Below are 57,671 nucleotides of genomic sequence, written 5' to 3' on the forward strand. Positions count from 1 at the left end.
TTACCTGCTATTATCAGCAGCTGCGCGCCAGCAGCTCGGATCGCGGCGAACGCGTCCTGACACACAGCAACCTCGGCCTCAGATGGATCGGTTCTGTCGTATATATCGCCAGCGACGACCACGAGATCGACTTCCCACTCCTCTACGAGTGCTGGGATCTCCCCGACGAGTATGACCCGCTGAGCGGCCAGCAAGGGCATGCCACGCATCCGGAACCCGATATGCCAGTCGGACGTGTGCAGGATCCGCATGCGCGACAGGATATTCCGCGCCACTGACAACTCTCGCGGACCGGGGTCACAGTGCCCAGGGGTACCCGCAAGGAGTTCCAGCGGTGGGCCTTCGTGCGGCAGGCGCCGGCCGTTTCGCTGCTCCGATTACCAGCCGAAGTAGCTGCGGATGAGCAATTCGTCCGGGCGTGGCTCGGGTATATGGAGGTCTTTTGGCGCGCATCCGAGGAGTGGGTGGGCGTCTGCGGTGGGGTCGGTGGGGTGGTGGAACAGGATCAATTCGATCACTGTGTCGACGTAGGCGAGCGCCGTGGTCATCAAGGTGACCGCGAAGGTGGCCAAGTCGCCGACGGTCGTCGGTTCGGCCGACAGGACCGTGGTGCTGGCCTTCCAGACGCCGAGTTTGGCGACCTGTTGCTGGGTGAGTTTCACGTCGTCGAGCAGGTCGAGGTTTACGGCGATGGTGGTAGCGCTGCCGTATCCACGGCTCGGTACCGGCCCAGTCGGCAGTACGGCCTCATGGATGTAGTTGCGCAGTGTCGAGGTGATGTAGGCGTAGGTTCTGTATTCGACGATCCGGTCCACGATCTCACCGGCGGCGTATTTCTCGACGATGTGGCTGGTGATTAGGGGCAGAGAGTGCAGGCTCTTGGGTTCGTTCCTCTTCGGTCCCCGGCCGTCGTGCAGCCGTCTGAACAGTCGGCCGAATGTGTCGAATACTGCGGTCAGGTAGAGCAGTTCGCGGTCGAATGCCTCGCTGACCCGCTCGGTGGTATCGGCGGTAGGTGTGTGCGGCCCGTTGTGGGTCGACAGTGCGGCCAGCAACTCGTCGAGCGCGCGCAGCGCGCGCTGGGCCCGTGCCGAGATCGAGCCGAGGTCGGAGACGACATCGGTGTGCCTGCCCATCAGGGCGGCCACCATCAGGTGGCGAAGATGCGGGATGTGGCTCTCGATCCCGATGTGGTAGACCCCGCTGACCGATCCGGCGCGCAGATCGTCGTAGACGATGACGCCCGTTCGGTTGTACCGCAGGCTCAGGTTTCCCGTCATGCGCAGATAGTGACCGAATATCGGTAGCAGGTCGGGAGGGGTGATCATGGCGGCGATATCGTTGTCGGCGACTTCGGGTCGGCCCGCGGTCGGCGCCTCGGTCACCACAACGTCTAGCCCGAGTTTGAGGGCCACGGCCGCCAGCGCTGCGGCGCGGTAGCGGTCTTCCTCGGTGAGGTCGGATTCTGCCGACTGTAGGGCGTCGAGGTTGGCGTAGACGCCGAAGAACGGGCACCAGCCGCCGAAGGTCTGCTCGCCTGCGGTGTAGGTGGTCACCCAGACCTGCGACGCGTCGGCGATCTTTTCCAGTTCGCCGAAGCTGTGATAGTCCACGACATGCACGATCGCGCAATCGAGGCGCTGCCTCCACGGTTCGGTCAGATCGTCGTGTTGCTCGCCGAATACGAGGAACGCGGGCTCGATTTCCGGGCGCCGTCGCAGCACCGATACGAAGTCGGCGATATCGGGCGGCTCGGCCCCCAGGGTCGACAGATCCAGGCCGACTCGCAGCGGGCCGCGTCGCCGGGACGAGTGGATACAACGGCCGATGCTCGCCATGTGGTGCACGGACATACCTCATGAAGCGATGCTCCGGCGCGTCGTGGGGCAGTACCAGCCCCTCAGTGCCGGTCACGCCGAAAGTCTCTCCCGCCACGGCAGTCCGGCGCTACATCTGTTTCGATGACAGCGCCCGGTGTAGCGGGTCGGCCTGGTGGTGGTTCGGCCAGCCGCCTGTTCTGGTTTCTCGTCGGCGGTCGCCGTGCTCCGGCGGGGCCCGGCGGCCGTCGAACCAGCCGCGGACGGCGATGAATCGGAGCTGGCCGGGCCGTCCGCGTCTCATTCGATAAAGCCCGGCTCCATCGGCCGATGGCATCTCTACCCCAGGGGCTCATCGCCACGATCCGCCACCGACCGGTCATCCGGGCCGCAGTCTCGGAACACCTCTCCTTACGAGGCGATAGCGTAGCCACCGATTACACTCGCGCTCTCCCATGAGGATCCCGCGTGGGTATTCCGCGCCGACGAAGTGCCGTCAGGACGGTGGTGTGGTTGACGTCGAGATGGTTGCCGACCCGGGCGAGTGACCAGCCGAGCTTGTAGAGATGGATGGCGGTGTCGACCTGGTCGGGGGACAGCCCGCGGCGGCGCATCGGTACCTCGTGTCGGTGGAGGATATTGCTGACTGTGCGCCGTTCGATACCGAATCGGGCAGCCAGTTCATACACGGTTGCTCCGGCCTGGTAGCCGGTGATCAGCTCCGCGACTTCATCGGCGTCGAGTTGCCGTGCCCGCCGGGGTCTGATTCTCACCACAGGCGGTGGGGCCGATGTTGTGGGGTCGGGTAGCTTCTGGATCAGGTTTTCCAGGGCTTCCGCCTGCGTTTCAGGGCTTCTACCTGCGCTTTTAGGGTTGTAGTAAGGTCCCCCAAGGTCCACCAGGGAAAACGCATTCTTTTCGACTCTCTTGCAAGTCGGTTGACGACAGTTCTGACGACAATTCACATCGCCGTGTCATCAGCCGACGATTCGAACAACGTGCCCATCGAATCCAGCGCATCGCGCTTCACCGCCTCGATCACTTCCATGTAGATGCTCGTCGTCACCACGATCGAAGAGTGCCGGAGAATACGTTGCACCGTCGCCGCCTCAACACCCTGGGCGAACAGCAACGTCGCGCACGAATGCCGGAGATCGTGCACACGAATCTCACGCACGCCTGCCTTGACACACAATGCGCGGAACATGCGGTTCACGTTCCGCGGTTCGATCGGTTTGCCGAATTTCGTGGTGAACACCAGACCGGACTCGTGCCAGGCTGTACCGGCCGCAAACCGTTCCTCGAGTTGTCGTTTCCGATGCTCACGAAGAATCGCCACCAACGGGCGCGGCAGCGGGAGCGTAGCGTTCGATCCTTCCGTCTTGACCTCATCGAGTTGTAGCCGACCGTCAACCCGATGCAGTGCTTGCCGAATTGTCAGCCGACCGCCGACCAAGTCCATGTCAGCCCAAGTCAGCCCGAGCGCTTCACCGCGCCGCAGGCCCATCGACAGAGCGACCGCCCAAAGAGCGTGCAAGCGATGCCCTTCGGCCGCGCGAAGAAACTGCTTGGCCTCCACCGGCGTGAAATACCGGACCTTGTAGTCCCCACTACCACCGACCTTGACCAAACGTGCCACGTTCCGGCTGATCAACTCGTCATCCACCGCATCCTGTAGCGCTGCACGCAGCACACGCAGAACGTGCCGGATCGAGCTGACCGACAACACCTCTCCACAGCATTCGGCCGGAGACTTAGCGCAGCACCGCGGTTTCGCCCGCGCCGCGTCCTTGCCCTGCCCGCAGCATTGGCACTTGGTCCGCAGGCCATTGATGAACGTCCGGACATGCCGACTTTCCAACGCCTTGAGCTTGCGCCGACCCAGGCCAGGCACGATATGCAGCCGCACATCTCCCTCGTATGTCGCATACGTGGTACGCCGGACATTGGGTTCGGCTACCTCGCGCAACCAGTACGTCATGTACTCCCGGACCGTCATCGTGGTCACATCGATCGGAATTCCCTTGCGCTGCAACTCTTTCAGCCGCGTACGCTCCGCATCGGCTTCTTCCCAGGTGCGGCCGTACACGCTGATCCGCTTACGCTTGCCGTCCGGTGTATCCACGAACAGCTTGAGTTCGACGCGGCCGTCCTTGCGCTGGCTGATCGTGCCGGAGCCATTCGGGTTGCGCTTCCGCGGCTTCCGCTCTGCCATCACGCGGCATCCTCGATCAGGCCGGACACGTAGTCATCGAACGACTTCCGTACGATGCGGCGACACCGGCCAACCTTCACCGACTGCACGCGCCCATCCCACAACAGCCGATAAATCGACCACGTACTCACCTCCAGCTCATCCGCCGCAGCCTGGACCGTCATGAATCTCCCGCTCATCGATTCCCTCCTACGCCGCTTCCTGAATTGCCGAGACTTCTTGCGCGGGTGGTGGGTCTGTGATCAGGCCCTTTGCCGCGAGGTATTCGTTTTGCCACACCGAGCGTTGCGCGACCGCGGACATGATCAGGTGCTCGCGGCGTGGCACGTCGGGGTCGCTGGGTTCGGTCAGGCGCACGATCCAGCCCTGGGCTTGTTCGGCCTTGGCTATGCCGGCAGTGGCGAGGACTTGCCGGACGAATTCGATGCGGTCGGCCTTGTGGTCGGGGAGGGTCTTGTTGCTCCAGCGTCGTGACGTCTGCACCCGGCGAGCCCGCAGGCCGAGGGTGTCTCGGCGGTGTGCTTTGCCTTTGCAGCGGCCCGGGACGGTCTTGTCTTTGGCGTTGCGTGGGGCGATGCCGTAGCGCAGCCACACCGCGCAGGTCTCCGAACACGGGGTGCGCTGCAACTCGTGGTGGAGTCGTTCGTAGTGGCGGCGGGTGCGTTCGTTCGGGGCCTCGAGGACTTCGCCGATGGATTTGGTGAGGTACTTGGTCAGGTAGCCGATCAGCTTGCCCGCTGTCTCCCCGCCGATCACGCCCTTGGCCTTGCCCGGGCGGACGGGGCCGCGCTCCCCGTCACCGTCCACGAGACTGCCGTCGTCGTCGCCGATGTCGCGGGTGTCGGTTTGCACGCCCCAGCGGAGCACGTGGGCGGGTTGCTGGTCGTCCATCTCCTTCATGAGCGCGAGTGCCTCATCGAAACTCGGGAGCCGTTGCCCGGTCTCGGGATCGACGAACCCGCCCGCCTGGTGGTCCCAGACCGGCATGTGGTCGTCTGTGTAGATTTCGTGGTCGAAGTGCGGCCACCACACTTGGTGGTAGGTCGCGGCGATCACCTGGTTGATCAGCTCGTGCGGGTCGGTGCCACGCACCGCGATATGCGCGTGAGGAGCACCACGGCGCTGAGGTTCCACGGTCGCGAAGTACTGGACGTTGCGGCCCGCGGCGCGCCGCCAGTTCTGGATGAGCCGGTCCAGCAGCATCGGGAAGAAGATCGCGTCCCGGGCGGCACGCCGGTAGTCGTAGGTGTCCGGGTCGACCGGTGAACCGTCCCCGCACACCTCGCCGTTCTTGTTGACCGCGCCGTCGGTGTGGCAGCGGCCGTAGGAGGGCAGGGTGACGGTGAGGAAGGTCGAGGGGCGGTGCTTGCCCGCGAACTGGCGGCCGATGGTGGTCTTGGCGATCTTCTTGCGCGGTAGGTTCGGCATGTCCTGGCGCCGTTTCGTGGACCGCGTCCGGCGCTGCCGGGGTTTGGCGTCGATCCCGGGAATGCGGCCCTGCAATCCCGAGTCCCGCAGCTCCCGATCCAGGTCCGCGATGACTTCCCGGAACCCTTCGGCTGCTTCGTCGTCGCCCGCCTCGCGTGCGGCCTTGTATTCGGCCAGCAGGTCAGCGCGAGCGGTCAGGAGGTCTTTCTGGTGGTCGGTCGGTGGGGTGCGGTCGGAGACCGGTTCTTCCTCCATGTGCCAGCCCTCCCGGCACTGCGCGATCCGCAAGGCGCGAGCCTTCGCCGCACAGGAAGGGCAATCCGATGCCCGAGTCGACTTGCACGCTGCCGCAACGTATTTCGACTCACCGGTGGCGGGGTTGAACGCGCGCATCGGGATCGGGCGCTTGCACACCCCGTACTTCTCCGCCGCGGCTTCAGCGATATCGACCAGGTTCGGCAGGGCGCGACGCTGCGCGGCAGTCTGCCGGGCCGGAGCGTTGTCGGCGCGGGGTTCGGTAGTCATCAGGCAGCCTCCCCGGTCCGTCCAGGACCGTCGATGGTGGGCAAGGTGATCGTTTCGGCGAGTGAATCCGATTGGCGCAGCACCAGTTCCATCACGCCGGGACCGGCGACAGTGGCGCGGCACTCCTGCGCGCCGAAGGTGTGCGCGATCCGCTCGACGCGGTTCTCGTAGTCCTCAGGGCACTGACCCTCCAGCATCCGCACCCGCAGCCGATCCACCGTTGCCCCGATCTGGACCCCGATCAAGCGCGGGACACGAACCGCCTCGTCGTCGCGGATGGTCAGGTGGCAGGCGTGCAGGCGGGCAGCCCAACGCCAGCGGTAACGCCGCCAGGCCCGGAACCGGGTGCGTGCCCGCGAGGTGACCCACCGCTCGAACATCTCCGGACGCCGACGACGCCCGAGCATGATCCCCGCAGCGAACACCCCGACCACCACGACACCCACACCCCAACCCAGCAGCAACCCGGCAGCCACCGCCACCGCGAGCGGCAGCGTGATCACCGGGAACAACACCGCCCACCACGCGACCACGAACACCACACGAACGACCTGCCACACCAGTTCCAGCAGCGCACCGGCGACCACATCGAACGGGTCACGAGAATGACTGTGGCGCTGCCGATTTCGTTTCGGGTTCATCGGTCCTTCTCCTCATCGGCGAACAAGCTCAGCTGCCCATCACAGTCCCAGCGGCCGACCTCGGGCAGTTTCCGGCGGCGGTCCTTCGACTTGGACGCCCGGACCTGCGCGGCGGCCTTGGCGACGATCGGATTGACCTGTGGCGCTTCATCTTTCCTGGTCATGCCGCAGTTACCTCCTGATCGGCGTAGAGGGGCGCGAGGAGCCAGGCGTACGCGGTGACCGCCTGGGGAGGGACGACGCCGTTGCCGAGGATCTTCAGCCGTTGCGCCCTGGTGAGGGTCAGGGCGGGATCGGTGACCCAGCCGGCGGGCCAGAACATCATCCACTCGACGAACGCCGGAGACAGGCACCGGTTCCCGCGGGAATTGCGTTCGGTCGGCGGAGGTGCCGGGCGGGACAGGTTTTCCTGGCGTTCGATCGCGGCGCGGTACCGGCCCCAGTCCGGGGTGCCGTCGATCAGGGCGTAGTCGATCAGTTGCCGGGAATGACCGGCCCGCCGATCCGGGTGCATCCCGCCGCCGGAACCGTCCGAGGCGTTCGGGGTCGGCAGCCACGCCGCGGTGGTGCGCAGGTCCGTGCCGCCGGTGCCGTGCTGGTTGGGTCCGCCCTTGCTGCCGTCAGTGGCCCGCGGAGTTGGCAGGACGCCGTTTAGGCCACATGGGCGCCGAGGACTTCCGGCAGGGTGCCGTTGCCATCCTCCACGTGTTTGCGGGCCGCTGGAGCGGTCAGCGAGCCGCGGGAATCCATCGCGCGCGGTGTCGGCAGGGTCGTAGACGACGACGAAGAGGCGTTCGCGGTGGTGGCAGGCACCCACGTCGGAAGCTCGCAGGCACGTCCATCGCGCATGCAGCCCGTCTTCGGCCAGGTCCCCGAGTACTCGATCGAACCCCAGAGACCGATGTCCGGCCACATTCTCCAGGAGCGTGACTCGAGGTCGTACTCGGCGAATTGCGTCCCGGACCGCCGGCCACACGTTGCGTCGGTCATCGCTTCCCTTCCTGCGTCCCGCCGCGCTGAACGGCTGGCACGGATACCCGGCGCACAACACGTCCACCGGTTCTGTTGTGTTCCAATCGATTCCGGTGATATCGCCGAGGTTCGGCACCTCCGGCCAGTGACGCGCGAGGACCATGCTCGCGGCCAGGTCCGGGTCGGCGTGCCACGCCATCGACGAGTCCGCGAACAACTCCAGCGCGGCCACATCCAGCATGCCCGACCCCGAGCACAAGGAACCGATCCGGGTCATGCCGCCCAGCCCCCGTCATCATCGGAGCCACTGAGATCCCAGCCGGGTACATGCCCGGTTTCGGCCCACAGGTGCGCGGCCACCGTCACCGCGTCCATGCCGGCGCGTTCGTAATGGCAGCGACGACGGGAACGGATGTCGACCACGGCGTCGATCGCGTCCTCAGTCCGCCGAAGCGCCTCGTCCTGGTACCGATAGGGACGGAAGTCGTTGCGAGACACGTTATTCCTCGATTTCTGAGTCGTTGATGCCGCACACCGAGCAGACGTGCGAACGGTCCTTACCGGCCAGCAGCCGACGCCGGGGCTCAGGGAAGCGGTGCCCGCGAGCGGCGCATTCGGCCAGCGCCACGCAGCCGTCGCACAGCACCTTGTCCCCGTCGTAGACCCAGCCGACCCCGGCGCCACGGCGCGTGATGTAGGCGATCGCTTCGTTGACCGAGGCGAAACACAGCTGGGCGTAGGCGGTTTCGCTGTAGCGGTCCCCGCAGCCGTCGCACAGGACGACCACGTGCGCTTGCGTGACGAACCCGCCGATCATGCCGCCTCCCCCAGGTCATCAGGATCGAACCCCGTGTAGTCCTCGGTCGGACCAGCGATCTCCGGTGCCGGGGAGTAGGTGTCCACGATGTCGTCGGCCTGATCGTCGCTGATCCAGAACGCGCGCACCCGCACGAACTCCGTCGTGCCGTCCTCACCCACATAGCCGACACCCGGTGTGTGCTCGGAGATCTCGTCGCAGCGGGCACCGCGAGCGCGGGAGCCTTGGCCGTGCACCATGGTGGTCTGGGTCGGTTCGTCCAGCCGCAGGCCGATGCGGACCGGGAACAACTGCCGGTTGGGCATGGTCTCCTTGGACGGGTCCTGCAACGCAGCGACCACCGAGATGCCCGCGGCACGGCCCTTGGACAGCAGTTGCCCCGTCAGTTGCCGGAACTTCTCCTGGTCGGCGCGTTCCGCGTACGACGACAGCGACGCGGCTTCGTCGATGATGATCAGGATCAGCGGCTCATCCACCGTTGGGACGAGCTTGCGGATTCCGTTGCGGCGCATCCGCACCAGCCGCTCATCCATGTCCGTGACGGTTTCCTTCAGCACGGCGAGGATGGTTTTCTCGGTGGTGGCGAACCGGGTGAACAACTTGTCCTCACCGCGCCCGAACTCCGCACCGCCCTTCGGATCGGCCATGCGGACATCCACCAGCTTCGCCCGGATCGCCGGACCCAGACCGGCCAGGATCGACCACAGCACCGAGCCCTTGCCCGATCCGGTGGCACCGGCCAGGAGGATGTGGGCGTAGAGGATGCGCAGCAGCCAGAGTTCGCCGTCTTCGCGGAACCCGACCGGGACCGCCTCCAAGTCCACGTCATTGGGGACAGCGGTCGACCGCGTTGTCGACGCCGCGAGAGTGTCATGCACCCGCACTTGAAGACGGACCCAGCCCGGAGCAGGTGACGAGGCAGTCACCCGCGGCACCCCCAGATACGCGGCCAACGCATCCAGAGTCTTGTCCTGCGTCCAATCCGAGAGAGACTGGCCGCCCAGCATCAGCAAATCGACGGTCAGGCCGTGGCGGTCGTAGTCCCACCACTGCACGGTCGGGAAACCCTTCTCCACCGAACCGAGACCGAGGTCGGCGAACATCCGCCACGTGTAACCAGTCACGGCGATATGCAGCACCGCCGTCCGCAACACTTCCGGAGCCTCCGCCACGATCTCGGCGATCGGCCGCGGCGTGCTGTCCGCGGGCAGTCGACGCCACACACACATCCGGGTGAACAACCCCGCCGCACCGGCCGCAGCCACGGCATAGGGCACCACGTCAACGACGGTCATCGCATGACCCCCTCGAACGAGCCGTCACCGAGTTCGCAGAACAGCTGACAGCCATCCGCAGCCACGGGCGGCGCAGGCGGTTCCGTGCAGAGCATCAAGCAATCCGGAACTCGTTGCGGCACAGTCGTTTCCACCGGAGCCGACACCGCGGCCGGACGCACCGGAGCCTTCTCGGTGTCGTGGTCCGGGCCGAACATCAGCCACCCGCCGACACCCAGACCGGCGACGGTCATCGCCCCAGCAGTGATCAGGACACTTTTCGTGTCATCGGACAATTTCATGACGATCAACCCCCAACGGGCAAAGCGATCGGCAACATCGGCTGTTCCGGTCGCGCAGAACGAACAGGACGAGCAGCACTCACCCGCGGCGCAGCAGCCTGGGGAGCAGGCACCGGACGAGCAACAGGCTCAGCCACCGGCGCAGAAGCAGGAGACTCAGGGGCCACGGCAGGCTCCGGAGCCGGGACAGCAGCCGCTACAGGCTCGGCAGCCGTAACGGGTGCCGGGGCCGAATGCTGTTGTGCCGCACGGAACAACACCGCGAGACCGTGGGTGTCAACCAGCAGCGAAATCGGGGCGATAGCAGCCACCACCGCGCACAACCACGCAGGAAGCGCCCGACCGGCCTGCACGGCGTGAATACTGTTGCCCGCCACCGACACCAGCGCACCCACCACCAGCACCCGAGTGAAGAACCTCCGCTCCGGAGACTTCGCCAGCACCAGCGCACCAGCCGTGGCCTGCACAATCGTGCCGTCGATGATCAACGGGAACAGCCACGCTGTCCCCTCCGGGATATGCGCCAGCTCCGCGAGATCACGCAAGGTGGTGAACGACAGGACGAACGCGGCAGCGCCGACGCCCACGATCACCAGGACCGCGAACACCCGCGCCGCCAGCATTCCCCGCTCAGGCGTGAACATCACGCAGCCTTCCCCGCCCCGTCGACCGCAGCCGAAACCGCCTGGTCCACAGCGCAATCCGCAGCCAGACGCACCGTAGCGTCATGCAGCATCAGGATTTGCGGCAGCGCCTCCGCGATCGTCCGGGCATCCTCCACCGTGACAGTCAGCGTCGCTTTCGACTCCGGAACACCAACGAGGCGAATCCGCACGAAGGCAGAAAACATCTCCCCGTCCACGTTCCGGCGAGCCGGTACATACTCCGCCTCCACACCATCGAAACCGGTGATCATCGTTGCGATGAACGACATGGCGATCACGCGGCCTTGTCGTCACGCGGACGCGACGCGCCGACGTTGTTCGGCGGCTGCTTCGCCCCCGAGTTGTCGCCCTTGATGCCCGTCGCGCGCACGGTCCAGGCGATCGACTTGTACTCGCCCTGACCAGCCATCTTCGGCTTCACGTGCAAGCCCTCCAGCTCGATCGGGCGCACGTTCTTCGAGATCTCCGGAGCCGACGGAACCGGCTGCTGATCCGCCACGAACACGACCTCGAAACTGGCCTGCTTCGCGTTGGCTGCCGACGGGTCGGTGACCGTGCCCTTCCACAGCCGCTTACCCGTGCCGTTGCCGTCGTTGTCCAGATCCACCCGCTGCCGCTTCGGCGCGTTGCGGTCCGTACTGAACTCCGTCACCGGCTGGATCTCACCCAGCAGAAACAGCCCCATCGGGAACGCATCGAACGCGGGAGTGAACCAACCATCCTTGAGCGACATCTAGTCATCTCCTCGAATTTGGGGAAGTCAGGCGATTTCCTGATAGCCGTACGGTAGCAGTTGCTTTCGTCGAGTAGCAACTACTTTCGTAACCCTGTAACCCAACCGTGACATTAGGAAGGAATCCCCTGGTAGAAGCGTCACGACTGACTGCTACTGTCGAAGACGCAACTGCTACCGATCAAGGAGATGGCCAGTGCCGGAGACAAGCCGTCAACGCCCATTACCAGCGCATTTGCGTATCGCGCAGGCAATTCGGAACGACATCGAATCTGGCCGTCTACGTGATGGGCAACGGCTTCCTTCCACGCGCGCGCTTGCTGATGAGTGGCAGGCCAGCCAACTCACGATTACCAAGGCGATGGAGCAACTTGCCGCAGACGGCTACGTCGCAAGCCGCGATCGCTCGGGCCGAATCGTCACCACCCCAACAGCCGTCAGCCTTTCACTGACTCACCCTGTTCGACCGGTGCGGCCCCGTGCTGTCTACGTGGGCGGTTATCCGGGGAGCGGCAAGAGCGAGTTCGCGAGAACCCTTGCGCGAGAGACAGGTTGGGCAATCCTCGACAAGGACACCATCGCGCGACCGATCATCGAGCCCGCGCTTGAGGATCTCGGATCAACGATCGATGACCGCGAGTCCGACATCTACCTCAGTCGCATTCGCCCACGCGAATACGAGGCGCTGGCGGCTGTTGTTCAAGACAATCTTGAAGTCGGTAACTCCGCGATTGCTTCCGCCCCGTACCTCCGTGAATTCATCGACCAATCCTGGCTCGAACGCATCATCGCGCGAGCCGAAACCGAAAGCGCAGACGCTACTTTCGTGTGGGTCCGATGCTCCCTGGAATCCATGCTGATGTACCTACGCCGCCGAGGAGCGGCCCGAGACGCATGGAAGCTGGCGAACTGGGAGACGTATAGCGCAAGTCTGAACCTCGACCTACGGCCCCTCGTTCCGCACGTCGTCATCGACAACGACCCCGATAGCCCACCCCTGCGAAAACAAGCGCAAGCACTTATCGAGAGCTTCCGACGCGAGACCACCGAACGATGACCGCTGGTGTGTTGCTCTACGGAGCCCCCGCCAGCGGCAAAGACACGGTTACGACCGCCCTGTCTCGGATTGATCAGCGCTTTCAGCTGTTCCAACGCCTCAAAGACGGCCCCGGACGAACCAACGGCTACCGAATGGTCAGTTCCGACGAGTTCGACAAGCTCCTTGACGCAGGAGCCCTCATCTGGTCCAACGCCCGCTACGGTGCGCGATACGCGATCGACAAGCCAGGGCTTCTACAGCTATTGGACGCTGGGTGCATTCCGGTCGTTCATGCAGGACAGCCCGGGGTTATTACTGCCGTCACGAATGCCACGCCCAACGTTCGGTGGGTCACAGTCGAGCTGCGCACGGATCGAGCGACAGCCCGAGCCCGAATCGAAGGCCGCGCGACCGGTGATCTCAACGCGCGCCTTCAAGCTTGGGACGAGACCGTCGCCCTTGCAACAGCGGAACTCACGATCGACACTGCCAGCACGCCGCCCGACGTAGCAGCTGCGGCGATTCGCGATCTGGCCTGCCAGTAAGCGACAGGTCGCGAGCAGCCCCGACGCTGAGCTAACGGGGTTTCCGATCCAATCAGACCTATCGTGTCCGCTGTCAGTCAACTATCATGTAGCCGTCACGAGAGTGATGCTGGCGGTGGGACGCCGGTCGCACCCGACGCCCCACCTGATGGGTCACCTAGCCCGCAACCAGCGGACCAGCACGAGCGCCCCGGCGATCACGGCAGCAGCCACCCAGCAGATGCCGTAATCGACCGGGGCCTTGCTCTTTGCCCGGCGATGTTTCGCCATACCCACCACCTCCTTCCTGGGCGCGGTGTGTGGACCAAGTCCACCGCCCCTCGAACGGAGGTGTCATCACCCTACGCCAGCACGCCGACCGGAACCGTTGAAACACAACCGATCCCGGACCTACCGGGCTACCCGCCTCATCCGGATCGACGTTCGTCGGCTACGCCCGTTCCCGGCTTCACGACGAAGCGCAGCAACCCGTGCCATGTCGTTGCCGAATTTCGCTATACAGACTCAAGGGCGGCGCTGGCGCGCCGCCAAAGCGGCGCCGCCACGCGGCGCCGCGCAGCCGCCCACCTCCGCAAGCTACGGCCAGCGGGCGCGTCGGGCGCGTCGGCGCCGCTTTCGCGACGGGGTAGAACGCCGACCATCCCTGTCTGACCACCTTCCCCAACGCCGAGGCAGTGCTGGGCACGTCGTCAGCCGTACCCGACCTACCTCCCGCCGTCGATCCCGAAACGGCCGGCATCCCAGCCCGGTCGACCGGCTGTGGTCACCGCACACCACGTCGTCCTCATCGCCGCGGATGTCGCCTCCGGGTGTCGGTGGCGGGGCTGGGGCAGAACCGGTTTCGTGCCCATCACCTCCGGTAGCAGCGGTCACCAGGGTTCCTTCCCTGGGGTGATCGATCTGCCGAAGGCATACCACCCTGCCGGGGTGCTCCAAAGGGCGCTTCGCGTCACTACGTGATGGGCATTCGCCCACCCTTTTCCGCACCCCGGCAGGGTGGTACGGGCGATGCCCAGATCGAACACCCCAGGGAAGGAACCCACCATGACCGCCACCACCTCGCTCATCGCGTGCACCACCCCCGGCTGCCCCAACCCCGCCACCGACACCCTCCCCATCTACATTCCCGGCGACGAGGACGACGTGGTGTGCCGCGAATGCCTCGACGCCTACTGGGACGCCCGCAAGGCCGCGGAGATCAACCAGTACTGACCTGGAGGGGGCTTCGGCCCCCTTTCCCTCCGGTCCGCCAGCAACGCCGCTGGTAGCGAGCCGCCAACGACTGTCGGCCCCAGGACCGGAGCTCCCGGACAGCCCGCTACCCGGTACGGCCCACTTCCTTCCCAGCCGCACCGGGTAGCGAGGCACCCGCAATCCAGGAAGCTTTACACGGAGTCGAGAACCCCGTTCGGGCACTTTAAATGCTCCGTTCGGACACTTTTGTGGTCCATTTGGACCACCAGTGCACTACACTGCAATCCAGTCCACTGGACTCTACATCTGTCCATCAGCCAATCAACTGGGTCGATGAGACAGGAAGGAGTCGGCCGACGGGCATGTCGAACCGACTCCATCCGCCGGGCTAGTGCGTCATCACGATCCAAAGAAGGATCATGATCAACCACTGACCCGGTATGTGCAGGTGGATGCGGGTCGTTATCTCAAAGTCTGCGGCCCGCAACCACTTCCAGCGCTTCATTCGCACTGGTCTCCTATCTCTCCCCGGAGCGACGACGGACGGTCCGCCGTTCAAATGCCCGAAGACGAGTTCCCGATCCGCGAGGCATCGCCACGAGATCGGTACGGGGACAAAGATTAGCCGATCATCTCTCCTCGGGATTAGCGATCGGAACCCCAATAACCCACGAGTGGCCGACTTTCCATCCTGGGCACCCCCGACACGGAACCATCCACGATGGAACCCCACCTTCCTCATGGCCCGATGGTCTCGCTCCGGACGAACGAGTCAAGGACCACCTACGGTGTCCGCTACGCGGTGGCTTCGCCATCCTTGACACGCCCGCCCTCCACCGAGAGATGGCCAGTATGAGGAAGATGGGGGAGAAGCAGTCAGGGGCAGATAAACGGCCTATCGGTGTGGGGGCATGACGACACCTCCGACGACAACGACGACGACAGTCGAGCATCGGAGGCACCTCGGCATCATGGAATTAGATGTGTCATACTCCCTAGTCAGGCAGTTTGCCCGCTCCTGGCAGTGTGGGGGTCAGGGGTTCGAGTCCCCTTAGCTCCACCCATCATATTGGCAGCTCAGGGCATGGAAATGTGCTCTGAGCTCTCACTGTGTCAGTAACCTCTATGACGACGACGCAGCGTTCGTCGTGCACCTGGAGCAGGACAAAGGCAACTCGCCCATGGCCATCCACAAGCACGGATCTCTCTCGGCCGGGTTGTGGGATGGCGGCTGAGTAACGATCGAACCCACCGATCCCGTTCAACCCCGTGCGCCAGTGCCCGGTTGCCGCGCGTGGACGCCCCCGAGATCGAGATCTTCGACAACGACGAATGGGAACTGTTCGAATAGCTCCTGCCGCCCCGCTGGCGCGCCCAGGTGGAATTCGGCCTGGTGTCCATGGCTGATACACACGGTCGTCGACCGGCGATCCGCCCCTACTCGTCGGGGTTACGACGGTCCGATCCGGCCTCGCGGAAGACGAGGGCAAGGGTTTCCTCGTCGAGCGGCCGTTCCGGCTCCGGCTTCTCGTACGGGTTTTCTCTTGCGACCGGAAGCATTTCATCGTATCCCGGGTCGCCGGGGAAAAACTCCTCGAAGCCGTGGTAGAAGACGCCGTCCTCGGTCCGGCCACGCAAGTGGACCAGGATCGTCTCGCCGTCCTCGGCGAGCATGGGCGGGCTGGTGTCATCCGAATACGCTGTCAAAATACTCCTCCAGCCGTTGCGCTAGTTGGCGGTCGCCGAGAGTGAACTTGCGCAGTTGCTTCGGCCCGTACCGCCACGCGGCCCACGCCTCACCGAACGCCTCGCTCGGCTTGTCGTAGTAGTTCTTCCAGTTCCTGTGCTTGCCGATGGCCTGAAGCATCGCCGAGTGTAGTTCGCGCCAGCGAGGCGAGTCGCTGAGCCATTTCCCGCCGGTGCCGTACGCCGCGTCGACGGCGTGCCCGAACTCGTGCAGGACCACGTCGAGGCTCCCACTCTTACCACCGGAGTTGATCACGATGCGTCTGGGGCCGCCCATGTAGACGCCTTGCACCGTGTTCCAACTGGTTCCGGGTTTGCGGCCGTACGGTGTCGTGCCGACCAGACTATCGGTGCCGGGCAGCTCCAGCAGCGGGCGATTCCCGATGACGATTCCGCCGCCGGGGATCTCGTTCATGTGCTCACTGACCCGCCTGAAAATGTGGCTGGGCACGAGTCCGAAGTGATCGAGCAACTCGTTCGTCTCCGGCGACCGGTCCATGATGTTCACGAACGCGCCACCGTCGGGCGGTGGATAGGCGACGACGAATTCGTAAGCGTTGCCGAGACGTACGACGTCACCCGAGTGCAGCCTGAACTGTTCTCCGGCGTTGATCCGCGCACCGTTGACGTAGGTGCCGTGAGTCGATCCTTCGTCACGGATCCAGACCCGGCCGGAGGGTTGGACACCGAGGCTGGCGTGCCGCCGGGATATCTCGTTGAAGCGGGGCAGGCCGTCGGGCAGCGCTCCGCCCGAACGCCCGAGCAGCAGTGGCTCGCCACCACGCACGACATCACGGGTCAGATCGCCGTGCGTGCTGTTCAGCCGTACCGGCAAGGTGCGGACCGCGCCGGCCTGATACCCGTCGTCGAACCGCGCCGCGCCCACCCAATCGCCGAGCCGAATCTGGTCGCCGGGGCGCAGGCGCACCGGTACACCCGGCTCGGCCTTGATGTTGTCGACCCAGGTCCCCCGCGCCGAATTCTCGTCGCGCAGCCACACATTGCCGTACTCGTCGCGATAGACGACGGCGTGCCGGTTCGACACTCTCTTGTTGCCGGCCAGGTGCTCGGACATCGGCGAGTCCGCTCCCCGGCCGATCACCACCTCCTCGCCGCGCCGCAGGGCGAGGGGCGGCAGATTCTCGTCGTCGGCCAGTCGCAGCGGCAGCGGCGGTTCTTCGCCCAGTCGGAAACGCGCGGATACCTGGCTGAAAGCCACCTCGTCACCGGCGTTCAGGTAGCGCTTCTCGCCGGCCGGGAGGAGTTCCCCGTTGACCTTCGTTCCGTGCCAGCTGTCGCCGTCCGGATCGCGCACCCACACTCGGCCGTCCACGTCACGCCCGACGACGACCTGCCTCCCGGTCGTACCCAGCATCGTGTGCCCGTTCAGCAGGCTGACGTCGACCGATACTTCCTCACCGGGCCCGAGCTGAATCGGGCGTTGTTGCCTGTGGGGCGCGAAAAACAGTTCGGCGGGCGGCAATTGGGGACGCTCGGTCGGCATCCCGAGGTGCGCTGTGCCCTGGTACTCGGGACCGAGTCCGACCCTGTCGCCTTCGCCCAGGGTCACCTTCTGATTCGGCGCGATCCGGTCGCCGTTGACCCACACGCCTTCCGACCCCGGACGATCGCGGATCCAGAGCCGGCCGTCGTGGTCCAGGCCGAGCGTCGCATGCCGCTCACCGACGCCGCGCACACCCCGAAGCTGGTGTGCGAAGGGAGAATTCTCGCCGGTTCCGACGTCGACCGTCTCGCCCGGAGCGATTCGCACCTGCGTCACGTCCGCCCCGCTGCCGAGCCGCACCCGCACCGGGCCCACATCGCCCGACACGTCCGTGGGCACGAATTCCGCCCTCGATTCGTATCCTCCCAGGAACAGTTCATCGCCCGGCTCGAGCACCCGGCGCTCACCCTGGCCGAGACGTTCGCCGTTCACCTTGGTGCCGTTGGTGGAACCGGCGTCTCGGATCCACACCCGGCCGTTCTCGTCCATGGAGATATAGGCGTGGCGGTGCGAAATGTAGTCGCGCCGATGCGTTTCGGGATGCACCATGCCACGGCCGATCTCGAGTTCCCGGCCGTTGCGGTAGAGCTTCAGCGCGGGTCCGTCGTTGCCGAACAGCCGCACTTCCGCCATCTGGCGCTGGAAGGCGACACCGAGTTCCAGATCGCGGCTGAGCATGACGTTCTGGCCGTCGTAGATGCGTGCCCAGCGGCCGCCCGTGATCTGTTTGCCGTCGACGAAGGTGCCGTTCGACGAATGGTCGTCGCGCAGCATGACGTGCCCCTGCTCGTCCACCATGATCGTCGCGTGGCGGCGCGAAACATGCTCGCCCGCAATGTTTTCGAGCAGTGCGTCGGTGCCGCGCCCGAGCACGTACTCTTCTCCCGGAATCAATCGCTGCGGAATCCGCGCGCCGTCCGGACCGGTGAATGTCACGTCGACGTAGCCGCCGTCGGGGTGCACGTACAGCTGCGTGAAACCGCCGGGTGGCGGAGCCGCCGCGAGTTCGTAGTGGTTCTGGTCCGCCGATCGCTCGGTGGGCGCGAGCCGCGGCTGCGGTTGCGTGGGGGGACCGTCGTAGGTCGGTTCTTCGGGTCGGGCACCTTCCTCGCGTACCTCGTCCGAACCAGGCTTGCGCACAGGCGATTCGGGCTCGTCGGCCGGGGGCCGCGGCGGCGAATCGTCGGCGACCGGGGTTCTGCGCGGCGGCTGCTGCTCAGCCGGGGCGCGCTCGTCGACCATCTGCCGCGATACCGGTTTCTCTTGTGGCGCAGACGTTCTCGTTCCGTCCGCCGGTGGCGGCAGGTCGCGTCGGCCGCGCGGCGCGAGGTCGACCTCGCCGCCGCGGCGCGGTCCGAGGTTGCCGGTGCGCCCGCGATCGCCGTTCCCGGCCGGGCCGTCCTGTCGCGGTGTTTCGGACACAGCCCGCCCGTCACCGACAACTCCGTGCGGCGCGCCGGGCTGCGGCGGCTGACTCGGCGGCACCACACCATGGAAGCCGGTGCCGCCCTCGGCCGCGTGCTCCTCCAACGCGGTCATCCGCTGCATCATGCCGTCGTGCCAGTCCGGGTGACCCGCCGCGCGGAAGAGCGGGCCGAGCTGTTCGAGGCCCTGCCGGATCTGTTGTAGTTCGGGCCTCGTGAGACCGTGGTCGCGCCACACGATTTCCTCGGCGGGGCCGTAACGCAGGAAGTTCTCTGCGAACGGGCCGACGACGTAGACCTCGTCGGCGAAATTCTCGAACGCGCGACTGTGATCGATTCCCCACACGTTGCCGTCCGGATCGACCATCCAGTTGTCGCCGTTGCGGTCGGGCAGCCGGATCAGCACGTCCATGGCGCCCTGCCGCATTCCGGCGGGACCGTTGACGACTTCGGGCGGGAACGAACTCCGCGGGTAGGTGTCCGCCGCTACCGCTCCGGGCACCACCTCCATGTAGACGTGGTCGCCGACGACGTGCACCGCGGGCACCCGCGCGCCCACCGCATCGCCGACGAGCGAACTCAGGAACTCCGCGTGCGCGTGCTGCGGATCGGACACCACCTTGTGGATCACCTCGGTGCCGTCGTGGAAGACGAGCCGCTCCACAACCTTCGCGGACTTGCCCTCGACACTGAATCGCTCGATCGTCTCCACGCGTGGCGGCGGCCCGGACCGCAGCAGGTCGTTGATGTGCAGCGCGAAATCACGGTGGCGCAGACCCAGCCGCGTCGAGTCGCTCGGCGCGCGGAACGCGTCGCGACCCGCGGCGTGCACGCGCAGCGCGTTTCCGGCCGCGCCGACGAACCCGCTGCCGAAACCGGTGATCGCGGACTCACGCACCATTTTGAACAGGTCGCCGAAACTGTGGATCTGGTCCATGTGGAGGAACACCGACGGCACCGCGCCGGCCAGACCACCGCCCAGTCCGCCGGCGCCGCCGATCAACATCGTGCCGCCCAGGTGCGCGGCGAGCCGGCCGGGTCGGCTGACCGCGTTGCCGCCGAACCAGCGCAGCACGCTCGGCGCGACGCGGCGGCCGATCTCTGCGCCGGCCACACCGCCGACGACACCGCCGAGGAGCATTTCGAGGAAGGCGCCGCTGTCGAACTTGTCGCGTACGCCCGAGTGCAGGTCCCACAGCTGCGCGCCACCGCTGGTCGCCGCACTGGTCAGCAGACCGATCTTTCCCGCGTGCACCGCGCCGTGCAGCGCCGCCCGCTGCGCCGCGCCCGCCGCCGCGCGTGCGCCCACTCCGGCGGCGAGCCGCGCGGTCGCGGCGGCCATCGCCTGCTCGGCCTCGAGCCGATCGATCAGCGCTTTCGCGCCACCGCCCTGGAAGAACAGCATCGCGTCGTAGGCCAGCTGGGCGGCCAGCGCGATGCCTATCGCGATCAGCAGATGTTGTGTCTGCACAGTCGTATCGGCGACGTCGTGGCACTGCTTGCCCAGGCTCTCGCAGACCGCCGCCTGGTCACGCATGGCCTTGGCGATCGTGCGGTGACGCTCGGTCAGCCCCGCCGCCGTCGCGCCCTGCACGGCCTGCTCGGTGCGCGCGGCCTCGGACTCGTACCGGCCCGCCGAGTGCGTCAGGTTGCCGGCCGCCACCAGGTACGCGTCGCCATTGCAGCGCATGCCGTCGACGTCGGTCTCCGGCCAATGGCCGATGACGACGTCGCGCACGCACGCCGGTAGCTCGGCCAGCGAATCAATCGCACTCATCGCAGCTGCCTCCCGGCACCCTCACAGTCGCTGCGAACCTATTCAGACACACCCCGTTACGTCTGACTATTCCCATGCATGGAGAGTTGACGGGATAGAAAGGCACCTGCCACAACGCGCAGGCTGTAGCGCAGTATGGGAGAAGATGTGGGCGAGACGTTTTCGGCCGATACGGACGGGCTCCGGGAACGCGCGCCGCAATTCGACGTGATCGGGGCGGAGGTGGCGGAGACCGTGCGTACGTTGCGCGCGGCGCTGTCCAGCGCGGGCGAGCCCTGGGGCAAGGACGACGCCGGCCGCGCCTTCGCGGAAACCTATGTGCCCGAGCACAAACGGGCGATGTCCGACCTGGAAAGTCTCGTCGAGGTCCTGCAGCAGGCGGGACCCGATCTGCGCAACCTGGCGGAGAGCTTCGACAGCCAGGATCGTGCCGTCGCACAGCGCGTGAACAATGCCGCGGTCCCGATCCGCCACGACTACACATCGGTCCCGTCGTACGGTACGACGCCCGTCCGCGGGAACAGTCCCACGGCGAACACTCCCGCCACACAGCCCGCCGCGCAATCGGCTCCGCAGGCCACCGCCGCTCCGACGCAGCGCACCGGGGCCGGCCCGGCGACCACCTCGTCACCTGGTTCACCGCATTCTCCCAACGGCACTCCCGATACGCCGCAGGACGCATCGGCACCAGGACAGCAAACGGACGGCGGTGAGAGCACCAAGCCCCGGACGGACAACCCGGGGACCGAGCGGCCGGATACACCCGGGGCGGGCGGGCACTCCGCGCTACCGGCGGCTGGGGCATCCGCTCGGCCGGCGCAGGCGGATCGGCCGTCGTCCCCGTGGACCAAGCCGACCGTCGCCGCGAAGCCCGCCGCCACCACCGGGCAGCGCGCCGCGGCGGCGCAGGGCGGCGGGACGCCCAGCACACCGTGGACGCGGCCGACCGGCCGGCCGAGGGTATCCGCTCCGGATGCCAGTTCACCCGGTTCGCCGCCACGCGGGCCGGGACGCGCTCCCGGGCGGCCGGAACGCAAGGCGGAGAGAGTGAATCGGACGGCGGATACGTCAGCCGAGTCGGCCGCCGCGCGCCTCGCCCGGGAACTCGCCGAGCGCCACGGCGTGCGGGCATTCGGTTTCGAACTGCCGGGTGTGCCGATCGAAGTGCTGACCGAGATCGTCGCCGCAGTGGACGACGTGCTGCCGCTCTATCCGCGAACTGCTTTGCGCGCCATCGGGATCGAGGAACTGCCGGACGGCGAGCCGGCTCGGCTGGAACGCGCGATGCCCGGCGAGGTCTCGCCCGAGGAGCCCGTCGGTACGCGCATCGTGCTGGCGGCGCGCACCGCCACCGATCCGGAGTATGCGCGGCACGCCGCCGCATCCGGCGGCACGGACCGGCTCGCCGCCGAATGTGCCCGGCGCCCGGTGTATTCGACGATCGTGCGCAAGTTCGGCAGCGCACTCGACCGAGCCGGCGGCGGCCGCGCCCGCCCCGCCGCACACCGAGCCCTGCTCGAGGCATACCTCCCGCAGGTGCACCCGGAGCACCGAGGATCGCTGCGGCACATGACATCCGGCTTCCGAGCCTGGCGCTCGCATTTGAGCGGGAAGAGCTTCGACCACGCCCGCTTCCACCCCGAACACGCTCTCGCCGAAGCATTCACCGACGTCGTCCTCAACGCCGGACGAGCCACCCCACCCGCCCAAGTCCTCCATCGCCTACTGGTCACCATGGCGAACTCCCAGCGACCCACCTGATCGTACGTAGCCGATGTGGCCCGGGAGAGGGATCAGCATTCCAGCACCGTCCTGACCACTGCGGGGAAATATCGGCGAGACAGCGCAGTTCCGATGCTGTAATCACGATGCCGCCGCGGGAGACGAGTAGGGACCATGCCACCACCCGAACGCCGCCGCCTCGTGCTGAATGCCTCGATCAGGCTCATTCTGGACGCGGTGGGAATAGGTGATGCGACTCCATTCCCCGGCTCGAAAAAGAATTGCGCGACCTCGGAATAATCGACGAGCCAGATACGCCCGAGGGCAGAGGTGAGGCGGCTACATCGTATTTGGCCGAGCGTGGTGAGGGTGACAGAAATCCAGCAGTACCTGGAAAGTGAGCAAAGGCATTGGTGAATTTCATGACCCGGGTCAGTATCGAGGATACTCAGACCCGACTCGAGGCGTCGATCCGTCGGCAGGTCGGTGGCCTGGACACCTATCTGCGTTCCGTGGACCTGCGATGGCTGAAGTCATCGGTGTCCTTCTACGATGTTCTCCGCCGAGTCGGTAACACCGGGGTTACTCGATCTAACGGCTCGAGTCGTGGTTATCCAGCCGAAGTCGGCCACCAGATCCATGATCATGTGTTGAGCAGATGACGCGATGCCGCCTGCTCGGTTACCAGGGGCGCCTGGCTGCTCGTAGTTCGGCCAGGGACATGCCGCGGCGGCGTCGGACCAGGTTTCGCAAAGTACCGGCGTTGAGGTAGCCGACTTTCGTGGCGACAGCGTCCACGGTCAGTTCGGTAGTCCACAGCAGACGCGTGGCGCGTTCGAGCCTGATGTCATCGACGAAATCCTTGGGGGACTTTCCGATTTCGGCTTGGGTGGCACGCTGCAAGCTCCGCTCGGTGACGCCGAGGCGGTGCGCGGCCTGCGAGATACCGAACTGTTGATCGAGATGGTCGCGAACCCACCGTTCGAAAGCGGCGGTCAGTGAGTTGCCGCGGGCGACGACCTCGGGTATCGAAAAGTTCGCCTGAGTACTTCGGTCGCCCACCGCCATGTACTTGCCGACGAGTTCGGCCAGCGCGGGACTCCGCTCCCGGACCAGCGCAAGGGCCAGATCGAGGTGCGACAACGAAGCACCGGCCGTGGTCACGTGATCGCTGCGGCACAGTGTCAGGCTCTCGTCCAATCCGACGCGCGGATACCGCTTGCGAAAGCTGGGACCCAGCCACCAACTGGTGGTTGCGCGTGCACCGTCCAGCACGCCGGCCTCGGCGAGAAAGAAAGTCCCGGTGCATGCCGCGGCGAGGTGACCGCCGGATGCTCGGGCCTGTCGAATTCGCTCCAGGAGAGGATGATTCGCCGGAGCGGAGACAAGGTCGATCAGAGCTTCGGCGCCGAGCACATTCACCGCCGGCACGACCACGAGGCCGGGGTCGCCGATGAGCTGGTCGAGTCGGGTGGTGGGCACCGTATGCCCGTAGCCCGAACGAACACTGTCCTCGAGCCCGGCGACTCGTACGTGCCACGGCTCAGGTGGCTCCCGCAGTTCGTCGCGCAATGCGTTGGCCATTCCGAGGGCCTCGAGAAAGGCGGCGAAACCGAAATCGGCCACTCCGTCCATCACGAAGACGGTCACATCCATCAGGGAATAATACAGAACGGAGTTGTTCGAGCCAGCGATTCCGCAGCAATCGGTCATTCGCATGTCGATATCCAATCGGTGGAATAACCGGGTCGAGCACCATATCAGCACAGTTGATCCCGGTGATACCGGCGATTTCGCCGATGCGAACTACCCGCTCGAGGATCAGGGTTGCAACCTAGGAATACGTGAGAGTATCGAAGCGGGCTGCCGAGGTCCTGTCAGCGAGTGGCGGGGTGTCGGTAAGCCAAACCACGCTCGCGCGTAGTAGCCACCGCAATCACCGGATCGGTGAAATCGCCGGTATCGCGTCACCGATTCCTGTCAACGGGCGCAATCAGCTGCCACACCGCCGTCTGCCTGCAGCTGTCGGTCTGCCGTTCCGACACGCGTTTACCGGGCTGGCGGCAACTGGCGATTTTCGTCTTTCACAGGGGCACTCGGTTCGGCCATCATCACGGCGATAGGACTGGGTCTGCCGAGTGCTGGGGGTCGGATTGTTCGGAGTGCGGTGCGTGCCGTTCGCTGCTCGAGGCTCCGGTCGTCGGAGATGGCGAACCGTGTCCCCGTGCCGTGAGCTTTCGGGCCGGGGGAGGGGGTGGTGAGATCGGTGGGATCGGCAGAGGTCGACGCGGCGGAGCTGATCGAGGAGATCGCGCAGGCCTTGCGTGCGGCCGCACCGGCGGGCTGGCGGCGTCTGGATGCCTCGTTCGCGGTGACGGTCGTCTGTGAGGCCGCGTCGCTGGTGGTGAACGACGGTACGCGGGCGGCTCGGTATCAGGTTCCGGACGCGGTGTGGGGTGCGGTCCGTCGGCATCGCGAGGTGTCGGCTCGCAGCGGAGACGGTCCCTGGTGGCGCCTGCTCGTACAGGTGGATGCGGCCGGTGTCGAAGCGGTGTGTGACCGTGGTGAGGAGCCGTTCCCGGGGGAGCAGTTGTTCACGCCGGAGGCGTACCTCGCCGATGTCGAGGCTCACCCCCGCAGCCGGCTTCCGGTGTGGTTGGCGGCATATATCAGACGTGAGGACGCATTGTCGCGGCCCCCGCGGCGCGCCGCGGACGACGCGCGGGCGGATCGGGTTGCCGGTGTGCGGGCGGTGCCGGTAGCGGACGAACTGCCGGGGTTGACGGAATTGTGGGCGCGGTGGGCGGTGCTGTCGGCGGCGTTCGTGGCGGCGGGGTCGAAGCGGGGCCCGCGGGTGTGCCCCTCGGTGGGAGTGTTCGAAGGTGCGGGGCGTAGCGGTTCGACGCTGGCGCTCTTGCCCGGCGGCCGGGCGGTGCTGTCCGGTGGTGTGTGGAACGCGCCCGTGCTGGACGCGATCTACAACGACGGTGCCGTGGCGCCCCGGTTCTTCGCGGGCGCACCGTCGTGGGTGGCCGATCCGGTCCTCAATGCGCGGGTGGCGACGGGGTCGTTGTCGTTTTGCTACTGGTGGGAAGCCGGCCGGTGGTATCGAGGCGAGTCTGCTCCGATGTCGGAGTGCGCACCGGCGATGCCCGCGGTGTGGACGGCCGAGACTGTGGTGGGCGTCGTCACCGATGTGATGAATGCCGCGCGGGGTGCGGCGCCGGGAGCGATCGAGTTACTGGTTTCCGCCGCGCAGACCGGGGTGGTGACCCGCGAGACGATACGGACCGTCTTCGGTGACAGCGACGAACTCGACCTCGATGCCGCGTTCTTCCAGTTCGTCGTCGCGGGTTTGGCTGCGGTCGACACCGGTTTCCTGCCCGAGGCGGACGCGGTCGCCTTGGTGCGGGATCACATTCGTCGCGAGGGCTTCGATACGGCGGGGTTCTCGCTGTCGACGTTGACGGCCGACCGGCTCAGCGTCGGGTGGATGGTGCATTCGCCGGTGCGCGATGACGAGTTCGCGCTGGATCGTGCGGTTTTCTATGTCGCCGATGACGGTGTGGTGGAGCAGTCGACCGAGTCGGTGTCGACCTCGGAGTACTCGCTTGCTTTCGAGCAGCGGTTCTGGCTTCGCCGTGACGACCGATTCTGATCGGGAAGTGGTGCGATGGTGGACAGGGAATTCCGTTTCGATCCGGACGTTTTCCTGCGGCACGGTGCGCGCTTGGCGGATCTCGGTGACCGTATCGGCCTGACCTACATCGGACTGCGGGACGACCTCACCCAGGTAGAGGGGTGTTGGGGGGACGACGACTTGGGCCGGGCCTTCGCGGAGAGTTTCGACCCGCACGCCGCGCAGCTGCTCACCAATCTGAGCGCGATGGAGGAAAGTCTGCGCCGGACAGCCGATGGGATCGTCGACGCCGCTCGCGCCGTCGAAGCCGAGGACCAGAACAGCGCTGTTCGGATCACCGGGGCGGCGAGCGCGCCTATCGGTCCGAATCCGGGTCACGCCGCCGGTACGCCGCAGTCGGCACGGGGCGTGTCTGCCTCGACGCCGGATCCGGTTGTGTCAGCCGATCCGGCGTCCGTGCTCGGGCAATCGCAGTCGGCGGCGGTCGATCCCGGATCGTCTGCCAAGACGCCGCTTGCCGGTCCCACCGGCCGATCTGCACGAGCCGAGCAACCACGTCCGGAGACGGCAGCGGGTATCCCCGAAGAGAACGGAGGCCCTGGAGACAACGCTTGGGACGGACAGTCCGCGTCACCTGGACTCCCTCCCACGGGGTCCGGACCACCCGCGCCGGCGAGCCGACCGGGTGGTGGCTCCGAACGCCCCTCGCCCCCGATCTCGACGGTGTCGTCTACAGCCGCCGAGAGACCGCGCGCGGTCCGTGGGCAGGATGCTCTCCCCTCCGGGGATCCCCGTCGTGCGGTCAGCGCGGGACGACCGGGTACGCCGTGGACCAGGGCGCCACTCATCGCTTCCGGCGGGTCTGCGGCCGATGCGTCCGGTCCTGCGTCCGGCGCGCCGCCGCAATCGCCGAGGCCCGGCGAGCCGCGACCCCGGGAACGCGATCGAGAGCGTTCCGCCGCGCCGCCGGCCGGCCGGCCTGGTATGTCGGCGGTACTGGGGTGGCTGGCCCGGACGTTGGCCGAGCGGCACGGTGTGCAGGTCGTCGGCTTCGACCTTCCCGGTCTGGATGAGACGGCGGTGCGCCAGTTCGCGGCGGCCGTTGATCGCGTGCTCACCGATTATCCGGCGATCGTGCTCGACGTGGTCGGCGTAGCGGACCTCGGCGATGACGCCCCGGTTGTGCGGTGGGCCGGTGAATTGCCTGCCGCCGCAATATCGACCGTGCGGTCGATCATGCTGGATCAGCGGGTGGCCCGGGAACCGGGCCGGGTTGCCGACCTGTACGCCGCCGATCCGCTGGTGACCGGTGATCCGGTGATCTACGTGGCAACGGTGCGCGAACTCGGCCTGGCGTTCGATGCGGCGGGCGGCGGTGTCGTACGGAAGAATGCCCAGCGTCTCTTGATCGCCGCGTATCTGCGTGTGGTCACAGGACAGCACACGACGCTCGGCGAGGTGGTGCGTGGGTACCGGTGTTGGCGTGCCGAGTTGATCGGAAGTGCCGGTTACACAGCGGGTTTCGAGCCGGGCCGTGCTGTGAGCACCGCGTTTGCCGAGGTCGTGCTGCGTGGTCCCGAGGCATGTGCGCCGGCGAGAATACTGCATACGGCATTGGTCGGTGCGGTATCCGAGCGGGAGTAGTCGACGCTGGTGGACGACTTCTCGCCTACCCCGGTAGTGCTGGCGCGCGAGCTGTATGAGCAGGCAGTGGAGCTTCTTCCGGCTCCGGTGCGGTGGCTGGTGGAGATGGTGGTGTTCGGGGGTGATCTGCCGCGCGCGGACGTGTCACGGATGCGGTGGATGGCGGCGCGGTTGCGGGAGAAGGCGGCGTCGCTGAACGAGTACGCCGAGGAGGCGAGAAGCCTTGGGGTGGAGCAGGATACGGTGGGCGTGCTCGGCGATAAGGTACGCGAGATGCTGCGTCTGCACGACAAGGGCGCGGTCCGGCTGCACGACGAGGCACTGATCTTGGCCGATCAGGCGGACGGGGCGGCGAATGAGGCGGAGAAGACGCTGTGTGTGATGTTCGCATTCGGCGTCCAGTTGGTGTGGCAGATCTACCGGACGCTGGCGGTGGCGGCGGCAGCCGGTCCCGCCGGCCAGGTCGCGGCGGCGTCGACTGTGGAGTCCATGCTGGTCAAGGGCCGCGCCGAGGCCGAGATGATGCGTACGGGCCTGAAGCAAGGTTTCGCGTGGCACGCGGCGAACGCGGTGGCCCGGGTGACGGGTCTGGGACCGCTGCAACTTGCTGTCGTGGTGGGGAAATCGGCGGTGTTCCCTGCGGCCGTCGATGGGGGCGTGCAATTGCTGCAGTGGGCGCAGGGACGCCGCGAAATGTCTTTGATCGGCGCCAACGGGGAGAATCCGAACGGGTTCGACCTGGCTTCGATCGCCGCTATGGGCGCGGGCGGTGCTGGTGGTGCGGTCGGTGGCGCGGTGGCTGGGCAGGTCGCGTCCAAGGTGTTTCCTCGGGTGGAGTCCAGCCGGTGGCTGCTGGGGCTGGTCCACGGGACTGCCGGCGCGGTGGCGGGCTTGGGTGCGGCGGCGTTGGTTACCGGATGGCCGCAAGATTTCGATCAGATGCTCGCGGAGTTGCTCAACGGTGCGGCCGGCGGAGCGATGGCCGCCCATGGCAGTGTCCGCGCCCGATCCGATGCAGTGGCGTCAGCGGTGATCGACGGCAGCGGCCGCTTCAGGCCGCCAGACGTGTCTGTCGGCGGGCGTGCTGAGAACACCGGCCGCGGTGTGGGTCCAGGTGCGCGCGGCCACTTGATGGCAGATGCCAGCTCGGGCGGTAATGGCCGGTCAGCGGCCGGGCTCGCTACACACGGGCAACCTGAGGGCATCGAATCGAGAGGTGCGACCGGGCATTACGAATTGTCGGAGTCGACCGTCCAGAGTGGGGTGCGTGAGGCGATTGCTTCCAATGTCGTGCGGTCGGGGGTGCAGGAGAACCGGGCTGCGGTAGCGGAGAGTGGTTCGGCCGGTGCCGCGTCCTCGGTGGTGAACGGGCGTGAGGCGAAGTTGCGGGCCGAGTTGGCCGATCGGGTGGCTGTCGATGATCAGCGGGTGGTGGATGCTCGCAAGCAGCTGGATCGGGCGTTGGCGGCGGTGGAAGAGGGGCGCACAGCCCTCGAGTCGGAGATCGCGAGTCGTGACGTAGCGGCCGCGCGGGCCGCGCACGACGCTGCGGTGAGCGAGGCGGTCGAGGAACGCTTCGAAGCGCGGAAGGCGGAGGAGGAGGCCGCGATCGCGGCGGCCGATGAGCAGCGGTCGCGGGTGGAGGCGGAGACCGGTGAGCGCATGCGGGCGGGTCGTGAGGCGCTGGCGGCGGCGCGTGCGCAGTGGTCGGAGAGTCGTGATGCGCATGAGGCGGCGGTGACTGTCTACGAGGCGAGTGTGCGTGGCCATGTGGAGGAGAGCATCGGGTCGGTTCAGGAGCGGGTCGACGTGGCGGGGGCCGCCCTGGCGCGGCGAGAACAGGAGTATCGCGATTACATCCGGAGCGCGGAGCCGGAGGCCGCGCACCTCGCTGGTTTGCAGCGCGGCGTCGACCGGGCCAGGGATCGGTTGCGGGGGGCGATGGCGGAGCGGGAGGCATTGTTGCGGGCGCTGCCGGGTGAGCATGCCACCGAGCTGAAAGCGGCCGAGTCCGCCCGTAACGAAATCGTATCGCGTTGGAGCAGAAGGGCTTTCCGGTCCGAGGTGGCCGTGCGGGAGCAGTACTGGCGCCGGGCGCTGGCCGAGCACGACGAGGTGGCGAAGGCGAAGCTGCGGGCAGCCGAGGGTGAGCTGCAGCGATGCACGCAGACATACCGGACGGCGCGCGATAGCCTCATGTCGGACGGGGTGCGGGCGATCGACGAGCGGTTCCGGGCAGCGGCGGAGGCGGGCAGGGCGGATATCGCGGCGTATGAGGCAGGGGTGGCCGATCGTGATGCGGCGTTCCGTGCCGCGTCGGACAAGCGGCTGCGGGCGATGATGGCGACCGATGAGCTGGCCACCGAATACTACGAGGAGATGCTGTACGAGGGGGATGCTTCGGATTCGGTGGCGGTTCCGGCATCGCCGGACGCACTGCTGAAGGGGATCACTGAAGGAACCCGCGCGGAGCGTTATCTCGCCATGCGGAAGTGGGCCGAATTGACCACCGGTAAGGACATGCGGGTGACGCAGCGTATCGCGTGGGGGCTGGAGCTGGCGGATATGAAGACCGGTGAGGGAAAGACGCTGCTGACCACCGTGAAGACCATCGACGACGCGATTCAGCACGGTGTCGCGTATGTGTGGACCAGCAGTGATTCGCTGGTGTTGGAAACGATCGCGTCGGTGGAGCAGGTCACCAGGTCCGAGCACGGGGATCTGCCGGTGGATACCTACCGGCTGGCGGAGATGAGTCAGGACGGTGACTTTCCGGAAGCGGCTCCGGGGCGCGGGCAGATGTTCGTCGGCACACCGGAGAACGCCGAGTTCCTGGTGCTGCGCCGGGGCAAGGCGTTCCTCGATCGCCTCCGCGAGGGAGGTGCGTCGGACGAAGAGATCACGGGCCTTCGGGAGAGGTTGTTCCCCAGGCTCAAGGAGCATCGGCTGCCCCTCGACGCGATCAAGGAAGCGCTCGACGAAGCCGCGGAGCAGCACGGTCTGGACGCCGAGTTCGAGCCGCTGCCCGGTGGGCGCGGGGCGAAGGTGCACACGATCGATGAGATGGACACGGTGGTCGACGGCCGTGAGGCGGTGCTGTCGCCCGGCGCCAGTGGGAACGAGGACCCCGAGGTGGTCGCGCGGCTGGAGGAGGTCTGGCAGCGGTTCAAGGCCGCGCAGCGGCTGCCCGGTGGGTTGACCGCGGCCGATTTCGGCAGGCCCGACGGCACGCGCGGGTTCTGGCGGGCGACGTTGAGTCCGGAGGCTATCGCGAAGCTCAACCGAGTGCCCGGGAAAGAGGTAACCGCGGCCGACGCCGAGATGTATACCAGTGCCGCGTTGGCCGAGTGGGCGCGTGTCAGAAATAGCGACTACATCGAAGGCCGCGGCGACATCGATCCGCATGGGGCCGAGCCGGTCGGCGGCGAGACCGTTGGCAGCGACTCCGTCCAAGGCCCTGGTGACGCGACTTCCGGGAGCGGGGGAAAGGTCCTGCTGATTGCGTCGGACACCAACGATCAGTTGCAGGCGAATCGGGAGGAGGGGACCGAGACCCGGACGCAGGGTTTGGTAGGCCAGTTCATGGACCTCAAGGAAGGGGTGCCGGTGCGGGCCAACCTGCCGGAGGAGGCCTTGTACATCTCGGTGGATCAGCTGATCGGCAGCAGTTATCTGGGGCGGCCGACGGGATACTCCGGCACGCTCAAGATCGTGGAGGCCGAACTCTACGACCGTTACGGTATCGCGGGAGTCCCGGAGAATCCGCCCTACTACGTCTCGCAGCTGGAACGGCACTACCCGCTCAACGACGAGGCCCGGCATCACAAGCTCGCGCAGATGGGCCGTGACGTGGTCGGGGAGCTGAGATTGACGCCGGTCTTCGATGAGAACGGTGTGCTGGTCGGGGTGGAGCAGCACGGCCGTCCGCAGCTCAACGAGCATATGGACAACAGGAACATCCGTGGTGACGACGTTCGCGAAGACGAGAACGGCAACCGGATTCGGCTGCACGGGTGGCGCGACAAGTTCGACCACGAGAAGGGCCTGGTCGACTGGGTCGACCAGATCACCCACGACCATGTGCAGGCGTTGTCGCGGGCGTATCCGCTGCTCGACGCGTGTGAGCGTGCCGGTGCTCCCGCCGGTGAGGTGGCGGCGTTGCGGCAGCGGATCGCGCAGGCACCGCCGGTCGAGGTGATCCGCTCCATGCTCGACGCGGCCGCCGCGCACTACGGAGTCGAGGTGCGCTTCGATTCGGTGGACGGTCTACCGGTCGCCGACGGGATCGGGCTCGAGTATCTGGTTCTCGACGCCCGTACGTCCGATGAGCACGGCACCGGTGAGGCGGCCAAGCGGTGGGCGAACGATCGGATCAAGAACGCATGGGGGGCGCCGGGCACCGTCGCGTTCGTCAACAAGGAGTATCTGCGCGGCACCGACTGGGAGCCCACGCCGGAATCCATCGCGCTGGGCGGGACCCTGGCCCGGATGGATGGTGGGCCGTCTCGGGGGCAACGGGCGTTCGAGCAGGGCGTGGGCCGCGCATCCCGCGGCGGTACGAGCACCGACCGCGCAGCAGGCGGCACACCGGGCACCTTCATGCAATATCTCTCCCCGGAGGATTTTCACGGCACCGTCGCCAACCACGGCGTCACCGAGCAGGTCGTCATGTTCACCGACGCCGTCACCGCCCAACGCGCGGCGGCCGCCGAGCACGCGGTCCACAACACCGCCGACAGCCGCGCCGCGCTCGACCGGGCAGACCGGGCCGTCGCAGCCGCCGAGCGCGTCCTGCGCGAGCACGCGGCACCGGCCCAGATGCGCGCGGTCGAACACCACCTGCTGGCCACCGGCCGCACCCAGCACGCGCACACCCCTCCGGCCGCGGCCGCTGCTCCCCACGCTGTCGCCCCTGACCAGGCCAACGCCTCTCCCTACGCTGTCGTCCCTGGCCAGGCCAACGCCTCTCCCTACGCTGTCGTCCCTGGCCAGACCAACGACTCTCCCCACGTCGTCGCCCCTGGCCGAACCAACGCCTTTGCTCAGGCTGTCGCCCCTGGCCAAGACGCCGCACTTGTCCCGGTCATGGACGGTGGTTTCGCTCCCGAACCGGTGCGTTCCGCCCTGCCCGCAGCCGGATCGCACAGCGCCAATAGCTTTGTCGGCCCGCAACATCCGGCCGAGCGATTCGCCCGTCTGGCGGGCTGGCTGAGGATCCCCGCAGCGATCCCGGGTGCGATCGCGGCCCCGCTCGACGACGAGGACGATGACCTGCCGGACCGGTCGCAGCCGGACACCTCGGCGGCCGTGCAGGCTCTAAACCGACTGCACGCAGGTCTACCGCCTGCAGCCACGGAAACGCTGAACCAGCACCTCGACCACCCCGCACCCGCAGCGGTGGTCCACGACCCGACTCTGTCCGACAAACAAGCGCTGCACCAGCTCGAAGACCGGCGCGACCGGCTGTCGGGCGAACTCGGCCTGCGGCCCGGGCAGGTCGCGGGCGCGGAAGGAATCCGCCTGGTCGGCGACATGATGGAGCGAGCCCGCCAGGAACTCTCCGAAGCGCTGGCGACACTGCCCCGCCCGCCCGCCGAGGTCGATGTCGGCATCGCCCGCGCCGTGATCGCCGACGCCGTCGCACACCTCGCACAGACCACCTCCACCGACACCGAGGCGCCGGCCCAGCCCATGGTCGAAGCCGCATCGAAATACCTGGCCCTCACCGCCCTGCTCGACCTGGTCGTCAGCGTGCACCAGCGAACTCCGAACGGCTGCGTGAACAACGCCGTGACGATGATGCGCGTGCTCTACCCCGACAACCAGCACTCCTACCGCATGCCCGAGCACACACCGCTGGCGGGCCACGGCAGCGCCGAGGTCCAGTTCGCCTCCGGCGGAGGGGATTTCGCGACATTCGACAGCCTGGACACAGCGGCCGAATCGCTGGCGAACAGACCAGGAGGCGCCAGCTGGGTGGTCTACAACTGGGTCGACACCGACGGCGGGAAGGTCGGGAAAGTCCGGTCTCATCTGGTGTTGCTGCACAACAGAAGTGACCGCCAGGACAAGCCGGACCTCGTCGTGCTCGACATCAACGCCGGTAACATTCGCTCGGCTACCCGGCCCGAGGACCTTTCCGGACCGAAGGCACTCCTGAAGCGAAGTGTCCGTTTCGAGGAGTGGAAGAAGAAGCAGGGACGTCACATCGAACGGCTCAGCCGAAAGGACAGCCGAGTCTGGGCCATCGAATTCGACAGCGGCGGCAACGTTCTCGAGCGCGATTCCGAGCCCCGGAACCCGGCCGCTTCCGTTCCCCTCGCCAACGTGGTCTCCCTGGCTTCGCGGCGCGACCACGCGCCACCACAGGTCCGGTTGGACGAACTCAGGCCCACTGGCCACCGCCCATCCGACAGCCAACCGCACATCGACGATGTGCCGACGTCTGCCACAGAACTCTGGCCCGAAACCGGTGACGTGCTTTCGGAACAGCGATTTCAGCAGTTTCTGGGTATGTATGCGACCGATATCACGATCGGTACCTTGTCGGATCGGATAGCCAGGATCGCCCGCGAAGAGGGAGTCGACCCCGCGACCTTCGGTGACCCTTCAAGGTGGTCGGAGGTGTCCGACGAACTGCGCCGGGCGTTGGAACGGCGCGAACTCTTCCTTCGCCGGTCGGCGGAATTGCACTCGCTGGCCAGCGAGGCGAAGCGCGCATTGCTGGACTTCTTCCGCTACCGGTCCGAGATCGCCGGGCGCCGCGACCACGCGGCGGCCGAATACCGTCGGTTGAGCGGGCTTCTGGATGCGAAGCTGGCGGAACACCTGCCCGGCCAGGTATACGTCCACCCGCACGACATCGAGAAGTACTGCGCCGCAGCCGCGTTGATGGACATCCGTGATATCACCGGGAACCCCGACATCCGCCTGCTGCATCGCGACGTCAGCCCGACCGGCACGCCGCTGTTCGAAGTGGCCGCGGCATCAGGAGCCCATCCCGTCGCCTATGAGAACCACTCTCAGCTGGCCGAGCAACTGCTCGGATCAGGAGACGGCGCAACCGCTCTGGTATTCGATCATTACGAAGACGGTGGCGCGCACTCCTACGTCATGACGAGCAACGGCAACGAAGTTGCGGTCAGCGACTGGAACGGCTCGAAGCTGCACTCCTTCCCTCGGCAAAGCCTCCGGCAGGTCAAGGTTGTCTACGGATTTCTGTTCGGCCCGCGCCTCGAGGAGTCTATCGGCCGACCCCTGGAGCCGATGGACGAGATAACGCGCAGAGAACTCATAGAATTGTCGAACAAATATACGTGGCTCGTCCAGGAACAGGATGGGTTGAAAAGACTGCGACAGACGCTGGGATCGATAGACGTCGACCATCCGAATCGTGCCCTCGACCTGGCGGAGGTCGAAAGACGTTTGCGAAGAATCCCGGGCGACAAGCTGCAAATCGCATATATCGCCAATGCGAAAATTGCCGGCAGGCAGTTGGTCGCTGTGCATCCGGATCATGTCGGAATAATTCCTGACGCGTCCCTCGATAATGTGAATCTAACGACCGTTTCATTTCGGAAATTTCTGCCCACCTCCGATTTGCTGCCGAACCTTCTCCGCATCATGAAACCCGGTGGAACGGCGACCATCCGCGTGGAGGAACCGATGTTCCGCCTCGACACCCGCCCACGCGAGGTCGCACGCCACCTCGCGAATGCCGGATTCACCGGCGTAGCCTTCCACCACAACGGCACACCGTTCACGCTCTCGGCCATTCCCACCGAAACCGACGGCGACTACGAGATTCGCGTGGTCAAACCGGCGGCCGCGGTTGATCGGAAACCGCGTTCCTCGATCGGCGCCCGGCCACCCGACGAGCAATACAACCGGTCCGCTGGACCCGATGATATTCCCGATGGAATGCGAATCCATCCGATGCCGGGGCGGCCGGGGGTCACCATCGAACTGATTTCCTTCGATGACGGTTCCCGGATTCTGCGCGAGACCTACGACAACACCGACGAAGCTGTCGCGGAATGGACCAACACATGGATCGGCCGGTACATGGGAGCGCCGATAGCCGAGGTGTTGTGGCAGGAGCCCCAGTACCACGTCCTCTATCGGGAACACCGGTCCCTCCACCGGGGGACCGCTGATCCCCGTGTGGCCGACATGCTGGGCCTCTTCCATGCCATCACCGGGCAGGCCAGCCCTCTTGCCGCTGTATTCGTCCGCCGCGTCGGTCGCCGGAGGCAGTGGCAGGACCACCACCTCCGGCGGCAGGACATCATCGATGTCGGGCGGCGCGTACGTGAGTTCTGGGACTACCTGTTTCAAACCCCTTATCCAGAGGCGGTCCGCTGGACCATGCGCGAGACACACATGAACGCGACGATCGCGCTGGGCGAGATTGCGGCGCACGCCGAGCATCCGCAGTTGATGGCCGGGCTCGATCTCGAGACACAGGCCAAGGTCCGGCTGGTCGAGACGTTCAAGTCGCGCCACCCCTATCTCGAGGTCACCGGATTCGACTCGCCATACATTTCGGAACAGGTGGCCGAGGTAATCCTCGGAAGACTGGACGAACTGCTGGACAGGTATCGATATGCTCCCGGATACCAAAAGTTGAGGACCAATATTCGAGCACTGCGTATCGATTTGCTGTCGCCGCAGACGCGTGGGCTTATGAGCCCTCGATACGACGAACGAACCGATACTGTCAGCGGTGCCGATTTGACGTTCAACCTCCTGATAGCTGCCGAACAGGATGCGGAAAAGACTTACGCATACGTTGCCGCTCACGAATTCGCGCACGCGATCGATCAAGCGACCGGGTTCGAACTCAGTCAGCATATCCCGGCCGTACTCCGCGAGGCACATACGAAACTCGAGAGGCTGGGCCTGGACGAGAGTTACGAGGAATGGCTGGGCCCCCTCCCTCTTGCGCACCCAGTGCCGGGCAAGGAAGCGGAGGCAGCGGAGGAGACGATGGCCATCGGATTCGCCCATGCGGAGATCAATTTCGACGACCCTGTCGTCGGCAGTGCCAACTGGGTGATCCACGAGTACGTCACGAAACTACGACAGCCCGACATCGGTCCGGAATTTCGGATCGACCCTCGACTTCGCATCACCGGCCCGACCGGAGGCATCGGTAACAGGCCGCCGCAGGACCCGCACGAAGGCCCGGAGGAACAGAGCCCTGCCGCTTCCCGGCTCACGGAGTCTCCTGAAATGTCAGCGGCGGAGGCCCTGCACGCCCGATTGGCCGAAGAGGTGAGGTATCGGGCGGGGTTGCAAGGTCTCAGAGCGTCCGTTGCCGGTGAGACGAGGCCGAGCGACATGCAGCAGCTCCGGGATGCCTCCGTGCGGGGACTGAGTGAGCTGCTCGGCCGGGAGATTCTGCAGGACGTGGCGAGGCGGGTTTCCGATCCGGATTACGATGCCGAGTTCTCACGTGAGCGGGAGGTGGTGCAGGCGGAAATCATCCGGTTGATCGAACAGGAACCGGAGGGATATCGCCGTGTGGAACGAGTACTCGAGCCGCTGTTGCGGCGATTGCGCGCGCTGGACCATGACGAGTGGCGGGAGCTGGGCCGGCGGATGGAAGCGGGCGCATTCCGGTGGCTCGGCGGCTGGATTCTTCGCGGAATTCTGCTGCAACATCCCATGCGCCAGGATCTGCCGGAAGTCGTTGCGCGACTCGACCTTTCGCAGGCGGCCCAGCACGGTGATCTGCTGGCGATGATCGGGACGGCGGCGGCCGATCCTGTCACAGCGGTTGCGTCCGGCGGCGACGAACTGGCCGAGTGGCGGTTGCTCGGCGAGCGGGCCGGAACCGGCTCCCCGGTGAGGGAGCTCGTTGCCGCAGTGAGTGCTTACCTCGACCACGGCCGCATCACCGACCTCACTCACGAACTCCTCAGCGCAAACCGGGCAGTCCACGCTGCTTACCGCCGCGACCAGCAGCGCCGGCTCGGGAACATGTCGTCCGAGACTCAGAACATCCAGGCCGAAACCGGGCAGATCGTGACCGAGTCCGCGGCTGCCCCGGAGGAGATACGGGACCTGCTCGATGAACTCGCCCGAGTGGAGAAGCTACGTGATCAATGGGCCGAGTCGTGGGTGTCGTTGCGCGACCTCGGTACGCGGCGAGAAAGAGCGACGGGTCTACCGTCGATCCGTGCCGAGTTCGAGCGCCTGACGGCTGCGCTGCGCTGGGAAATAATGAGACAGGGCACGCATTTCGCGGAGGCCGACCCGAATCCGGGTCGGGTGGAGCGTGTCATCGCGGAGTTGGCCGGACGCGCCTCGAGCGGTGCGACGGACGAAGGAATGCTCGAGCGGTTGGAGAACGCGAAACGGTGGCGACGGCTCTACTTCCTCCTGCGATACGCGGATCGGTACGAGCAACTGCTCACCGAGGTGGACACGCGGCTCGGCGAGATCAGACGCGTACGCGATCAGCTCACCACCGACTGGGCCCCGGATTCGTGGCAGCCCGTGCCGGGCTGGGGACCGGCCGGGGCACCACGCGAGTTCACGCCGCTTCCGCAGGCTGCGGCGCGGGCGCGCGACTGGGGTCGTCGGATCGCCGCGGCGGCCGAGCGAAAGCGCCGATTTTCCGCTGACACCCTCGCGCGGGCGAGCAGGCTCGGAATCGACGACGCGGAAACCCTCAGCCCTCGCGAGCTGGCCGAGGTCGTCGATGATCGCGCGGCCGGCTACGACGATCTGTCCAGGGCTCTCGGTGAGCTGTCACATGCGTCGAGTGCACTGGCCGAGGTGCAGGCCGAAGCCTTCGAAATCGAGAACGGTTCGGTGGATCTGGAGAGCCGGATGGTGCTGGACGACTTCGCCCGGGTGGCGGAACGGAGCCTGCGTCTCGAAGCGGCGACCGACCTCGCCGAGGAAGTGATTCGAAGCGAGGTCATCGACCGGGGCGGTAGACGGTTGGCGCCGGGCGTCGGTGTGCTGGAGATCGACGGCACGGCGCCGAAAATACTTGTGGCCGGGCCGGTATCGCGGGTGGAGCACCTGCTGGAGCGAATCGATTCCGCGGATTTCGAGAACCTGATTCGGCGCGGTGTCCAGTTGGTGGGATTCCATGTCGTGGTAGACGAACAGGGCCGCGTCTTCGTGCACGAGGTGGTCCCCGAACCCGCCGCGACACCCGCCTCCGGACCGGAGCCGACCGGTGACGAGCACTCTCGGCGCCCAGCGCACGAGACCTTCGCGGAGCGGCTCGAGGTATGGCGGACGGAGCGACGCCTCGGTACCCGGGTATCCGCGACTGCCCGGGACGAGCATGCTTGGCGGTCCGCGCACGACGCGATCACGGACCGACTCGATTCCTGGCTGTCCGCGGGAGGTATCGGCACCCGGCTCACGCCCTGTGTCGCCTTCCTGCCCGACTCTTCCGGGGACGGCGGTGTGGTAGTCGTGGCCGCGCCGCTGGGCGGGCACGACGTCGCATTGGCCGAGCTGGTCACAGCGAATCCGCGATTCGCGGGCGTCGGTGAGCGGCCCGAGTTCGACTGCCGGTATCTGGCTGTGCTGCCGGGGATCGAAGGTCCGATCGTGGCCGAGATCTCCGCCGCGGTGGCCCGTAACCCCGACGGTGCGGCCTTGCCACCGGGAGTGGCGGCTTCGCACCGTGCTGCTTCGGCAGTCGAAACCGAGGGGATTCTGCTCGGCGAGTACCTGCGGTATCGCCGACTGGGGCTGGTGCGGGTCGGATTCCGCGACTGGCTCGCCCAGCTCGGTGAGATGTGCTTCGGTGACGAGGGGCTCAAACGTGACGGCACGGTTCAGGCGTTCGCCGCCGCGGCAGCCGAGGCACAGCCGACGGTGGACGAAGACCGGCCCGACCCGACCGCTGTCCTGATCCGCGTCGCCGGACGGAGTTTCCCGCTGCCGGACCTGTCCGGCCCGCCGTCCGGGACCGCTGTCGGCAGCGTGTCCTTGGTCGGCACTGTCGACATCGGTGGCGTAACAGCGGAAGTCGAGTTGTTCGACGACGGTGGAGTCTGGCGCGTGGCCCCGCCACGCGGAGACGGGCAGCCCGGAGATGTGCTCAGCCGGTGGTTCGAGGGAAGGTCGGACACCGATCCGGATCGGCTCCTGGACCGACTGGCGCACCTGCTGAACGACGGCGAAGCGGCGTTGACAACCGTGGACGCCGGAGTGGCCGCGGCGGAAGTCGACTCTCGGAGCAGAACCCCTCACGTATGGCGGCTGCGTGGTTTCGCCATAGGCAGCCCTGTCGAGATCAGCCTCACGCGCGATAGGAGGGGCTGGCGTTCGACGGTAACCTCCGGGCCGAATTCGGAGATATTGAATCTCACTGGGGCGAAGTCGCTGAACAGGATGGCGCAAGAGCTCACCGCCATGCTGCGCATCAGCAACAACGAGTCCGAAGCCGGAGGTTCGAGGCCGTCACAGATCACCTTGTCACCGGACGAAATCCGGGAATATCACGAGCTGGTCCGGCAAGCCGACGCCGCCGCCGGACGGTCGCGCGCCTGCGCGGAGGAACTGGACACGCTCGCAGGTCGGCTGGGGATGGCCTCGCCGGAGGTGTTGGAGATGGCCGACCCTGCGGCGCGCACCGCTGTGCTGGCGTCACTGCGCGGTGCGGTGGCGCGTGACCGTGCCGCGCTGGCCGCCGAGATCGGCGTCGACCCATCGGAATTGGAGTCGATTCCGATCATCGATGCCGAGCATGACCTGTGGCGCAATCGGATCGAGGCGCGCGAGGCCGATATCGACACGCTGGCAAGGCTTCTCGCTCACCGCGAGCAGCTGGCGGCTGCGGTGTCCCGCGCCCGGAGGGACCGTGACGCGGCACTCACGAGGCCTGTCGTCGCCGCGGAACTCGAGCGCAGCGACCGGAGCAGGCAACTCGGGCCCGGCATCGTGTTCCACCCGAACCTGGCCGGACGCCACGGTCTCCTGGTCGTCATCGCACCGCCGAACGGGCATGCGGCGGCGTTGACGGCGCTGGCACTGGAGCATCGCGAATTCGCGGACGCGAGCTATCGCCTCGGTCTGCGTATCCACTACCTGCGTGTGGACCCGCAGCCGGACGGACGGATCGCGATCGAACAGATCGAACCGCAGGCCGCCGGTGTCCCCATCGATCGGCGGAACGAGGCCCGCCTGCACCTGCTCCATCAGTACTTGGTCTTTCGGAAGGCAGGAGTGCTCACAGCCGGATTCCGTGAGTGGTTGCGTCAACTCGGAGCGGGCGCGTTCACCAAGTGGCCGGAATCGGCGCGCGTCGGCAAGGGATTGGCGAGGTCGACGGCCGTGGTATCCGAACCACTCGTTGCGCCGCTCGAGCTCATCGAAATGGGACGTCGGACGGTGCGCGCCGATCCCGCGCTCGACCCGCGGCACCCCGCACACGTCCTGCACCGGTTGCACACTCACCGGGCGGCGCCCCTGCCGTTGGGCGAGCGGCATCGCGGAGATCCGTCCGCGCAGACGGACCTGAACCCGTCCGCGCATCTCGAGACGCATCCCATCTCCCTCGATGTCATGGCCGACTACGTGGTGCTCGAACGCCGCGGGCGCACTTGGCATGTGGCTACCGACACCGGCCAGGCGTTCAGCGATCTGCTGGCCGTGCACTTCCCCGACCTGACCGGGAAGACACCGCGGGAACTGATCGAACAGTTGGAAAATCTCGTTCGCGCGCCGCCGCGGGTCTACGACAGCGCACCTTCCGGGCTCCCCAAGACCGGGCTTCTCACCGCTTTCGACTCGGCCCGCCTGGGCCCGGGAACCCCCAGGATCACGGTTCCCGAGGATCGCGCGGCCGAAGTCCCACGACGGGGGGTCACCGGAACGGAGGCGGCCCGATGGGCCGGAGCCAATTGGCACCGAGGCGGCTATTCCGATGCCGCGGAGCTGGTCGAACAGGTGCGCCGGTCGCGCGGCACGGTGGTGGGTGTGGTCGATCTCGGCACGGCCGCACCCGCATTCACCGTGCGCATGGACGGCGATGTCATCACCGTCGAGGAGCAGATATTTCGTCTCGGCCCACGTGGCGCGGCCGTCCCCGACGTGCGCACCGTGCGTGGTGACGAGGCCGTGGATGCGTGGGCCGCCCACCTGATGCGTGTGTCGGGGCCGGAGGCGACATTCCACGGACTGGCGTGGAAATCCGACGGGACCCCCGAGAATCCGCTGCTGCCGGGCCGGAAACCCAGCGGCGTGCCCGGCCGGGAAATTCCGTTGCGGCTCATCGGCGGCCGACGCGACCTCCCCGAGGAAATCGGCCACCGGCCGCCCGAGGAACCCGCCGTCGGCGCCCGCCGCGACGATCCGATAGTCGAGTACAACACCCGTAGAATGCAGGCCGTCCGGCGATACGACAACGATTACGGGCTGACTCCGCTGGTCGATGCGGACGGCCGGACGCTGCCCCCGGAAGGCATCTTCGCGTCGGTCGATGCCGAGGGTGTGCTTCGTATGCAGGTGCGGGCGAGTGAACGCACACCTCGCGTCTTCGCGATGGTGGCGCAGATGGAGGCCGAGATCGGTCATCTCGTCACCGGGATTCAGGACTTCTGGACCGTTACCTACGACGGCCTGACAACCAATATCGACGTATTCAACACTTTGCTCCGGGAAAATCCGGAGCTGTCACCGGAAGACGCGGCCGCCCGCACATTCACCGGGCGAATGGCTGCTCGCCGCGGTCTGACGCGCGTCCGGTTCGAGCACCTCGACGGGCATCGAGGCGATTATCGCCACGTCGTCGTGACCTTCACCGCGCCCGACGCAGGCGATCGACGGACGGTCGCGGATCAACCGGATTACAGCGCCATCGCCGCGACTATTCATGGGCGCGACCTTCCCGGTGATTCGTCGACACCGGTAGAGACGACCCTCGGCGGGGCGCTCGACACGGAGCGCCCGCCTCCCGGCTCAATCGCAGCAGTCATCGCGGGTACCGACCACGGGATGCATCGGATCGATGCGCGACCAACAGACGACGAGCAGGCTCCGGCTGACGCGCACGGCGACGATGACGCGTCGCCGCCTGGACTCATCGGTCACCGGCCGCCGGACGATGCCGAGTCGCGACCCGACACGGTAGGAGCGAACCTGGCGTGGGTCCGCGATATGGCGGTCGCGGATCTGGCCCGACGTCGCGAGGCGGATGCCGCACCTGCTCCCGTCGATCTCGCGAGACCCGTTGCCGGCGTGCCGGACCCGATGGCCGATCGGATTCGCAATATCGATGCGCTGATGTCCGCCCTGCGCCTCGCGCGGAGCGAGCGGCGGCGAGCGGCAGCTCGACTCGAACAGGCTGTCGCCGCGTGCCCGGATCTCGAGGAGATCCCCGCGCGTCCGGGTTCGAATGAAGTGCGGCGAGCGTCCGGCCTGAGGGACGAGGCCAGAGCACGGCTCGCGGAGATCTTTCGGACGGCGCCGGACGGTCCGTCCGGCGAGGCTGCGGACCAACTGCGCCGCCTCGACGCCGTAGTCGATGCCACCTACCAGTTCGACTACGACGAACGACGGCTGGTCGCGCTGACCGAGCTCGTTGCTCACCTGGACCGATGGGCACGGCGGGTGCTGGCTGCCGATCCCCCGGCCGCCGAGCGTCACAACGCGTTGCCGGGAGGTCAGCGCGTCGATTCGGATACGCTGGACGACCTGTTGCGCGGAGCGGTTCGGCGGCTCGCTTTCGACTCCGCGTTGCCCGGTGAAGAACTGGACCGGATCCGGCGCGCAGCGGATCGCCGGGCACAGACACAGCGCGACCTCCTCCCCGCTCTCCTCGGCCGGTCACGGGTGGACGCGGCAGATTTACTGCGTCATGGATCGCCGACCCACGACGATTGGGCTGCCGAACTGGCCGAAGCCGGCAGGAGCCTGGGAAGGATCGCCGATATTCCGGCCGACCATTTCGAGTCCCCGGACCGGGTGCAGATGACCTTGGAAGACCTCGCGGACCGCTACAGGCGGGACGGATGGCCCGAGGAGGCGAAACGAGCTTTCCGTCGGCTTCGCCGGGCTCACCGGGTGACGGCAACCGTCGCGGAAATCCGTCGCATGGAAGAGCGAGCGCGCCGCATAGACGCGTTGGACGCGGCATTCCGCGATGTGGCCGCGTGGCAGGAGCGGGCGCGTGTTCGCGGCCATGCGGCCGTGGACCTCGAACGCGCATATCACCGACTGTCAGCGGTAGGACAGCGGCTCGATGCCCTGGCCCGTGAGCTGGCGGCCGCGCAGCCGAGCGTGCGGAGGAACCGCTACCAGCGGCTGGCGGACAAGTACGGACTTCGGCTGTGGCGGCTTCGCCCCGGCTGGGATGACCAGCGCAAGCTGGACACCGAACTCGGACTCGCCCGGTACCGGCTGCGGAGCACATTCGCAGTGGACCGGACGACCATGCCAGGAGACGAGCTGGTACAGCTGATCCGGCGAGCCGTCGAGCCACCCGGTCAGAGCGGGCGGGAGTGGACGCCCGCGCAGCCCGAGGCGACCGACCAGCAGGTGAAGTCGGCAGATGTGCAGAAGCTCGAGGATCTGCACGACTTGTCGGATTATGCGGAAGCGGCCGAGCGGGAACGGACTCTTTTCGCCGAGCTGGACTACTGCCTGGCAAACGTTGCGCGCGAGTTGGTATTCGCACGATCCGGTCTGGGCGACTTCCGGGACACGGAACGAAGGGCGACGCTCGGGCGCGACCTGGCCGGGCTTCGTAGTGACGCCGTGGCCACGGCCGATGTCGCAGCCTGGAATCTCGCGAAGATAGGTGTTCCCTCCGTTTCCGATTCCGTGTGGCAGCTCCGCCCCGGTTCGCCCGGCGAGGCACAGGTGCTGGCGGAGCACGATGAGATTCGCGACTACCTTGCCGCCGCGTGGGGCATGGCTGCGAACTCGGTGACGGCCGAAGAAGCCGATAATCGTTCAGCAACGGCGACCAGCGACGAGGAATATTTCGCGCTCGAGCGGTTCCGCACGCTCGACGCGATGCTCGACAACGCGCGCCGGTTCCACCGCTACGACACATGGATTCGTGCCATCGACGCCTTGGCGAAGGCGTTGGACGACGCCCGGTGGCGCGAAGTCGTCGAGGCGACACAGGTTGGCGAACGTCGTGGGGAGAACCGTTCGTGGTTGCACGCACTGGAGGCCCGCCGCCGAGAACTCGACACGCTGGCGGGTCAGCGTGCAGCGCGCCCGCCGGGTCGGCGAGACGACGTCGACGCCCGCCTGGACGAGCTGCTGGGCGAGGTAGCGGCCGAGATAACCGTCCGATCGATTCGGCTGTCTGATTCCGGTGAGCACAGCGGTGACGGACCCCAGTATCCGATCGGTACCGGGCTCGTCCCCGAACCGCCCGACCCGGTGACGCTCGCACACGCCCGCCGTGACCTGGACCGGCAGTTCCGCGAGCGATTCGGAGATCGCGAACCCATGCCCATCGAACTCGAAGACTTCAGTATGGAGCCGTTGTCGCGGCTGCAGCAGTACGCGCACGTGGACTGGAATATCGACAAGCTGGCGGTGTCGCTGGGCATGCCGTCCGCGCAACTGCGAGAGCACATGCGTGGCGAGTTGCGGGCCGCAGTCTCGGGTAAATCGGTGGCTATCCGGATCGATGCGGAGAAGCTGCTGTCCGTGCTCCACGACGGCGTCTATCGGTCGAATCGCAGCCCCGGGGGAGAGCGGGCCGCCTTCGAGCAGTTGTGGTTCGGCGGTGAGCCTACCTACGGATACGTGGCGGTCGACGGCGTGCGACCCGCCGGTCTCCCTGGGTTGGATGTGCTGTCCACCGGATACGGCGGCGAACAGATCTTCCTGAAACCACGGGTCCGGGAGTACACCACATTCACTGTCGGTGATCACGAGGTGCACAAGACCCGCGTTATCGCGTCGCCGCTCACCGATCCACTGGAGTGGTCGTTCGGCGCCGCGTCCGATGCCGCGCACGACAATCCCGGCTTGGTCGGCATCAATCGGAACTACGCGGGCCAGCCGTTCCGGGGATCGATCTACGTGGAAGCCCAGATCCATCGGGATATCACCGTTGACGACATCGAGTTCGTTGTCCTGCAACAAGATCCGTCCGCACAGTTGCGTTCGGCGCTGGAACACCGCGGGATCGACTGGCGCGTGCTCAACAACCGGACCATCGCCGAGCACGGCAGCGACTCGGAGCGAGCCGCCGCGATCGGCCGCCTCGAAGAGGACCTCGCGCGGCTGCGCACGAGCCGCAGATACACCAGCCCCGATCCCTCCATTCGTCAGCTGAACGCGGATATGGAGCACCGGCTACGCACCGACCTCGCGCTGCTGCGACGCTCTGTCGGAACCGATGACCCACTCGACGGTCCCGAGTATCCGATCGGTGCGCGCCCGCCGGACGATGAAGCCACATCGATGGCAGGCCGGGCACGGGATACGCGGTTGCCGCGGCCGCGGCCCGGGGACCGTCCGCAGGACTGGTTGCGTGAGATCCGCCGTCACCTCGGGCTGAGTGCCGGGCAGATGGACGACCTCATCGGGGCCACGGACGGCACGTGGGCCGCCGCCGAGGCCCCGGTCGATCCGCGGCCGCTCACAGACGACCAGGTGCGGGCCCTGCTGCGCCGCACACCCGGCGCTCGCACGCTCTATGCGACGGTGGCCGAGCGCTTTTATCCGGGACTGCACAGTCGCCCCGATATTGTCGGTCGAAGCCTGCGCGGCATTCGCGAGACAGCCGATGTGCGGATCGAGCGATTCGCGCTGCAACTCGGTGCCCTGGAAGTAACCGTCCGCCATCGCGAGCTGGCGCAGCATTTGCCGCCGTCACGGGGGGCCTGGGAAGCGCACTTGCGCGCATTGGCAGCCTGTCTATCAGAGCAGGTCGATGACGGCACGCCTCTCGGCGCGGTCTTGGAGATATTTCGTCGACAGTTCGGGCTCACTCGGGAGCAGATTGCCGAGACGATGAGCGTGCCGACGGAGATGATCGACGAGATCGAGACCATGGTGTCCGTGCCGTCGAGGAGCACCGTGGAAGCCTATCTGCTCGCATTGCTCCCCGCCGTACCTCGATACCCGGAGGGTTTCGATACGCTACGGCATTACCTCAAACATCTTCGCCAGACAGCCGGATTTTCCCAGTCGGAATTGGCTGAAGAGGCGCGTATGCTCACCGTCGCGATGGTCCGGAACGTCGAAAGCGGAAGGACGCCGCCATCCAAGGAGATCATCGAACTTTATCTTCGAGTGTTCTCGCCCGGTGCGGTGACGTATCAGGACCTCACTGAGACGTTCCACGAGGTTCCGTCCGACATCGGTGCCCGACCGCCGGACCACCGGGACGAGATGCCCGACGCCGTGGACGGTGCTCGAGGGTCCGATACCTCGACCCGACATGAATTTCTCCCGGACGAGCCGGTCGCGGGCTGGCGTGTGGATACCGCCGAGTTGATCGACACGTATGTGGGCGATACCCCACCGAGTTATGAACAGTTGCGGATGCGGCTACGGGAGCTGGCCGGCCGGTACCCCGATGAGGTGGCATTTTTCCGGGAAATCGGTAGCTCGAGCGAGGGCCGGCCGATCGAGTTGCTATCGCTGTATGGTGGCCCGAACAATATCGAGTTGGTTGTCGATCCGCATCCGATGGAGCCCGTCGGCCGGGCGACTGCCTTGGCTGCCGCCGAATTTTTCTGTTCGCGTCCGGAGCTATGGTCGCTGTATTCCCTGCATATCGTCGTGAGTGCGGACCCCGACAGTGCGGTATCGAACAGACCACCTGCCCGGGCCGTGGGCCCTGTGGACCTGAGTGCTTACTACACCGGAATGCACCGATCGCTCAGTACCCCTGATTGGGCGGTCCCTGCCACCATACCGGTGCCGGAACGGAAATTCTCCTCGGCAGTTCCGTTGCCGGAGACATTGACCTTGATGACTATCAGTAAAGCGATCAAGCCATTCTTTCGATGGGTCGGACACAATGCCGACTTCGGCGGCGCATACATCTTTTTCGGTATTTCCGGAGATCGTTACGTACGTGCGCTGAGCAAGCGGATACCTCGACTATTCGCCGAGATTGCCACGCGGCACGGTATCCCGATTTCGCCGCACCCGATAGATATCGCGCTCAACCCGGATTCGGCAGAAAAGCTCGGGCCCGGGGTGTTCACTGAGATGAACCTACCGGTCGGCGCCAATACGGGGCGATTCGCCGCCTGGTTCGGCGCATTGTCGACGAATATCGAAGTGCCCGAATGGTCGGTGCGGCCGTCGAGCGTGACCAGGTCGGAGGCAATCGAGCTGCTGAAGCAACGTGCTGCGGTGTTCGAGAGCCTGGTTCCGCGTGTGCCGGCAGATATCATCGCGAGCGAATTCGGTCGAGCTGCCGCGAAGATGATCCGGTTTCTGCCGGGTGAGGCGGATGCTTTGCAGCGCAATCCGGACAAGCTATTCGAGCCCGGGATCGTCCACCGTCCTCCTCTGCGGCGTTTGGGCGGATTGTTGCGTCGAATCGATGCGGCATTGGCGGCCAACCCTGGACGTGCCGAGCTGCTGGCTCTGCGTGAGGATGTGAGCCGTTATTTTCTCGAATGGATCGAGTTTCAGCGCGCTGATCAGGATCCGGTTTGGCTGCCGCTGCGTTCGACTGCCGGCATGCAGCTGGAGTTGATTTTCTCACTTATTCCCATGGCGCGGGCTACTCATTCCGATGCGCACGTGACGGGAGAGATGTCGACGCCGTGGTCTCGGTTGAAGAATGAGCCGATCGGCGATCGGCCAATTGACACCGGACCGGCCGGTGAACCAGCCGGTTCACAGAGATATTCACCGATCGATACGCGCCGGGACGAACCGAAACCCGGTCTTCGGCGCTCGGAGCCACTGTCGACACCGTGGGCGCTCGTCTACCAGAGCGCGCCTGCTGCCCAGCCGTCCGACGAGGACGGTGTCGTCGATTCGATGTGGACGGCCGACGGGGCGCGGTTGATCGATGAGTATGTGGGTGATACTTCGCCGACCTATGAGGAATTGCGGCGGCGGTTGCGTGATCTCGCCGAGCGGCATCCCGAGGACGTGGCCAGGTTCAGTGAGATCGGGCGTACTCGCGAAGGTCGGCCCATGGAGCTGCTGTCGATATACGGGGGTCCTCGCAACATCTTGCTGATTGTCGATCCGCACCCGATGGAATCGGTGGGCCGCGCGACCGCGTTGGCACTCGCCCAATACGTGCTGACGGAGCCGGGGCTCCGGTCCGAGGTGTCGTACCACTTCATCGTGTGTTCCGATCCCGATACCGCGGTGTTGAACGCGCCACCGGCCCGGACTGTCGGGCCGGTGGATCTGGCCGCGTACTACACCGGAATCGCCCGGCCGATTCGGCACCCCGAATGGAGTTTTCCGGCGGCGGTGCCGGTACCGGGTAGCAGATGGGACTCGGAGGTTCCGTTGCCGGAAACGCTGGCTCAGATGGCCATGATCAAAGCGCTGCGTCCGCTTCTCATGTCGCGGTCACTGCACAATATCGACTCGGAGGGTGGCCACCTGTACTTCGGCATTTCCGGTGGCGGCTGGGTGCGCGAACTCGGTCCACAGATCCCCGAGCTTTTTGCCGATATCGCCGCCAGGCACGCTATCCCGGTGCAGGCAATTCCTGGTGACGTTACTGCTCGGCCGTCATGGTACCAGCATATTGGAAATGGCGTTTATGCCAATAGGTGGGTGCCCGGTCATGCTTTTTCGGGTACATTTGTCGGATATTACGGCGGATTGCCGATGACGATCGAGGTGCCGGAGTGGATTACGCGACCGTCGGTGCTTACCAGATCGCAGGCTGCGGACCTGTTCGAGCAGCGCGCAGCGATTCTCAGCGAACTCGTCGATCGCCTTCCATCGGAAATGCCTGCCAGCGTGTTCGGCCCCGCTGTCGAAGCGTTCATCACATCGCTGTACGAAAAGTCCGAACAATTGCGCAGAGATCCGAGCGCAAAGTTCGTTCCCCAAGCAGTACATCGATGGCCGTTGCGCGGTATAGCGGCACTGCTGAGACATATCGACGAGGCGTTGGTGTCGGATCACGAGAATTCTGAGTTGGAAGCGATCCGAGCGGACGTGAACACGAACTTCCTGGAATGGATACAGTTTCAACGCGATGACCAGAACCCCGTCTGGCGACCGTTGCGTTCTACCGCCGGCATGCAGCTGGAATTCATCCTTGCGACGATCCCGAGGGCGCTACAGGTAGCGGATCGAGCCGAGTGGCGTGACAGAATGGTAGTGCCGTCCGATGACCGCGAACTGGATGATGCATCCGGTACGGCGCCGCCGACCGAGGGAGCTGCCCTACCCGGCCTCACGATCGAAGCGGCGACGGCCGCGGATGTCGAAGACCTGTCCCAGCGCTTCGGTAAACCCTGGATTCTCGAGGACCGCCTGCAACGCCAGGGCAGGGGAGACGGCGTGCTGTTCGTGGCGCGACGAGACGGCAGTCCGGTAGCGCATGGGTATCTCTGGCTCGAGGATGCCGAAGAACCGGAAATCCGATCCGGGCTTCCGGGCGTCGCATTGATCAACCACCTGGAAGTAGCTGACGGCCTCCAAGGCCGTTCCATCGGCAGCGAATTGATCGCGCACATGGAACGCTATGCCCGAGTGGAAGCGGGTCGTGATCGGATCGCGCTGGCCGTTCTTCCGGGCAACACCGCCGCGGCACGTCTGTACGAGCGATTGGGGTACGCCGACTGGGGCCGGGGGACCGTGCAGTGCTACGACATCATGGAAAGGGCGGACGGGAGCCGGGTTCGAGTGCCTGATCCCGAGCAGGCCCGCGTGTTGGTCAAGGATCTCGGTCTGCGGCCGCTGTCGGACGATTCACGGTCCCCGCCTTCTCTTCCCGCGTTTACAACGACTGGCGGTGAACCACAGCGCGGCGGCCCGGATACCGATGGCGTTGGGGCTGAGGCGGTGCTCGGTAGGCACGCGATGGACTCGACGCCGGATCAGGTCAAGGAGTTGCTGCGGCATACCCGGGTCGGCCGTCGGGTGCTGGCGTCGCTGGAATCGATGCCGGTGCGCGAGCGTTTCGAGTTGATGGGGGAGGGAGGTCATTACGGTGGCGTGTGGGTCGGCAGTGCGCTTACCGCAACGGTTTTCACGTCCGGGCACGACTATGCGGCGCAGGCGCTGAACCTGGCGCACGAGATCGTGCACGCCGAGTTCTTCGTCGAGGCTCGCACGGTTCGTGATCCGCTATCGATGTCGATCGACGAGTATGTGGGGGCCATGGTCGCGGAGGAGACCGCGTGTTTCCGCATCATGGCGGAGCTGGCCGCCGAGCTTCGGTCGCTCGGGCTCGACATACCGCCGCAGGTCACGGAAGCCGGGTACGACGAGGCCTATGACAAGGCAACAAGGCGCCGCGCCAGTGCCGTGCCGAACCCGGAACAGAGGCACCAGCAGGCGCACGAGTCAGCCCTGAAGGCCTCCGAACAGGAAGTCGCCACCTTCGAGTGGGCGGACGGTCGCAGCTACCGCCAGTTCTACCGCGACGCCTATCGAGCGTTGGAGAGGGGGGCGCGGACTCGACCACCTGCCGGAACTGCCGCCACCGTCGGCCATCCTCGCCGCTACGACCCCACGCCCGAGGGCGCGGAACGACTGCGCCGAGCTGCCCTGCGGCACGACCACGATGTCGTATCGGCGAACGAGTTGTCCCGGCGGCTGGCCGAAACGGCGGCCGAACTCGGTGTCGCCGGAGGGCCCAGATCGATCACCAGAGCACGGGTGGAGAAGGAGATCGCCGCCCTGAAAACGGAACTGGCGACCGGGGCGCCGGATCGGTTGCCGGCGCTGCGGCGTCGGCAGCATCGGTGGCGCGAGCTGTCCGACATGGCCGATGAGTACGGCAGGCTCGATGCGTCGATCCACCGGATGAAGGCGATGGAGGACATCCTCGCCGCCGATGTCGTCGACCGAATGACGAGTACCGTCCCTGGCGCGCAACGTATTTCGGACCGTGCGGTACTGACGCCGGGCACACCGAGGCGGCTGGTGATCGTCGGCGGTCCGGGGGAACACCAGTCCGTGCTGGCCGATCCGCGTGTGGTCGCGGCGAGGCGTGGCGCACAGGTCGAATACTGCCACGTACAGATGCAACCGGGCGGCGAGCCGCACGTATGGACGATGACCGCACCGACCGCAGTGCCGCGATCGGCGCCGCCGAGATTCCTGCACCTCGCCGACCAGGCGACTCGACACCGCATGGCGCGCATTCGCACGGAACTGGGCACCACCGAGGTCGGCCGATGGGCGCTCGAGGTATTGCACGACGTGAAGATCGTGCAGACAACGAATCCCGCGGAGGCGGGCTACAAACCGGTCCGGCACCGATTGGTCCTCGACGCCGGAATGTCGGACGAACACCATATGGCTCACCTGGTACACCAGGCAATTCACGTCGAGGTGGCCCGAAGCAGGGAATCGATCGAGACCGTCCGCGCCCAGCTGACCTTGCCGCGAGAAGCGTATATCGATGCGCGGATCGACGAGGAAACCCGCGCGCACGCCATGGAAATCGTTGCCGCGGTACAGCTTCGAGCCGCCGGATATGACGTCCCGGAGCCGATGGGCATGACCGCCTACACCGAGGCCTACTATCAGGCACGGTCGGACCTGGCCGAGAACATGGCCCCGGACGGGCAAGCGGTACCCGACCGGTTGCTGCCGGTGCTGGATCGGATGGCGAACGACGCCGGCCTGGCAGCGCTGCGGCCGGAGGTGGAAGCGCATCCGGAGTCCTACCCGGATTCCTACGGCAAAGCGTGGGATGACGCCCAGGGCGTTCAGCCCTTCGCCGAGCAGGTCCAAGCCGCCCGCAGGAGCGGTGAGCGGTCGGTGCGAGCACTCGATGGCGGCGCCGATGTCATCGGTGTGCAGAACGTCGAATTGGTTTCGTACAACGATGGCGCCGTGTATGTCCGTGTGGCGGTGCGTGATTCCCGCTCGCGGCATGCCGCGGTGCTGTCGTCCCGGCTGGGCAGAGCGTTCGATGTGCCGATGCCCCGTGTCGTCGCGGAGGGCGACGTGCTGTACTTCGAGCCGACATCATGGGCCCTGCCCGTCGAGCTGAGCAGGGTGGGAGTCGGAGCGCCCGGGCTCGGGCTGCACGACGCGGTGGCCGGCTTTCCCGATTCCGCCGACCGCGTGATGGTCGAGCGTAGCGACCGGGTTGCCTGGAGTAATCACTACCGCGCGTTCGGTTTCGAGGATGCGGCCGGGGAAACGCCCAGTCGGTTTGCGCAGCGGTTCCTGCGAGCACGCGCCGACGGCACTCTCGAATTCATCGCTCACGACGTCCCACGCTCCGAGCTCGACCGGTTCCGTGACCGGGCCGAGAGGTTGCGGCCCGAGTTCGAACGGCTCGGACGCGCCGACTGGCACGACGTGGTGATGGCCCGGCTCGCGAAGATCGTGGCGCATGCCCCTCTCGATACCGTCTCGGGCCAGGAATCCACCGCACGTAGCGAGGCTCCCGATAACGCCCTCGACGCGGCGCACCCGTCGCAACGAGTTCTCAGGGGTCAGCCGCGCGACGCGGCGGAACCTGTGGTCACAGAAGGCGTGCGCGAGCCATCCACACCTTGGTCCTCGGTGACACCCGCAACCGACGTCCCGGTAGGTCGCCCGTCTCCACACAGCGAACCTGGTTCCACGCTCGCAACCAACTGAACAGCCGCATACACCGTTCGTGCCCAGCGCTGTTCGGTGAATACCTGCGTCGTCGGCGCCGTCGGGCGGAGGCCCGTCGACAATTGCGAGTGGAATCGAACTGCACCTGCGGAAGATCTTCAACAAGCTCGAAGTGCGGTCTCGCTCCGCACTCGTCCGGGTCGCCCTCACCGGAGACGAAGGCAACGGCTGACGTTGTCCGGAAATTTTCGGATCCGGCAGCTACAGTATTCGATTCCGATTCTCTCTCATGCTATTCTTCTGCATTCGATCTGTTCTGCTGCCGCGGCGGCATCGATGCTGTCCGGGTAGTGCCGCGTGCCGACGTAGGCCGATTTGCCGTCGTGAGTGTGGCTCCGAAGAACGTGTTCGAATCTTTGCCGCCGAGACTGACGCGCATTGTCCGGTTCGCCGACGGCGGGACCTCAGTCTGCCCGTCCGACACGGTAGACGATATCGGCGAGATCGCCGGTCTCGTCGTGTCCCACGAAAACGGGCGAGTCAGCCGATGCCGTCCTGTGCGGACCGGCGTACGGACGGCACGGTCACCGGTACTACTGATCGATGAGGGGCCGTTTCGTCCCGCCGCCGTGCAGCACGACTTTGGTGAGTTCGGCGCGTGAGCTGACGCCCATTTTCGCGAAGACCTTCCGCAGGTGGTAGTCGATTGTCCGGGGGCTGAGGAACAGTTGGGCGGCGATTTCGCGGTTGGTGAGACCGCTGCTGACGGCTTCGACGATGCGGGCCTCCTGCGGCGTGAGGTCCGCGACGTGGTCGGTGGTGGTGGTTTTGCGGGTCTCGCCCGCGGCTCGTAGTTCGTTGTGAGTTCGGTCGGCCCATGCTCCGGCTCCGAGTGATTCGAATGTGGTGAGGGCCGTGCGGAGCGGGTCACGAGCGTCGGTGGGGCGGCGTTCGCGGCGTAGATGCTGTCCGTACAGGAACTGGGTACGGGCGTGCTCGAGCGGATGGTCTGCTCGCGCATGGAACTCCAGGGCTCTGCGGAATTCCGCGGTGGCGGTGTCGCCCGAGGATGTCAATGCGCGGCAGCGGGCCGCGAGGGCGCACAGGTCGGGCAGGTTCGCGGTGTCCGCCCAGCGAGTGAACGCGGCAAGCGGCTCGGTGACCAGTTCCGGCCGATCCGCCGCTATCGCCGCCTCGACCAGGTCGGGAACATTGACCATCGCCAGTCCGAGATAGGAACCGCTCGCCCTCGGCGCGAGGTGCTCGAGTGCCTGTTCGGGGCGGTCGGCGGCCAGCTCGAGCAGGCCGAGTGCCCGGTGGGCGATGACGACGGCACCGGCCATGCCCCGAGTCATGCCTTCGTCGATCACATTCCGTGCCAGAGCTCTGGCCGTTTCTTCCTGACCACGCAGCGCGGCCAGCATGGCGAGCGAGCCTCGTAATGCCAGTGCGGCGTTGATCTGTCCGGTTTCCTCCGCGATCTGGCGGCCTTCCTCGGCGAAGGCTTCCGCCGAGCGGAACCGGCCCGCGGCGAGATCATCGCTGGCCACTCGCCACAGGGCCCACGGCAGAAATACCGCGGCGCCCAGCCGCCGGGCGTGCTGCACCGCGAGTCTGCACAACCGGCGCGCGCGGTCCTTGTGGCCGAGGCCGAGCATGAACCCGCTGGCCCACCACAGGCGGGCCGGATCGGTCAACTGTTCCACCGCATCGAGGTCTCCGGGCGCCAAACCGGGGTCCTTTCCGGCGCGCAGGCGGCAGCTGCCGCGCAGCAGGCGCGCGAGTACATCGTCCACCTCGTCACCGGAGGGCGCGAGCCGCTCGGCCGCGGCGGCGACGTCTGTCCAGGCATCGGCATCGGCGCAGAAGGCGGCCTCGTTGAACAGCACCAGCAGGGGAAGCGCGAAATGGACACTCGTGTCGGCCGCCGGCCCGAGGACCGGCCGCAGCAGAGACACAGCGGCGGCAGGGTTTCCGACATGCAGTTCCAGTGATGCCCGCAGCCAGAGGACGTCCCACCGCGGTGGCTTGCCCGGCCGGTCCGTGCGGGAGATGTCCGCGAGCATGGTCGCGGCGCGATCGAAGTCACCGCTGACCCACCAGGCGGCGGCGGATTCGAAGCTGCGGCGAGCGTGCTGCCGGCCGGGTGTGCTGAGTTCCGCGCTGCGCGCGAGCAGCGCCGCCGCGGTGGCGGAGCTGATGCGGGCCGCGCGGTAGGCCGACTGTTCCAGTTCCGCGGCGACCTCTTCGTCCTGCCCGTCGGCGGCCTGCCCGAGGTGCCACGCCCGCCGTTCGGCCGCGTCGTCGTCGCCATGTAGCGCGGTGGCCAGGGCGCGATGTGCCCGGCGGCGTTCGTCCGGGCCGGCGCCGTAATAGACCGCCGAACGGATCAGCGGATGACGGAAGGCGATCACCGCGGACTCGTCCATGCTGAGCAGATCGTCGAGCGCGTCGAGTCCGGTCGGCGTCCATTCCACACCGGGCGCCAGTACGGCGAAGGCGCGCCGCAGCGTCGGGTAGGAGGTGTGGCCGTCGGCTGCGATCACCAATAGGAGTTGCTGCGTCGGCTCGTCGAGGCGTCGAACTCGACGCAGGAACGCGTGCCGCAACTCGTCGGCGAGCGGCAGCGGTTCGGGCAGGACATTCGCGCGCAGCGCCCCGGCTGGTAATTCCCGCAGCGCCAGCGGGTTGCCGACCGCCGCGTCCAGAATGGTCTCCTGTTGTGCGGCAGACAGTTCGGCACCGGCGCGTTCGAGGAGCAGCTCCCGTGCCGATTCCCGGTCCAGGCCCGTCAAGGGAACATCGAAGACACCGCTGACCACGAGCGGGTGCGCCTCGGTGCGTGCCGCGATAAGCACGGCGATCGGTTCGGCCGCCAACCGCCGCGCCACGAACTCGAGCACGTGCAGCGACGGCCGGTCCGCCCACTGGGCGTCATCGACCAGGCACACCAGCGGCTGCTCGGCTGCCAGTTCGGAGAGTAGCGAGAGGGTCGCCAAACCGACCAGGAAACGATCCGGTGTCGCACCGGCCGCCAGCCCGAAAACCGTGCGCAACGCATCGGCCTGCGGCGCGGCCAGCCGGTCCATCCTGGTGAGTGCCGGTGTGAGGAGCCGGTGCAGCATCGCGTATCCGAGGTCGGCTTCCGGTTCGACACACGTCACGCGCAGGATCCGCATGCCGGTCACTCGCTGTACGGCGTCGTCGAGCAGTGCGCTCTTGCCGATCCCCGGATCCCCGTGTATCAGAGCCGCGCCGCCGTGCCCGATCATGGTGCGGCGCAGCAGGTCTGCCAGTAGCGCCCGTTCTCGCTCGCGGCCGCGCAGGACCCGCTCGGTTCCCTTCGCCATCATGTCTTTCGTCGCCGGAGTCCCGCATCACGGCACCCGCTGGAATTTGTTCGGGAACATCCGCCGGAGCGGCCGTTCGGACCCCCGCGGACCGAACGAGCCGGGCCACAGGCAGACCCTATGGCGGGGCTTCGACGGGCGGTAGTGTCGGAACCGACACGTTCCGCACTATCTGCGACAGGGTGCGGTCCGGCGAGGTTCATCACGGCTCGGATCGGGTCGGCCGAGTCCCGAACCGCTTCCGGGATATCTCGGCATGGGCGATGCGCCGCAGCACGGCCAGCAGGGCGTCGCCGAGGACGGTTCCGACCACCGCGCCTTCGACCACGGCGTCGACCGAACCCAAGCGCGCGACCGCATCGATGTCGGCGGCGGCGACGCGATCGGCGGATTCGGCGTAGCACGACAATGCGTCGAGCACCCATTCGTGCCCGACTTCCCGGAAGGTGCACAGCACTCCCACCAGTTCCTCGAGCAGCGGTGACTGCGGCGGCGGGCGCCAATCGCGTTGCGCGAGTATCGGTTCGATCCGGCGCATCGCCCATGCCCGATCCGCCTCGTCGACCTGTACCCGCGGCGCGGGCAGACCGTGCTGGGCCACTCCGAGAATGTCGTGGGTGGACGCCCGTGGCTCGTCGACGGCGGCGAGGACCTCGCGCACGTCGGCGACCGAGAGTCCGCCGATCTCCATCAGCGCGCGGACCAATTTCAGGCGCCGGACGTGCGCGCTGCCGTAGCGGGCCTGGTTGGGGCTGGTCAATTCGCCTGGGGGCAGCAGACCTTCGCGTTGGTAGTACTTGATCGTCGCGACCGCCACCCCGGACTCCCGGCTCAGCTCCGCCATCCGCATCCCGGGGCCGACTCTGGACTCCGTCATACAGATAGTGTAGCTTCCCATTATAGATAGAAGAACTATCCGATCTTGGGAGCGGATGTACATGTACAAGTCACTTCTGGTGCTCGCCGCGATCTACCTCGGCGTCATCGGCCTCTCGCTGGTTCTCGTGCCGGTGCAGT

29 protein-coding genes (2 of these 29 running past the window's edge) are annotated in these 57,671 nt (G+C 66.4%); 8 read left to right on the plus strand and 21 right to left on the minus strand.

Annotated elements, in window-relative coordinates; genetic code table 11:
* From sbcD to NWFMUON74_RS08735, 16 genes are all read right to left on the minus strand, one after another.
* A protein-coding gene (gene sbcD, locus NWFMUON74_RS08660) for an exonuclease subunit SbcD (protein ID WP_113975353.1) crosses the window boundary here: on the minus strand, window positions 1-251 show its 5' end (the start). 1,252 nt of this gene lie to the left of the window's left edge; 251 of the gene's 1,503 nt are visible here — the first part of the coding sequence; the start codon lies at window positions 249-251; its stop codon lies beyond the left edge, outside the window.
* 126 nt (window positions 252-377) lie between these two features.
* Window positions 378-1,838, minus strand: a complete 1,461-nt coding sequence (locus tag NWFMUON74_RS08665; RefSeq protein ID WP_187687320.1) for a hypothetical protein — start codon at window positions 1,836-1,838, stop codon at window positions 378-380.
* Between the two features lie 416 nt (window positions 1,839-2,254).
* The gene (locus NWFMUON74_RS08670) at window positions 2,255-2,590 is read right to left on the minus strand and encodes a helix-turn-helix domain-containing protein (RefSeq protein ID WP_197986988.1); all 336 of its coding nucleotides are present in this window, start codon (window positions 2,588-2,590) and stop codon (window positions 2,255-2,257) included.
* 188 nt (window positions 2,591-2,778) lie between these two features.
* Entirely contained in the window at window positions 2,779-4,032 is a 1,254-nt protein-coding gene (locus NWFMUON74_RS08675) for a tyrosine-type recombinase/integrase (RefSeq protein ID WP_187687321.1), read from the minus strand.
* Entirely contained in the window at window positions 4,032-4,196 is a 165-nt protein-coding gene (locus tag NWFMUON74_RS08680; protein WP_187687322.1) for an excisionase family DNA-binding protein, read from the minus strand. The genes NWFMUON74_RS08675 and NWFMUON74_RS08680 overlap by 1 nt, the downstream gene beginning before the upstream one ends.
* Before the next feature lie 25 nt (window positions 4,197-4,221).
* Window positions 4,222-5,985, minus strand: coding sequence for a replication initiator (locus tag NWFMUON74_RS08685; protein WP_197986989.1), 1,764 nt, complete (start codon window positions 5,983-5,985; stop codon window positions 4,222-4,224).
* Window positions 5,985-6,626 (minus strand): hypothetical protein, encoded by a 642-nt coding sequence (locus NWFMUON74_RS08690; RefSeq protein ID WP_187687323.1) that lies wholly within the window; start codon window positions 6,624-6,626, stop codon window positions 5,985-5,987. Before NWFMUON74_RS08690 ends, NWFMUON74_RS08685 begins: the two co-directional genes overlap by 1 nt.
* On the minus strand, window positions 6,623-6,790 hold the full coding sequence (locus NWFMUON74_RS08695) for a hypothetical protein (RefSeq protein ID WP_187687324.1): 168 nt from the start codon (window positions 6,788-6,790) through the stop codon (window positions 6,623-6,625). Before NWFMUON74_RS08695 ends, NWFMUON74_RS08690 begins: the two co-directional genes overlap by 4 nt.
* Window positions 6,787-7,875: a DNA cytosine methyltransferase gene (locus NWFMUON74_RS08700; protein WP_187687325.1), complete on the minus strand. Its 1,089-nt coding sequence runs from the start codon at window positions 7,873-7,875 to the stop codon at window positions 6,787-6,789. The genes NWFMUON74_RS08695 and NWFMUON74_RS08700 overlap by 4 nt, the downstream gene beginning before the upstream one ends.
* The gene (locus NWFMUON74_RS08705) at window positions 7,872-8,096 is read right to left on the minus strand and encodes a hypothetical protein (RefSeq protein ID WP_187687326.1); all 225 of its coding nucleotides are present in this window, start codon (window positions 8,094-8,096) and stop codon (window positions 7,872-7,874) included. The genes NWFMUON74_RS08700 and NWFMUON74_RS08705 overlap by 4 nt, the downstream gene beginning before the upstream one ends.
* Window position 8,097: 1 nt before the next feature.
* Window positions 8,098-8,415, minus strand: a complete 318-nt coding sequence (locus tag NWFMUON74_RS08710) for a hypothetical protein (protein WP_187687327.1) — start codon at window positions 8,413-8,415, stop codon at window positions 8,098-8,100.
* Window positions 8,412-9,710, minus strand: coding sequence for an FtsK/SpoIIIE domain-containing protein (locus NWFMUON74_RS08715; protein WP_187687328.1), 1,299 nt, complete (start codon window positions 9,708-9,710; stop codon window positions 8,412-8,414). Before NWFMUON74_RS08715 ends, NWFMUON74_RS08710 begins: the two co-directional genes overlap by 4 nt.
* Complete coding sequence (locus tag NWFMUON74_RS08720; RefSeq protein WP_187687329.1) at window positions 9,707-9,991, minus strand: hypothetical protein; 285 nt, start codon at window positions 9,989-9,991, stop codon at window positions 9,707-9,709. The genes NWFMUON74_RS08715 and NWFMUON74_RS08720 overlap by 4 nt, the downstream gene beginning before the upstream one ends.
* 5 nt (window positions 9,992-9,996) lie before the next feature.
* Complete coding sequence (locus NWFMUON74_RS08725) at window positions 9,997-10,635, minus strand: DUF2637 domain-containing protein (RefSeq protein WP_232110916.1); 639 nt, start codon at window positions 10,633-10,635, stop codon at window positions 9,997-9,999.
* Window positions 10,635-10,934 carry a hypothetical protein gene (locus NWFMUON74_RS08730; RefSeq protein WP_187687330.1) on the minus strand — a complete coding sequence of 100 codons (300 nt, stop codon included), beginning with the start codon at window positions 10,932-10,934 and terminating at the stop codon, window positions 10,635-10,637. The genes NWFMUON74_RS08725 and NWFMUON74_RS08730 overlap by 1 nt, the downstream gene beginning before the upstream one ends.
* Window positions 10,931-11,389 (minus strand): hypothetical protein, encoded by a 459-nt coding sequence (locus NWFMUON74_RS08735; RefSeq protein WP_187687331.1) that lies wholly within the window; start codon window positions 11,387-11,389, stop codon window positions 10,931-10,933. Before NWFMUON74_RS08735 ends, NWFMUON74_RS08730 begins: the two co-directional genes overlap by 4 nt.
* A gap of 196 nt (window positions 11,390-11,585) precedes the next feature.
* On the opposite strand from NWFMUON74_RS08735, the gene NWFMUON74_RS08740 reads away from it, so the two are divergent.
* The 3 genes from NWFMUON74_RS08740 (at window position 11,586) to NWFMUON74_RS08750 (ending at window position 14,185) form a co-directional block, all read left to right on the plus strand.
* Window positions 11,586-12,446: a P-loop nucleotide/nucleoside kinase family protein gene (locus tag NWFMUON74_RS08740; protein ID WP_187687332.1), complete on the plus strand. Its 861-nt coding sequence runs from the start codon at window positions 11,586-11,588 to the stop codon at window positions 12,444-12,446.
* On the plus strand, window positions 12,443-12,973 hold the full coding sequence (locus NWFMUON74_RS08745; protein WP_187687333.1) for a P-loop NTPase family protein: 531 nt from the start codon (window positions 12,443-12,445) through the stop codon (window positions 12,971-12,973). Before NWFMUON74_RS08740 ends, NWFMUON74_RS08745 begins: the two co-directional genes overlap by 4 nt.
* A gap of 1,044 nt (window positions 12,974-14,017) precedes the next feature.
* On the plus strand, window positions 14,018-14,185 hold the full coding sequence (locus NWFMUON74_RS08750; RefSeq protein ID WP_187687334.1) for a hypothetical protein: 168 nt from the start codon (window positions 14,018-14,020) through the stop codon (window positions 14,183-14,185).
* Between the two features lie 1,419 nt (window positions 14,186-15,604).
* On the opposite strand, the gene NWFMUON74_RS08755 is transcribed toward NWFMUON74_RS08750, so the two are convergent.
* Window positions 15,605-15,841 carry a hypothetical protein gene (locus NWFMUON74_RS08755; RefSeq protein ID WP_187687335.1) on the minus strand — a complete coding sequence of 79 codons (237 nt, stop codon included), beginning with the start codon at window positions 15,839-15,841 and terminating at the stop codon, window positions 15,605-15,607.
* Between the two features lie 13 nt (window positions 15,842-15,854).
* Entirely contained in the window at window positions 15,855-20,618 is a 4,764-nt protein-coding gene (locus NWFMUON74_RS08760) for an FHA domain-containing protein (protein WP_187687336.1), read from the minus strand.
* A 147-nt stretch (window positions 20,619-20,765) separates the two neighbouring features.
* On the opposite strand from NWFMUON74_RS08760, the gene NWFMUON74_RS08765 reads away from it, so the two are divergent.
* The gene (locus NWFMUON74_RS08765) at window positions 20,766-22,379 is read left to right on the plus strand and encodes a hypothetical protein (RefSeq protein ID WP_187687337.1); all 1,614 of its coding nucleotides are present in this window, start codon (window positions 20,766-20,768) and stop codon (window positions 22,377-22,379) included.
* Window positions 22,380-23,021: 642 nt separating this feature from the next.
* Here the strand turns inward: NWFMUON74_RS08765 and NWFMUON74_RS08770 are convergent.
* Window positions 23,022-24,071, minus strand: a complete 1,050-nt coding sequence (locus NWFMUON74_RS08770; protein ID WP_232110917.1) for a GlxA family transcriptional regulator — start codon at window positions 24,069-24,071, stop codon at window positions 23,022-23,024.
* Window positions 24,072-24,606: 535 nt separating this feature from the next.
* On the opposite strand from NWFMUON74_RS08770, the gene NWFMUON74_RS36530 reads away from it, so the two are divergent.
* From NWFMUON74_RS36530 to NWFMUON74_RS08785, 3 genes are all read left to right on the plus strand, one after another.
* Window positions 24,607-25,998, plus strand: a complete 1,392-nt coding sequence (locus NWFMUON74_RS36530; RefSeq protein ID WP_269475326.1) for a hypothetical protein — start codon at window positions 24,607-24,609, stop codon at window positions 25,996-25,998.
* A 966-nt stretch (window positions 25,999-26,964) separates the two neighbouring features.
* Complete coding sequence (locus tag NWFMUON74_RS08780; RefSeq protein WP_187687338.1) at window positions 26,965-27,624, plus strand: hypothetical protein; 660 nt, start codon at window positions 26,965-26,967, stop codon at window positions 27,622-27,624.
* A 9-nt stretch (window positions 27,625-27,633) separates the two neighbouring features.
* Window positions 27,634-53,343, plus strand: coding sequence for a GNAT family N-acetyltransferase (locus tag NWFMUON74_RS08785; protein WP_187687339.1), 25,710 nt, complete (start codon window positions 27,634-27,636; stop codon window positions 53,341-53,343).
* A 554-nt stretch (window positions 53,344-53,897) separates the two neighbouring features.
* Here NWFMUON74_RS08785 and NWFMUON74_RS08790 read toward each other — a convergent pair.
* Both NWFMUON74_RS08790 and NWFMUON74_RS08795 read right to left on the minus strand, forming a co-directional pair.
* The gene (locus NWFMUON74_RS08790; RefSeq protein ID WP_187687340.1) at window positions 53,898-56,657 is read right to left on the minus strand and encodes a helix-turn-helix transcriptional regulator; all 2,760 of its coding nucleotides are present in this window, start codon (window positions 56,655-56,657) and stop codon (window positions 53,898-53,900) included.
* A gap of 199 nt (window positions 56,658-56,856) precedes the next feature.
* The gene (locus tag NWFMUON74_RS08795) at window positions 56,857-57,531 is read right to left on the minus strand and encodes a MerR family transcriptional regulator (RefSeq protein ID WP_197986990.1); all 675 of its coding nucleotides are present in this window, start codon (window positions 57,529-57,531) and stop codon (window positions 56,857-56,859) included.
* Between the two features lie 61 nt (window positions 57,532-57,592).
* On the opposite strand from NWFMUON74_RS08795, the gene NWFMUON74_RS08800 reads away from it, so the two are divergent.
* Window positions 57,593-57,671 carry the start of a hypothetical protein gene (locus NWFMUON74_RS08800; RefSeq protein WP_187687341.1) on the plus strand. The gene runs 320 nt beyond the window's last position, so 79 of the gene's 399 nt are visible here — the first part of the coding sequence; the start codon lies at window positions 57,593-57,595; the stop codon falls past the right edge of the window.

The organism is Nocardia wallacei (assembly GCF_014466955.1).
Classification (GTDB): domain Bacteria; phylum Actinomycetota; class Actinomycetes; order Mycobacteriales; family Mycobacteriaceae; genus Nocardia; species Nocardia wallacei.

What these genes read in the sequence shown, in the direction of transcription:
- NWFMUON74_RS08695 (WP_187687324.1), bottom strand. Translation starts at nt 6,790, where the DNA reads ATGACCAGGAAAGATGAAGCGCCACAGGTCAATCCGATCGTCGCCAAG.
- NWFMUON74_RS08715 (WP_187687328.1), bottom strand. Translation starts at nt 9,710, where the DNA reads ATGACCGTCGTTGACGTGGTGCCCTATGCCGTGGCTGCGGCCGGTGCG.
- NWFMUON74_RS08745 (WP_187687333.1), top strand. Translation starts at nt 12,443, where the DNA reads ATGACCGCTGGTGTGTTGCTCTACGGAGCCCCCGCCAGCGGCAAAGAC.
- NWFMUON74_RS08720 (WP_187687329.1), bottom strand. Translation starts at nt 9,991, where the DNA reads ATGAAATTGTCCGATGACACGAAAAGTGTCCTGATCACTGCTGGGGCG.
- NWFMUON74_RS08675 (WP_187687321.1), bottom strand. Translation starts at nt 4,032, where the DNA reads ATGGCAGAGCGGAAGCCGCGGAAGCGCAACCCGAATGGCTCCGGCACG.
- NWFMUON74_RS08680 (WP_187687322.1), bottom strand. Translation starts at nt 4,196, where the DNA reads ATGACGGTCCAGGCTGCGGCGGATGAGCTGGAGGTGAGTACGTGGTCG.
- NWFMUON74_RS08725 (WP_232110916.1), bottom strand. Translation starts at nt 10,635, where the DNA reads ATGTTCACGCCTGAGCGGGGAATGCTGGCGGCGCGGGTGTTCGCGGTC.
- NWFMUON74_RS08755 (WP_187687335.1), bottom strand. Translation starts at nt 15,841, where the DNA reads ATGCTCGCCGAGGACGGCGAGACGATCCTGGTCCACTTGCGTGGCCGG.
- NWFMUON74_RS08795 (WP_197986990.1), bottom strand. Translation starts at nt 57,531, where the DNA reads ATGACGGAGTCCAGAGTCGGCCCCGGGATGCGGATGGCGGAGCTGAGC.
- NWFMUON74_RS08790 (WP_187687340.1), bottom strand. Translation starts at nt 56,657, where the DNA reads ATGATGGCGAAGGGAACCGAGCGGGTCCTGCGCGGCCGCGAGCGAGAA.
- NWFMUON74_RS08710 (WP_187687327.1), bottom strand. Translation starts at nt 8,415, where the DNA reads ATGATCGGCGGGTTCGTCACGCAAGCGCACGTGGTCGTCCTGTGCGAC.
- NWFMUON74_RS08685 (WP_197986989.1), bottom strand. Translation starts at nt 5,985, where the DNA reads ATGACTACCGAACCCCGCGCCGACAACGCTCCGGCCCGGCAGACTGCC.
- NWFMUON74_RS08700 (WP_187687325.1), bottom strand. Translation starts at nt 7,875, where the DNA reads ATGACCCGGATCGGTTCCTTGTGCTCGGGGTCGGGCATGCTGGATGTG.
- NWFMUON74_RS08665 (WP_187687320.1), bottom strand. Translation starts at nt 1,838, where the DNA reads ATGGCGAGCATCGGCCGTTGTATCCACTCGTCCCGGCGACGCGGCCCG.
- NWFMUON74_RS08760 (WP_187687336.1), bottom strand. Translation starts at nt 20,618, where the DNA reads ATGAGTGCGATTGATTCGCTGGCCGAGCTACCGGCGTGCGTGCGCGAC.
- NWFMUON74_RS08780 (WP_187687338.1), top strand. Translation starts at nt 26,965, where the DNA reads ATGTCGGCGGTACTGGGGTGGCTGGCCCGGACGTTGGCCGAGCGGCAC.
- NWFMUON74_RS08735 (WP_187687331.1), bottom strand. Translation starts at nt 11,389, where the DNA reads ATGTCGCTCAAGGATGGTTGGTTCACTCCCGCGTTCGATGCGTTCCCG.
- NWFMUON74_RS08690 (WP_187687323.1), bottom strand. Translation starts at nt 6,626, where the DNA reads ATGAACCCGAAACGAAATCGGCAGCGCCACAGTCATTCTCGTGACCCG.
- NWFMUON74_RS08750 (WP_187687334.1), top strand. Translation starts at nt 14,018, where the DNA reads ATGACCGCCACCACCTCGCTCATCGCGTGCACCACCCCCGGCTGCCCC.